The following is a 57,671-nucleotide window of genomic DNA, read 5'->3' as shown; positions in this document are numbered from 1 at the left end:
CTTCCGCCCCCATACCTGCCTCTAAAATTTTATTCAGATTTCTTACATAATCCAGCCGATACTCATTCAACATCTCTCGTTTAGCTTGCGCTTCATTAGCCAATTTCATCGCTTTAGCCAACGCTATAGCTGCCTCATCTACCTCTTTAGAAGCGATGCCCTGTAACATACCTAATACATTGCTTGATTGCGTTGCCATACTTTCTCAATCTTATGTTTACAATTAAATAACCAAACCATCTAACACATGCGCAAGATGGCCAATACTCTCTTCAACACCTGATCGTTCAGAAATACCTTGCTGTAAAAATGCATCAATCTTTTCGTGTCTAGCAATTGCCTGATCTAACACGGCATCACTCCCTGCTTCATAAGCACCTACATTAATTAAATCTACACTGCGCATATAACGTGAGTTAAGTTGCTTTAATTTACGTGCGAGCTTTTGATGTTCTGGGCTAGTTATATTGTGCATTGCGCGGCTGATAGACTGTTCTACATCAATCGCTGGATAGTGTCCGCTTTCAGCCAAGTTGCGGCTTAATACAATATGACCATCCAAAATCGCACGTGCTGCATCAGCGATTGGGTCTTGTTGATCATCCCCTTCTGTCAGCACCGTATAGAAAGCTGTAATTGAACCTTCGCCACGCTTACCATTGCCTGTACGCTCTACCAATGCAGGTAATTTAGCGAATACTGATGGCGGATAACCTTTTGTCGCTGGTGGCTCGCCAATAGCTAATGCAATTTCACGTTGCGCCATGGCGTAACGGGTTAATGAATCCATAATCAACAGTACGTTTTTACCTTGATCGCGAAAATTCTCAGCGATGGTAGTCGCATAATTTGCACCCTGAAGGCGCATTAAAGCTGGCGCATCTGCTGGCGCCGCTACAACTACCGAGCGCGCTAAACCAACTGGGCCTAATATTTGTTCAATAAACTCCTGAACTTCACGTCCCCGTTCGCCGATTAAACCAACCACAATCACGTCAGCCGTGGTGTAACGCGCCATCATGCCTAGCAGCACACTTTTACCGACTCCAGAACCAGCAAATAAACCCATACGTTGACCACGACCAACTGTGAGCATGCTGTTAATGGCTCGCACACCTACGTCAAGAATTTCTTCAATGGGCGCACGCATCAGCGGGTTCATTGGACGTGCATTGAGTGGTGAACTTTGTGCTGCGGTAATCTTGCCAAGATCATCTAAAGGATTTCCAGCACCATCAACCACACGGCCTAGTAGCTCATTACCGACAGGTAGATGGCGTGCGCGGTCTGTCACGCGTCTACGTGGCGGATTACCGTGGTGAGGTTTAGGTAAAGCGTCAGCAACTTCTAAAGCAAATACTTTTGCACCAGGCATCACGCCATCCACACTGCTTTGTGGCATTAACAACATACGCTCACCATCAAAGCCAACGACTTCAGCCTCTACACGTCGACCTTCAGCAAGTGGTACATAACATGCGCTACCAATTGGCAGCTTAATTCCAGCGGCCTCCATGACTAAGCCTGTTAACTTTGTAATACGCCCTGCAATTTCTAATGGCTCGACAATGCGCAAAATTTCTTTGCAATCACGAATATGATCATGCCAGCGTTGACGGTGGATATTTTGCATATCCACTTTTGGCTGAACTGGTTCAGGAACAGTTTCTCGAAGTTGCTCCAAGTCAGAAAGTTGCTCCAAGTCAGTCATGCCAAATTGCTGCTTAGAAGCTAGCTGATCTAAAGACTGAGTGCTAAGCTCTGGGGAATTCATGGTAGCAACCAGTCACTTTTTTGCGATAAAGCATCGCTAATACGTTTCCAACGCACTTCATTACTTGCATCAATTTGATTAGCGCCAGTTTCAACAATGCAACCACCACGCTCGATATTAATGTCTTCTTGAATCTGCCAATGCTGGCTTGCGATTTCTTCAGCCAGATATTCCCGTAACATTTGCGCATCATCATGATGGACTAATATTCTTGCTGGCTTTTGCACATAAGGCAGATAATGAATCGCATCCATCACCACAGGCAACACCACTGTAGTGTCAATATTCAGCTTCACTTTCAACATCGCTTTAGCAATTTCTAAAGCTAGCGAGAGAGCATCGTCTGCAATTTGTTCATCCGATTTTTCAAGCGCATCACTGAAAGAGCTCATGAGCGCTAAAAAGTTATTTTTTTCTTCTTGGGCATACTCTCGTGCTTTTGCCATGCCTACAGCGAAACCTTCTTGCATGCCTTTTGTATAGGCCTCTTTGCGCGCGACCTCAAAGATTTGTGCAATTTTTTCTGAAGCAACCGTCTCTTCTTTTTTCTTAGGCTTGCTAGCACTAATGCTCGAGCTGCCTTCAGAAAAAGAAGACATCTCCCAGCGCTCATAAGCTGTTTGCTGCTCTTTAGGAATATTCATAGAGCCCCTATGCATGATAAGTACTCATAGAAAAATGAGCTTTAGCGTAGTTAAAAATAGAGCTTTTAAACATATTGATCATCTCCACCTTTGCCTGCGAGTTGAATCTGACCTTCATCAGACAACCTGCGTACAATTTGTAAGATTTGTTTTTGTTGCGCCTCAACTTCTGAAAGTTTGACAGGGCCTTTAGATTCCAAATCTTCTTTCATCATTTCTGCAGCACGAGAAGACATATTTTTAAATATTTTCTCGCGCATTTCTTCTGTGGTTCCTTTTAGTGCAATGATGAGTGTTTCAGACTGCACTTCTCTCAGCATGACTTGAATGCCTTTATCATCAATATCGATAATGTTATCGAACACAAACATCTCATCCATAATTTTTTGTGCCATGTCATCATCGTAGTTTTTAAGGCCTTCCATAATGATGGCTTCATTGTCCCCACTCATGAAGTTCATAATTTCAGCGGCCACTTTAATACCACCCATCGTCTGCTTTTTAAGATTCTCATTACCAGTCAGCAATTTAGTCATCACATCATTTAACTCTCGTAAGGCAATCGGCTTTACGCCATCAAGCGTTGCAATACGCAACATCACGTCTTGACGCAAACGTTCTGCAAAGTAACCAATAATGTCAGAGGCTTGATCTGCATCGAGATGCACAAGAATGGTGGCAATAATTTGAGGGTGTTCATTCTTAATAAACTCTGCCACGGTAGGTGCATCCATCCACTTCAGGCTTTCAATACCACTAGCATCACGGGATTGCAAAATACGGTTTAACAGCCCTGAGGCTTTATCTTCACCTAAAGCTTTATTTAACACAGATCGAATATATTCATCTGAATCTAAACCAAAGTCACTGCTTTGCTCCACCTCAGTCATAAATGCTGAAACAGTGTTTTCCACTTGCTCACGACCAACAGACTTTAATGTTGACATGGCTGTACCTAGCTTCTGTACCTCTTTAGGACTAAGAAACTTCATCACTTCTGCAGCTTCATCTTCCCCTAGCGCAAGCATTAAAATTGCACTTCTCATTACGCCCGCATCACTCATTTTCGCTACTCATTTCCACTTGTCCAATTAGCTACAACACTTGCGACCATTCTTGGGTTATCTTTGGCAAGCTGCTTAGCAGCCGCTAAGTTGCTACTACTGCTTGCAACAGAAGCAATTTGCGCTTGACCACCTTCTGCACCACTTAAATTGACTACAGCATCTTCCTCACTAGGTGCAGCTAATAATTTTGGCGCGGGCGTTGTTAACTTTCGCAACATTGGGCTTAATGCACGTTTATAAATCAGCAGCAATACCATAATACCTACGATAAAGCGAAGCGCATCTTTACCGTACTCAATGGTTTCAGGATTTTTCCACATAGGCACTTCAGGAATAATTTCTTCAGGCTCACCAGCAAATGAACTATTCACAACGGTTAACGCATCACCACGCTCTTTATTAAAACCCATCGCCTGCATTGCTAAATCATTGATTTGTGTTTTCTCAGCAGCGGTGAGTGGTCTGTAAGTCACTTTGCCTTTTTTATCAACCACAGGCATATTGTTAACGACGACAGCCACATTTAAACGCTTAATACCACCCATCCCTTGTTGTGAGTAACGAACAGTTTTATCTACCTCAAAGTTAGTGGTGGTGTTCTTTTGATTATTCACAGGAGCAGCTTCCGCAGTTGCACCCGCTGCAGCACCCGCTGGCGTGGTAATTGGCGCTGTAGCGTTGGCAGGCGGCTGATTAGACAAAGCGCCAGGTACGCCAGTAGCAGCGCCGCCATTACTAGTTAACGACTCATTGCTTTGCAAGCTGCGTATTGCTGCATCATCAGGCTTTTGATTAGGTTTGTAGGTTTCTGCCGCTTGCTCAAGGCTAGAGAAATCAATCTCTGCACTCGCTTCAGCACGTACATTTTTAGCGCCTACGATCGGTGAAATAATGGATTCAACCCGTTTAGTGATGCTCTGTTGAATATCGTCAATATATTTTAGTTGCGTTGGGTCTAAGTTATTGGCGCCCATCTTTTTAGAGGTATCTGACAGCAGATTACCATTTTGATCGACCACTGTTACATTCGCAGCTGGTAAATTCGGTACGCTACTGGCAACCAAATGTACCACTGCACCCACTTGCTGTGCATCTAAGCTACGACCAGCGCGCAAATTCAGCAATACTGAGGCCGTAGGTTGCTGTTGATCTCTCACAAACACTGAGGCTTTAGGGATGGCTAAATGAATTCGAGCCACTTCAACTGCGCCTATTGATTGAATGCTACGTTCAAGCTCACCTTCTAAAGCGCGCTGAAAATTAACTTGTTCTACAAATTGTGAAACGCCAAATTTTTGATTTTCTAAAATTTCAAAACCAATGTTGCCACCTTTAGGCAAACCATCAGCCGCTAACTTTAAACGTGCTTGATGCACTTGTGAGGCTGGAACAAGAATCGCGGTACCGCTATCAGAGAACTTGTAAGGTACGTTCATTTTTTCTAGTGCAGCAACAATGGCTCCACCGTCTTTATCCGTATAGTTAGAAAACAACACGCGATAATCAGGCTGCTGACTCCACAGCCAAAATACCACCATCACTGCGACGACTGCAGCGGCTGCAACTACCAAAATTAACTTATTGCCTAACTGTGAGTTCAAACCAGTTCCACCTTCATTCACGCCTTGATTAATAAGCGCAGCGTTATTCTCTGCCACCATCGTATTTCCCTAATGTTCTGTTTTTCAAATACTTAACTTATTGCGCTTTTCCGTGTTGAGTCTTTAACCTCTAAACACTAAGCATTTACAGAAGAACTACGTCTATAAGCTATTGGATACCATTATGCCAATGACTATTATTTTCAAATTTAGGAATAGAGCAATTTTCCTAGACCTATTTGCACGCTCGCTATTACGACAGAGTGTTAAATTAATAACTGTCAGAAATGGTGATGAATTAACTATCTAAATTTAAGTAAGAAGATTGTTAATTAGAGATACGAATTTAAGTTGAAGGAGGCAAATCATGAAAACAGGTGGAATTGATGCAAGCAGAATAGAATCTATGCTTGCGCAGTTAAAAGCGGCTGCACAGCGTCCGCAAGCCGATGCTGCATCAGGATTAGCTTCTGCGGCAGGGCTCTCTGGAATGCAAGGCGCTAGCCCAAGCACATCAAAAGTTAACTTTTCTGATGCGCTGAAAGCCTCACTCAACCAAGTGAATAAAGTACAGGTTGAAGCAGAGCAATTAGGTAAGAGCTTCGCGATGGGCGATGATAGTGTCAGTCTTTCTGACGTAATGATTGCTGGGCAAAAGGCCAACATTTCATTTCAAGCAACCGTGCAGGTGCGCAATAAGCTAGTGTCTGCTTACCACGATATTATGAATATGCAGGTTTAACTATTTCTCGCTTACATGTGATTTAGAATACAGCTAGTTAAACTGCTAGTAATTAGAAAACTGGCACCTCTTCATCTGCTTGACCTTGCTCTAACTTGTATAACCAAGCCAAAATCTCGGCAATTGCCTGATACAAAGCTGGCGGTATATGATCATCAAGATCAACCTGCATTAACAGCGCAACCAAATCTTTAGACTCATGTACAAACACATCATGCTCTTTGGCTCTGGCAATAATCTGCTCAGCGATAGCGCCACGACCTTTAGCGACCACTTTGGGGGCATACGAGCCTGCAGCATAAGCTAAAGCAATGGCTTGCTGGTTAGGATTCACTACACCTTTAAGGTTGAACTCTGAACTATTATGCTCAATCGTGTTAGGTTGATGTGTGTTGAACTGATGGTTATTCATGTCGCACCAACGTCAAAGCATCTAATTGCTGGCCGTTCTTACTGATAGACTCAGCCAAACCTAATCGATTCGCTGTTAGCATTGCTAAAGTTTCAGGCTGATCCGCCAAAATATTGACCCGCATGCGTCCATCGGTCAGGCTAATTCGCGCAGAAACCTTACCTAAATGCGGCAAATGCAAGGTCATCTCGCTAGTAATAGGTCGATCTTGATCGGCTTGCGATTCAATGGATGACTGTTTTCCATCTGCACTGTTCTGCTGATGATAAACATCCCAATCCATTTTCTGCCCAGGCCAAACTTCACCCTGCCAGCTCATGCGTTGATTTTCTAGAATCGCCAACTGTTGTGTCATTAAATTGGCAATAGGTGAATTGGCTTGGTTTTGCGGCTCTTGCTTTATAGCAGCAAGCGACTGATTACTTTGTGCCAGATCACTCAAGTGTGATTCATAAAACAATCCGCTAGTACTCAAGGCGTTTTTCAAATCATGCGCCATCACTTGTGGATTACTTGGGCTATGAGTCACGACCGCAGTCGCCTGAAAGCGGCTCGTGACGCCATCGCTTTCGGCTTGTTTTAGATAATGACCAATGAGATTAGCTGCAGAGCTTATTTCTGTCGTACTGCCAGCCGCATTAGTAGGCGCAGAGGCGAGTAAAAATGTAGGCACAGGATTGTCGTGCATATAACGCAAGGTGAGTATCTGCCCTGCTTTAGCTGACGTCCCTAAATCCATTTTAAGGAGAGTACCTTTAAGGCTACCACTTTCAACTTTTACGTTGTAAGCCGTGTCGCCTACCTTCGAAAGCACTTGTGCAAAGTACTCTTGCCCCTTCACAAACTGCGTAGCTCTATCAGCAAGCTCCTGCCGAATACTGCCAATACTATCTACGGCTAGTATTGGTAAAATTCTAGCGACAGGAGCTATGCTTGCGATGTCAGCTTGTTTGAGCATCTTGATAATGAGGCGGACTACTGGTGGTAGGCGCGCGTCAGTTTATTCTCCATTTGTAAACTATTCATCAGTGAGTTCAACCTCGCCATCCAAGGTGAAACAATGTTGCGTATCTCACGGTCATCCGCCAGTATGCTTTTGATACTCGCCAACTTACGTTCGCGCACATCACTAGGGAGCGGCAATACACTTTCAGTCAGCTTTAATGTGGCTACCTGCTGGGCGCATTTAGCTTCCAGTTCAGCCAATGTATCCCAATCTTGTTGTTTAGCTGCCAACAACATTTGTTTAGTTAACTCAGCAACAGTTTCATAAATCAAAATTGTGTCTTGATGTTCCATTTATGGTCGTTCCGTTAATTATATTGACGTTATTTAGGCTTTTGCGTAATTAGCAATATTACGATTAACCGTCATCGCGACTTGGCTAGAAGTTGCCATTGGCATCTCTGTAGTTGGCGTTTTTAACTGATCAATGGCTTCCCACGCACCTTTTAAATCAGTCAACAATTTAATGACTTCATGTATTAACTCTGGCTTGTTTTGAATATTCGCCGTCATTAATCGCTTACTCATATATGCGTAAAGTGCATCTAAGCTTACAGCAATCTCACCACCAGCTTTTTTATCTAAACTAAGTCTTAAACCAGACTCTATGATAGAAATCGCTTTTGAAATCATAGCGCCCTTGTTAGATATATCTTTATTTTGCATATGTATAATTGCACTGTGACTGGCAGTGATGGCACCATCGTAAAGCATAATAATTAATTTGTTTGGGCTAGCAGCAAGCACGCCTGTTTCCAAGCCAATTTTGGCATATACATTTACTCCATGTTGATTTGATCCAAACATCATCGTGTCCTTTACTTATACTTAGTTATTAGTAATTACTTATTCGCATTGTATGCAGCAACTTGTTGAGTAATAAATGAGCTAGTCGTACTCATACTAGACATCAATGTGTCTAGCTTAGTAAATTGCGTACGATAACGAGCTTCAATGGCTGTTAGTCTTAATGTAAGTGAATCAGCCTGTTTATCAAGGCGAGAAATGGAGCTATTAATTCCATCTGTTCTAGAGGCTAGGATACCTGTAGTATCTAACAGATTAGTAATTACACTATCTAACTGTGCCGCGTAGCCAATACTAAAATTAACAGTGCCACGTGAGCCTGTGGTACCACCATTAATTTTCATAATTAGTCCCTCACTTGCATCACCTGTTGCGCCCACTAAACTTCCACCAATAGCTGTTGCTGCAACCCCATTAATCGTACCTTCTAGAGGAGATAGACTGCTCACATTAACAGCATAAGTCCCTGCTTTTGTTTTAATGGAACTTGAGGAATAACTAATCTGCGGATCAGTTGCTTTTGCTGATGTTGCAAACAAACTAGCAATATCACTGAAATTAGAAGCGACTGCTGAGTCAAGCTTGGTTGAATTTAAAGCCAATTGACCAGTTGCCTGAAATGACACGCCAATTTGGCTAAGTGAGGAAAATGCACCATTAGAAGTTATCGCATTGGTCATCACAGACTTAAGCTTAGTAATCACCGACCGAGTCGTAGCATCGCCCAACAGAGCACCAGATTTTTTTCCTGTAGGATCATAATTTGTTAGACTACGTAGCGATGTATCTAACTTATTATAAGCATCAACAAACGCCGTTACCGAGGCCTTTACTGCATCTTTATTACTTGCCACACTTAAATTAACATTATCTGCACTGGTAGCTAGTAAATTCAGTGTTACACCACTAATCGCATCCGTAATAGTATTGCTAGACTTAACAACATCAATACCATCTATATTTAACATTGCATTCTTTGCAGCCTGCATTTGCGACATATTTTGACCACTACCAACTGCAGCGGTTGGGTCATATGCCAACTGTGATAAACCTAAATTATCGGTATTGTTACCATCACTATCTGTAGTGGTGATTTTTAAGGTATTCACTTCACCCGTATCTTTTGAGGTGATGACTAGGTGATTGATATTGCCATCATTCACGATAGTTGCACTAACACTTGAGTTTGAAGCATTAATTGCATCACGCACGCCCGTAAGCGTGTTATTAGAACTATCAATAGTAATGCTTACATCGGTTTTAGCCGTATTAGGCGTAAATGAATTTGGCGTAATCGGCGCAACTGCAGTGGCTGGATTATAGGTACCAAATGAAATGGTCAAGTTACCTGTGCCGACGGTATCGGCTACATTTGCAGTACCTGCAAAAGTTAACTTCTGTGATTTAGCTAATTGATTTACTGTGATAACACTGTCACCTAACGAAGCAGTACCATTAGCTGTTGCAGTAAACACCGTAGCATTGCTTGAGCTAACCGTTTGCGCATTAAATTTAGAAGCACTAGAAAGCGCACTAACTGCTGTCTGGAATGTTGAAAGACTACTTTTCAAAGTGCCATAGGCCGAAATTTGCGACTGATAATCTGTCTTTTGTTGAGTGACCGCCGTCAGTGGTTTTTGTTCGATAGCCATTAAACTGGTTACGATACTATTTACATCAAGTCCGGAACCTATTCCTGGAGATGAAATGCTCATTTTGTATATCCTTTTTTAACAACAGCCTCTTTAAACTACGTTGACTTTACTAAAAAGTCTAATCACTAAAAGAGGCCTAATTAACTGCTATTTAAGTATATAACGACATCATTTCTCAAAAACTTTAATCAAATCTACTTTAATACCCTAAATCTAAATACAAATGCAGGAACAACGAGAAATCACGAAATAACTTAACAAATCGTGACACCTTGTCGCCCCTGCAAATTCAAACAGACTAATCATCAAGCCATTAAAATTACAGCGATTAAGCCGTTTGCCTGCTCATTAAACCCTGCAACTTATCTAGCGTTTTAGACATTGCCAACACCTCTTCATTTGGAATCTGCCTTAACACTTGTTTAGAAGCTGTATCCACCACTTTTACCACCATACGGTCTGACTGTGCATCTAGTGAAAATTGAACGGTTTGTAACGCAGGCGCTACTAAATCATTCAATTTCTTAACTGCAGTTTCTAAGTCTGCCTTATCAACAACAGGTTGAGCAACGCTTTTGGTATTTTCAGCAGCCACAACGGGTTTAAGCCCTGATGGGCTTGTTGTTTTATCAATGGCAATTTGGCCGCTGGCACTAGGCACAGCGGCCAGTCTTCTAACTGAACCATAACTATCTATCGATGAATTAAACATAACTTTCTCCTTTGCGAAACCCCACAAGCTGATCAGGCCTGTGGGTGTTAAGGGGTTTATACTATTGAGCTAAACTTAGCCTCTTAATAAAGCTAACACGCCGTTTGGTGATGAGTTGGCTTGAGCTAACATGGCTGTGCCAGCTTGTTGCAAGATATTAGCGCGACTTAAGTTTGCTGTTTCTGCGGCGAAGTCTGTATCCATGATGCGTGATTTAGCAGCAGATTGGTTTTCAGTAGAAACTTGTAAGTTGCTAACAACTGATTCAAAACGGTTTTGAATGGCACCTAATGTAGCTCGGTTGGTATTTGCTGTAGCTAGCGCGGCATCAATCGCCGTAACTGCAGTAGATGCTGATGCTGTGCTTGAAACAGCCCCAGCAACCGTAGCACCAGCAACAGACGCTGTAGTAATAGTGTCACCAGCATCAGCACCAACTTGGAATGATTGTGATGCACCAAATACTGCTGAACCATTAAATTTAGTTGCAGAAGTGATACGAGTTAGCTCAGCAGACAATTGTTGATACTCTGCATCTAAGTTAGCTTGGTCAGTACTAGTATTAGTACCGTTTAGAGATTGAACTGCTAATTCACGCATACGTTGTAATGCGTCAGTTTGTTTTGCTAAGCCGCCTTCAGCTGTTTGTGCAAAAGAGATTGCATCATTTGAGTTACGAATTGCAACTTGTTGACCACGAATTTGTGAGTCCATTTTAGTTGCAATAGCCAAACCAGCAGCATCATCTTTAGAGCTGTTAATGCGCATACCTGATGACAAGCGTTGCATTGCTGTAGCTAATGAGCCTTGTGAAGCACTTAAGTTACGTTGTGTGTTTAATGAGTTAAGGTTTGTGTTAATTATTGAAGCCATGATAATTCTCCTAAAGTTTAAGTTAAGTTCTATTACACTCTGTCTTGCCTTTAGCGTTACAACTTGTTTAACTTAGAACCTTGTTATCAAATTGTGCTGCTGTTGTAACTATTATCGGTAGGCTTTTCAGAAAGTTTAGGGTTGTTTCTAAATTTTCTTTTTCGTCTTGCCGATTAAGCAATCCTGATGTAAAGAGTATCGGTGTGAGTTTTTAAAACTTTAGGGGTTTCTATCAGAATAACCATCGTTGGCGAATAAACACTGCAACTCAACAAGCCTTAAGTGCTTGCTAGAGAACATATTTAAAGATTATGTGTGAAGTAAAATTGATGGGATTTAACTAGTTAATATTTGACATAGTTATTAAAATTTAATAACTATGGAGGTAAAATAAGATTAAAATTATTCTAGACTACAAAGAAAATACAAAAAATATTTACTTTCTTATTCTGAAATACTGATTTCAATTGCTTCTGCTGGCAATTTCAGACACCATCTTTTCCACATTTGTTGAAATGCCAGTTCCAAACCATTTGCAATGACATCTGGTCTTGCTAATAGTGACTGCCTAAAACGATCTCTTAATGATTGTCGCAATAGATCTAGTTGGTTTATATTGTTGACACAGGATTGGCCTCTCACAACATAACTAGCCTCATCCTTCGCTACAAAATCACCTAAACTTAAATGCTTCATTACACCTTGAGCGCCACGACTAGTTAAACTATCTCCCTCCAAACATAAGGTTGGCAGACCCATCCAAGCCGCATGACAGGTTGTAGTCACTCCATTAGAGGGAAAGGTATCCAAGCATATATCCACCTCGTAATGCAGTCTCAAATAAGTAGCCATATCACTTCTTGGCTGAAAAATTAGTCTGCTTCCTGTGATTCCTTCTTGAGAAAACCAATTAACAAGAATTTCATAGCTACCATCCAAAGACATCGCGCCCAACAATAGCTTACTCTTTGGTATAGCTTTGAGTAGAGAACACCACAGTTTCACTACATTTCGAGTTATTTTACTAGGTCGACTAAAGCAACCAAAGGTAATATATCCATTTGTAAGTGCAGGCAGGCGATTTACCTCTGGTGCAAGCGCATGAGGCATAAAAGGTGCATTTGCTGGTAATTGCACTAATTTTTCAGTGAACTGACTATCGTATTTACCTGATGGCAATAAATAACCATCTGCAAAATAATAGTCCATAGCTGCCAAACCAGTAGTGGCAAGGTATCCGAGCCAGCTAACTTGAATAGGCGCAGGCTTTAATGCGAAAGTTAAAAGTCTATTGCCCGAGGTGTGCCCATCTAAATCTACCAGAATATCAACCTCATCATCAATAATCCGTTTTGCAAACGCTTCATCACTAAGTGCATCCACTTTATTCCAAAATCTAAACTCTGCTCGTAAGCGCGCAGTTACCTGGTCTTCAATAACACTTGCTGAATAGGCGTACAAAGATAGCTTTAAAGATGAAGCCAAATATTTCAAAATTGGCTCGAAAAAATAAACCAGTGAATGATCTCGGAAATCAGCAGAAACAAAACCTATTTTGAGACAACGCTGACCATCAGGCACATTGCGGTGTTTAGGCCACTTAGCCTTTAATGGCAATTCATACTGCTCTGCAAATAAAAGGTGCTCTTTAAATAAAGCGTTAACTTCAATATTTTCAGAATGAGAAAGACAAAACAACAAATTACTATAACAACTTGCATATCGTGGATTTATCTGAAGTGCTTGCCTGTAATATCGAATCCCCTCTTCAACATTCCCCATATCCTTACACACTATGCCTAAGTTATTGTAAGCAGCAGCATAATCTGGTTTCAAAATGACAGCTTGCTCGAAAGCGCTTAATGCACCTTTCAAATCACCTTCTTTTTTTAATATTAAACCGTAATAGCAATGTTCTTTGGCATCATTAGGATTGAGTTCTAAAGCCCGCTTTGCTGGAATTCTCGCATCTTTTTGCTGCACCAATAGCGTATCACTAAGAATTTTCCATCCGACCAGCCAGTCTGGATAGTCTTGCATCAATGTCAATAACTTATGCTCAACTTCCTCATAACGAGCCTCAGAAAACAAGCTGATTAATTCATCTTCTACATATGATGCAGGCATATTTATGTGCACAGAACTAGTTTTATCATCATGTCGACAGCGCGCCATTAACGACACTACTTCGTGACCATTTAATCCCGCTTTAAGACCATAAGATAATACAATATCAGCGTCTTCATAAAGTTTTGCTTGAATTAGCGCATCTATATAACTAATCCAATATTGCCGTTGCTCTGGGTCAGCCTCTAGGGCTGTTTTGAAGTAGATCAAACTACGTTCAATGCGTTGATCTTTAAGTGTTATCAAGCCCAGATTAAAGTTAGCATTTGGCTGATTGGGATATTTAGTTAAGACTTCAAGATAAAGTTTCTCAGCCTCATTGATTAGACTTGCCTCAAATAACAATTTAGCCTGTAGAAGATGAGTATCAACTTTCATTTTATTTCGAGAAGCCATGCTTTACAGATTTATTTAGATTAATGAACTCTTTGCTTACCAAATAGTATTTCTAGACAGTAGGTAAATTTAACTCTTTAGCAATCATCAGCGCCTTTTCTTTAGTTAAACCATATTTCTGACCTAGCTCTAATGCTTCCGAAATAGAATCAGTAAGTCCAGACTGGGCCAATACATCGATATAACATACCCAGTATTGCTCGTTTTCTGGATTAATATCCAAAGCGGCCTCAAACCACGGTATTGAGGATGCTGCTCCCGACTGACTATACGCTATTACGCCTAAGTGAAAGTTAGCCTCAGCATGTCTAGGTTCTAATTCAAGAATTTCAAGGTAAAGTTGCTTCGCTTGATCTAATCGTCCTTCTTGTTGGTTCTCTAGTGCAATAAGCAATACATCTGTAATTGCTAAATGCAGATCACTTTGAACTCGATCATGATTAGCGATATTATTAGCACTCTCGGGAAAGTGATTTCTGGCCAGACCGAGAGCCTGTTGCTCTTCTAAACAAGCAACGCTAGCTAGTGCCCATAAATCGAAGTAATTAGGTCTGCATAGCCCCACAGTCTTTAAAAAACCAGCATCTTCTAAAGTCGCCAACAAGACATTAAGCGTAAAACCGCAACGATGTGACATATAAAGATTACCTTGACTCATTGGCGGCCTGTGCCCATACAGTATATCGATTGGGGCTATCGGCCCTGCTGGTGAAATATAAGCTGGCTCAGTTAGTTTACCTTCCGCGACTAATGCACATACAGACTGTAAATCTGGGCAAGTGATAACAACAAAACCATCACTACGTAACACTCGTTTAAACTCGGCCAGAGCAATTGGAACCTCGTGAGGATAGAGATGCTCAATATTATGTGATGAGAAAATTGCGTCAACACTTTCTGAAGCAACTGCAGACATATCAGTCATGGTACCAACTACATCTGGATTGACGCCAGGGTTGATATCTAATCGCAACTCATCCCATTCTTCTATACTAAAACCTAGGGGTCGAACTTGTTGCTTAGAATGTGAATCAAAATAACGAGGGCCACAACCAACATGTAAAAAAGTTTTCATTAGATTTACCATTCAATTAATTATATATACTTTATTTCACAAAATTAATGCAATTGAACTGTATATATGACAGACAGCAATTTTTCCTGTCTGTTTTCAACACTTAATAATTCAATGTAAATTAAAAAAATCAAGTATTGAATAAATTACTCTCGTAACTTCACGATCACTCAACTCAAAGAACATAGGAATTCTTAAAATACAGTCTGAGTAATGATCACTATTTCTTAACTCCCGACCATCATGTCTATCTGCATAAAAGTCACTTTTATGTAGTGACAAGTAATGAAAAACAGAATGTATTCCAAGAGTCTTCATATAGTCAATTAAACCAGTTCTAGTCTCAATGCTATCGCATATAAGATAAAACATATGTGCATTATTGGTCGCGAAATCAGGTATGGTCGGCAACATAAAACGTCCAGATTTTTCTGCAACATATATAAGTGAGTCATAGTAAGTTTTCCATATTGCTTTACGCCTAGCCTGAATTGCATCAATATTTTCCAGCTGCGCGAATAAATATGCTGCAATAATGTCTGATGGTAAAAAGGATGAGCCTATATCAACCCAACCATATTTATCGACTTCTCCACGAAAGAAAGAAGATCGATTAGTACCTTTTTCGCGAATTATTTCCGCACGTTTTATTAAACTTAAATCGTTAATGGTAAGCAGCCCACCTTCACCAGATATAATATTTTTAGTTTCATGAAACGAAAAGGCACCTAGACAACCTATTGATCCCAGAGGCTTATCTTTATAATATGAATCAATTGCCTGTGCCGCATCCTCTATGACAGGTATGCCGGCAGATTCAGCTATCGCCATGATATGGCCCATATTGCATGCTACTCCAGCATAATGCACCACTACAATTGCTTTTGTTCTTGGCGTAATTAAAGCCTCAATTTGCAAAGGATCTATATTGGGGCTGTTGTCGCAGCTATCAGCAAATACCAACTTAGCTCCTCTTAAAGTGAAAGCATTTGCCGTAGAGACAAAAGTAAATGATGGCAAAATAACTTCATCTCCCTCACTAATACTCAACAATATTGCAGCCATTTCAAGTGCGTCAGTACAGGATGTAGTTAAAAGTGTTTTTTTAAAATTATATTTACTTTCAAAGAACTCATGACATCTATTAGTAAACATACCATCACCCGATATTTTTCCTGATGCTACAGATTGTGCAATATAAACGAGCTCACGACCATGTAAATAGGGCTTATTAAATGGAATCTTATTTTCTATCATCTTGTTCAATCAAACCATTTGTGAAATGTATAAAAGCTACTTTCAAGCTCAAAACCAAGCCTAATCCAATTTTTTTGGACTGCTATATTTGTTATTTGAGTTGAAGTAATCATACGAGAGTACCCATTTGTTATAGCCCAGTTTTGACTTGCCTTCATCAAATGTAAATGTAAACCTTGGTGCCGATGAACTGGAGATACTCCATAAAGCACACCCTCAATTTCATTTTTATGTTTAACTTTAATCGTTGCAAATGCTGCAATTTCATCATCTTTTTCTATCAACAGAACTGCATCTGCAACGTCCTGCTCTTTGCATGAGTTAGCTGCCCATGATGAGTAGACTTGATTACAATCTGTTTTCTTCAAGTTATCGTCAGCATGGTAATGTCCTTTGTAATCCTTAAATGTTTCATATGCAATATCTTCCAACCTATTTGCATCTTCAAATTTCGCTAATCTAACAATGTAGCCATCAATCAACTGATCGGAGTACCAGTCAGCTTTACTCTTTGCGTAATATACTAATGTATCAACAATAAAGGCACCTTCAGCTTCCAATTGTGTTGTTATATCAAGCTGACTAGTTGGTACTCGAACAATAAGTAACTTAATCTGATCACGCTTTGATTTTTTCATTAACTCGAGCACACTATCGCCACCTTTTAATGAAGCTTTTGCAGTCATTATGCCAAATCTTTGTCGGTCAATATTTGAGATTCCGTAATTCATTTATCAAACTCTAATCATGTGTTTTAGCAGCTAAATCAAAATAATTACGTGCCACATCAAGTTCATTGAGTTCCACGCACGCTTCACCCATCATGCTGTAATAGGCCAACCTGATTGAATCTAGAAACTTATGATCAGGTAGTTTCATTAAATAACTTTCTCCCTGCTTTAGTACTCCTAATGCATGTGCAAATAACCTAACATTCATTAATGTACTTCCAAGCCTGAAGTAAGCTTCTACGCATGTTGGATCATCAATAATTACCTGTTTGTAATTCATGACGGCTTCCTTAATCTGGCCTTTTTGGAGGTGATCTTTTGCGAGTTCTATTCCATATAATGGAGTAATTTCTATATCATCAGTTGAATCCAGTTGAAAATGTGAAATTAACCTATTAAAAGTCATATTAATCATTTGATCATCAAAACGTTGGTTATACTCGTAAATCTCACCAACAGCCTCCATATCTTTAGTCACTTGAGTAAATGTATCTTGATCAAAATCCCAAGCTTTTAATACTTCGTCATACCCTTCATACCAAGCAACCGACTTACTCAGTCCAAATTGCGAACAAGTCATCACTGGACAACCACATAACATTGCTTCAATTACCGCCATTGTCCTTTCATATACAATTAAGCCTTTTGCTTTTTGATAGAGTTCAGCTAACTGCACTGGAGACTTTGGATCCTCCATTGATATCACTTGATATGGCTTGCACCAAGAAGGTATCTGATCTAAGTCTGGTTGTACTCTATGTGAATACACTAAAAAGCCAGAGCGATCCGCGTTTTGTTTGTTAGATAAGGGCTTAAATATGTTTCTATCAATAGTTTGAATGCGAAGAGAATCTGATTTAATCCATGGAATAGCAACTGCATCTGCATAATGAAGTAATAACTCATCTTTGTGAAAGCTACCAAACCATGAGGTTTTAGCAAAGAAATTAGGAGTATTTAATAAGTAACGTACAACATTTGGTACTAAAAGAGGATTCCCCATTTGGGTTTCTGGATAGAAAGCAATCTGAAGCCGCCCTTGTTGTTTATGGATTTCTATCAGTTTTTTTGTTACTGTTGGAGTAACAAATGTTGGGTTAACCTCGACTGCTGTAATATATGCCTCATATCCCATAGCATTTAAACGGTCACATAACAAATGTAAGGCCTTAATACCAGAAGAGGTTGTTGTGTAATTTGGAGACCAGATATAAAAAACTGACTTTCCTGTTTTTAGCTCTGGTTTTATCTTAAATAAGGATTTATCTCTTGGTTGGAACTCTAATTGCAATGCGTCCAGAGCCGACACCCTTAACTCTTCTTGCCGTTGAGCTTGCCGATCAAACTCTTTAACAAATTCAGCTGCGATGTATTGTGATGTTTTAGGTCGCAGACCAAACTTTTGTCCTAGCTCTAAGGCATCTGTTGCAGTTTCAATCGCACCAGTCTGCATCAACGCATCTATATAGCTCACCCAAAATTGCTCACTTTCTGGTTGAGACTGCACCGCAAGCTCTAAACGAGGTAGAGCTAACACAGCTCCCTTCGAAGAAGCTTCTATTATTCCTAAATTGTGATTGGCGGCCGCATGCTGAGGTTGTATGTTGAGAATTTCTTGATAAAGTTGCTCTGCCTGTTGTGTATTTCCAGCACTCTGATGATCTACAGCCATTTGAAAAACATCATTTATTGCATTTTGTAAAGTTTGACCATGGGAATCACTACTAACTACTTCAGAGGTATTTATCACTTCTGAGGGCATTTCCCATTTGTTAAGGTAGTCCTTATATTTTTCTCGCCAATACGCATTTCCAATCGACACTGCTTTCTGTTGTGTAAGGTTAATCTGCCATGTACCAAGCCTCAGGCCAGCGGCCCTTACACTACGGCAGAAATCCATATCATAAAAGTCATTAGTAAACTGATTATCAAATCTAAGCGCATTTAGCTTTAGTGTGGATTTTTTAGTAGCAAGAAAAACGCCATCAAGCAATTCACATTCCGCTGGAACATCGCCAAAAAATTCAACCTCCCCAAATGCGTTTTCGCCATGTGCAATACGTCCGCTTAAATTGGCGCTATCATCCCAAATAAATCGTTCATCTAACAATGCCCAAGAAGGTTGGTTAGGTACTCGACGGCGATTACCTGCAACGCCTATCACATCATATTGGGTTAAACCCTCTAAAATCTTATCCGCAAAATTAGCATCATCAATCCAAACATTATCGTGAATAAAGATAAGGACGGCATCCTCTTTGGCTTGATCGATAGATGCATTGAATACTTCGGACAAACCACATGAACTCTCAAAAGTAATACTTATTGTAAATCTTGAATCTTGTTTACGATGTCTAGGCAAAGATAGACCTAAAGGAGACTTAGTCCAAAACTCACTTTCCGTATATTTTGTGCTACTTACAATGACCAAATCAGTATTCAAAAGATTAGTAAAATTCACATCAGCATCACCACTTGAAGTTAAATCAGTTTCATCTTGCTTAGAATTTTGTTTTACGCAGATAGGAAATTTCTCATTCCACATTTCCAACAATAATATTTCCATATTTTTTGCAAAAAGTGGTGCATCAAATAATGGGGAAGCGAGCACTTGTTCTCTAAGCTGCATTCTCAGCTTGCTCAGTTTAGTAATATCGGAAACAAAAGACAACGCTTTACTCACATAGTCTGTTTTATTGTCTGCGACCCACTCATTTAACCCAGCTGAAGCCATTAGACTCGCACCCTGTCTTGCAATGAGTGTATCTCCAGCAAGCGTTAAGGTAGGAACACCCATCCACAACGCTTCACAAGTAGTAGTTCCTCCAGGGTATGGAAAGGTATCAAGTATCATGTCAACCTCCGCATGTGCTTTAAAATATGCATCACGTGAGACTGATTCCAGTAAAATCAAACGATCAGAGTTAATCCCATAGTTGGCAAAACGAACTTTTAAATCTTTAACCACCGCTGAATCTGCAAAAGATTTGCATTGCCAGCGTAATTTAGAGTTTGGCACCGCTTGCATCACGCCTGCCCATAAAGCGAGCACATCGCCACTGGCTTTGACGAGTGTTTGAAAACTCGCAAATGTAATATAGCCGTTAGTAAGTGCAGGCAATGGAGAAATATCAATTAATGAACTAGGAGGTGTAAAGCAAAGTCTAGTATTTGCTACATACTTAATTTTTTCAACAAAATGCTTTTTACTCTCTTCTGGAACACCTACTTCATCGGCAATAAAGTAATCTAAAGAAGTTATTCCTGTGGTTGCAAAATATCCCAACCAACTTACTTGTATCGGTGCAGGTCTATAAGAAAATACAGGCAGCCTGTTCTCTGCTGTATGTCCTGACAAGTCTATCAAAATATGAATTGCGTTACTATGAATGAGCTCTGCAGCTGCTACATCATTCAAGCCAACTAGCGACCTCCAACCGGAGAAGTGAGGTTTTAGTCTTGTGGTTACTTCATCTTCACGACTGTCTGTCGTATATGCAATTAATTCGAACCGAGAAGAGTCGATATATTTAGCCCAGTTTTCTAAAAAATAAGCCACTGGATGCTGACGTAAGTCACCTGATACTAGACCTATTCTCAATCGCCTTACATCAGATACTTGAAGCCATGACGTGAATACAAAGTTAACTTTTTCATCAACAGTTTTACCGTATTGGCGAGCTTGCTGCAGACGATATTCGGCAGTATGCCCACCAGAATAGTTCAAAGTGAATAATAAATTGCTTCTAGCCTTAGTTGAGTTTTGATCAAATCTTAGAGCCTCTAAGAAGGCAAACTCAGCCTCCTGAGCAAAGCCCTGTCCTAAATAGTTAGTACCAAGATTAATGTATGCATTAACATAGGTGGGGTTAATTTCTATCGCTTTCTTTAGATAGACTTCAGCCTTCTTAATTTGTCCTTGCGCGACAAGTGGCAAGCTAAGATTGCTGTAGATTAGTGCTTCGTTAGGATTTAATTCAACCGCTTTTTCAAAAGCAGCCTCTGCCTCTTTAAAACGAGCCAAACTATGTAGCGTTAGTCCTAAATTATTATGTGCTTTCCAAAAGTTAGGCGCAATTTTAATTGCATTTTGATAACATATTTCCGCCTCAAAGAATCGTCCTTGGTCTGCAAGGGCTAGTCCTAGATCATTTTGAGCATCCTCCAATAAAGAGTTTATGCTCAAGGCTTTTGCAAAACAATCTGCTGATTCAGCACTGTTGCCTATGCTCTTTAATAATGATGCTAACTTAATATATATATCTACATTTTCTGGTGTAATTGATAGTACAGCTCTGTAACAACTTTCAGCTTCTGCTAATCTCCCCAATTCTTTTAAAACCCCACCCAAATTACTTTGAGCTTCAACATCGTTGGCGCTCAGATTAATAGCTTTTCTAAAGCACTCTTCAGCTTCCGTTAGTTGTCCAATTGCCTGAAAGCAAGCTCCTAAACCAACATGTGCCACAGAAAAGTCTTCATCAATGCTTAAAGCTTGTTTAAAATAAGAAATTGAGTCATTTAAATTTTCTTGCTCATAAAATACCTGAGCAAGATTACATGCAGCTTGTATATTACTAGGCTCAATGCGTAAGGCATTTTTATAACTCACCGAAGCCTGCTCTAAATGATTCTGACTTTTAAATACATTACCTAGGTTGTAATGAGCTTTAGCGAAGTCGGGGGATAACTTAATCGCATTTTTATAATATTTAAGCGCGTCATCAAACTGTTGCTGATCGTAAAAAAAATTACCTAAGTTATACTGAGCCTCACTATCTTTAGGTAGTAACGAGGCTGCATTATGAAGCGCGCTTGATGCCTCTTTAAACATACCCTTCTTCTGAAGCACCGCGCCTAAAACCTTCCAACCGAAACCACTTTTTGGATATCGTTGAGTTAAATTAACTGCAGACTGCTCACTCTCAACTAATTGCCCATTGTTAAACATTACAGCCAAGGCATTTAACTCAGAGGTTGTCGGGGTCTCATTGGCTCTAGCCTTTATAGGTTCGTTCTCTAAGCGACTATTAGATTGAGCACCAGCTTTATTATTGGTGTTTTGATTTGATTTAATATCGCCTTCAGAGGTAATCATTACGCGCCTTTTAATCATGCATAATGCAACAGTGAATTTTTAACTCACTTTGCAATTAGTAAGGTTATGCAGAACTTAAATTTAAGAAAATATGATTTAAAATTTGCAATGCCCAATGTACATATTATCGAAAACATAATATGTAATAGATGCTTGAAATAGAAGGGTAAAAATAACTTAGATTCAGCTTAGCAATTTAAAACGCATTAATGAAGCTGCAAAACTGGTGAGGCGAAAGTTTTTTAATTATTGAGTAAGTTTTAACTCAGTGATTTTTTGTGTAATCAACTCACCTTGTTCTTGATCAAGTGGATCAATTTTAACTTTGAGTGTTTCTAGTGCTGTTAAATCTTTTTGTAAGTAGGCAATTTCAGACAAAGCCAACATTGCATCTAGATGACGATTGTTTAAAGCTTGTGCTTTATTCAAATCTTCTTTGGCTGATACTGTTTGATTGGCGCCCTCTTCCGCTAATCCTAAAAAATACCAGGCATCAGATGATTTAGGCTCTTGCACCGTCCAAGCCTGCGCAATTTTCTTTAAAGCCATCCACTCTTTATTTTGATAAGGAATGACCACCTGCATAAAATAAGGTCTTTGCTCTAATGGCAGAGCCCAAAATGGTACATCATGCGTACTCAATGACAATACATCTGGCGAGTCAAATAACGCTTTAATCCACTCTACAGGCAGGTTGTAGAAGAAACCATGAGAACCCGGGCTTTTGAAGCTGGTAATGCCAATAAGGTTAAACTGTTGGTCAAACAAAGCTCCTCCACTTGAGCCCATGGCAAAAGCCGCACTGGTTCGAATCACTACGCTATCTTCAAACGGATAGGAGCCTTTAATGCTGCCATATGAAGGCTGTGGCACGTTATTACCGATGGGGTAGCCTAGGCTGAATATTTCTTCCTCATACTTTACTGTGCTGCTATCACGCATGGGCGCGACCTTAAATGGCAAGTTATCAAACTTGAGTAAACATAAATCATGCTTCCAATCAGCTTTCAAACCAATCGGTTGATAGGAATCATGATATTTAGTAATGCTTGCGCCTTTTGCATTAGCTAACACATGGCAATTGGTTGCGACATACTCCTTACTCACGACAACACCCGAGCCAGTGCCGGTAATGCCACTTGGCAGTTCTACCGCCACCTGTACCAAAGAGTCGCTCAGCGCCAAAATCTCGCCTATATTAGGTTGGGCTTGAGCAATAGAAACATGTACGCTAATTACAGTGAGTAGAAGTAATTTTTTCATCATTGACCCTAAAGAATTCTAATTTTTGGCAGAAATCCAATATAGAGGACGCTGAACTTGCTTTTTAAACAGCAACATATCGGACTTTCTCATCGTTTCTATCGCCTCATCGAAAGAGATATGTTGTTGTGAAGCGCTAACTCTAGCGAGTGGCTCCGCATATTTACGCCAAGCAGGATCTTCACGAAAGCCTCTGTCCGCCATGCAATTCTTCAACACATTCGCTTTTCGACTTAGCAACTCCAACTTCTGAAACTCAACGACTGGCGTCATCCCGATAACAGCTTTCTCTGAAATACCTACACATTCATCACCCATATGTTCAAGCTGAGTCATTTCTTGGTTAGATGAACTTTGATTTCGGTTGTTTATTAATAAAAACCAAGCTAACAAACTAAGAATAACAACGAAAAAAATCATTGGAATTACTTTTTTCAAATCAAATCGCTTTCTTTAAATGAAAAATTTAACTATTTTTAAAGATATTATTGAATAGGATTAAGAGAATGAACCTAAGTTCCATAATAAAAATTCAAGACTAAAAGCTCAATACAAGTTAGCCTAGGTAAGGCGATACAGACTTGCAGCACTTAGAAGATACTTTAGGCAAAGAAATTACCTGAGTAAGCTGTGTGACCATAAAACAAAAGGGAGCATATAGCTCCCTTTTATCATTCACCAAGAGTCAGAATTAATTAACTGAATCTTTTAATGTTTTACCTGCAGTGAAAGCTGGCGCTTTGCGTGCAGCAATTTTCAACTCAGCGCCTGTACGTGGGTTGCGACCAGTACGAGCAGCACGTTGTGTTACTTTAAATGTACCAAAACCAACAAGCGTAACTGCATCACCATTTTTAAGTGCTGCTGTGATAGCTGCAGTCGTTGCATCAATAGCACGACCTGCATCCGCTTTAGTAAGACCAGCACTTGCTGCAATAGCATCAATCAATTCAGATTTATTCATATATTTAGTTCCCTTGATAAGTGTTTGTATAAAAGCACCGTTACTTTGCTGGCATTTAATTTAACTGTCAATTGTTTTATCACCATAAGTGCAGCAATTTACATATTTTAAAGCCCACAGTGCCATTTGTAGCTAGATTCTATTCAAATTTACGCTATATCGTCAACAGTAGGTACTTATTACCTTATCAATATTAGTCATTTGTTTTAACCTTAAATTTAAAGTTTGAGTGGCTTTTGCATCAAACTTTAAAATCTCAAAATTTAAATCTAAGTTAAAAAAACAACATAGTGACTATGTTGGCTAGCGTACAGACCTGATTAGCCCATACGCTTACTCTATATTGTAGTTCTTTTATATTACTTATAGGAAATCACCATGAAAAATAATTCACAAACAACTAAATCACATTTCAAATCTACTTTACTGGCAATAGCCTTGGCAAGCAGCACACTAGGCGTGCAAGCCTTTGCTGCAGAAGATCTAAGCGATGCCAATCAATCGGCCTACAGCACTTCATTCAAGGCTTTGGATACAGACAACAGCACTACATTAACTAAAACGGAAGCAAAAAAGGAAAAACTTTTCGCTAAACACTTTAAGGCTGCGGATATAGATAACGACGGTACACTTGATGAACAAGAATATACCAATTACAAATCAAAATCTGAACAAAAAGAAGTTCAACGTGTTGTAAAAGACAGCGTGATTACTTCAAAAGTAAAAGGCAGTTTATTAAAAGATGAAGGTTTGAAAAGCTTAAAAGTTAGTGTAAAAACCAATCAAGCTGTGGTTTTGCTAAGTGGGTTTGTTGAAACAGAAGATCAAATCAAACAAGCTGGAAAAATTGCCTCTGAAATCGAAGGCGTTAAATCAGTTGAAAACAGTTTGTTACTTAAAAAAGAGTAATTCCGAATTCACCAATATCTAGTACGCAATAGTTTTAAGAAAATTAATCTATTTGTAAAACTGCTGTGTACACTAGCTTTACATTTTATTTAGGAGATTCATCATGCTTAAAAAAACTTTTACATTAATGTTTACCACATTATTTCTAGCTGGCAACATGGCCTTAACAGGCTGCAATACGGTAGAAGGTGCTGGAAAAGACATTGAAAAAGGCGGCAAAGCGATTAAAGATGAGGCGAGCGAACATAAATAGTCAAAGAATTAAGTTGTGAGTAAAGCTTTATTTACTCAGACTTAATTGCTTGCTATTTGGCATCCCATCATAGCCTTCAATACAAAGTAGACTGGTCCTAGATCTCTAGCACCAGTCGAAAACAAAAAAGCCACTTCTCAGTGGCTTAGTTTTTACTAAAATTAATTGAATTGGTCGGGACAGCAAGATTCGAACTTGCGACCCCATGCCCCCCAGGCATGTACGCTACCAGGCTGCGCTATGCCCCGAACCGATGTTGTAACTAGCTTACAACAAGTATGTCATTATATCGTAAAAGGTTGGCGGCAATAAAAGACGTCTGAAATAAATCTGCGTGCATTTAAACTGATACTGCTGGACGAAGTAAATTTAGAATATCTAACAATTCAGCTTTAACTGAAGTAAAATCAAACTCTTTAGTATTAGCCGATAATGAAGGACTTAAGCTCAAGTCCGATTGTGCGGTTGATTGCACTGTATCCGCTTTAGATTCAGCTTCATTCGGTCCATCAAGACGATTCCGTGCACCGCTAATGGTGAAGCCTTGTTCGTATAATAACTCACGTATCCGACGAATAAGTAATACTTCATGATGTTGGTAATAACGACGATTACCACGACGTTTAACAGGTTTAAGCTGAGTAAACTCTTGCTCCCAATATCTGAGCACATGCGGCTTCACACCACAAAGCTCACTCACCTCACCAATGGTAAAGTAGCGCTTTGCTGGTATCGGCGGTAACTGCACTTTTATATTGTGTTCACTCATACTGTTAAACTTGTTTAATCATTCAATTAGTTAAGGTAATTTGCTTCTACTTTACTTTTTAACTTTTGGCTCGCATGAAAAGTCACTACACGACGTGCTGTAATTGGTATTTCTTCGCCAGTTTTAGGGTTACGGCCTGGACGCTCCGATTTCTTGCGTAATTCAAAATTACCAAATCCTGATAACTTCACACTATCACCAGTTTCTAACGCAATACGCACCTCTTCAAAAAATGCTTCAACCATATCTTTGGCTTCACGTTTATTTAACCCAACTTGCTCATAGAGTAAATCAGCAAGTTCAGCTTTTGTTAATGTCATACCCACTCCCATTTCATTTCTAGCTTTTGAGCTTTTTTTAATGTACAGATTATTATTTTAATAAGTTAAATTTACAAAGCGACTAAATAAACAAATCCAACACTTAAAATTTAATCACAATTAAAATCAAGTCATATAGTTTTTTGATCTAATTTCTAAGTGTTGCAGCAAATTGATTTTGTAATAATTGTAGCAGAATAGTAATGGTTGTGTCGGCATCACTATCAGTTAATGTTTTCTGAGTATCGTGCATAAGTACTGATAATGCAAGGCTTTTTTTATTTTCAGCGACACCTTGACCTTGATATAAATCAAATAATGCCACGTCAATTATCAATGGAATTTCGGCTTTTGTTATTGCATTTAACACCTCACCTACTGCAATATTTTCATCCAAAACGACTGCCAAATCGCGACGAATTGGTAGCAGTTTAGAAACTTCTTGGTAAGTTGGTATTTGATGATTAGATATTGCCTCTAAATCTAACTCAAATAAATAGGTTGCTTTCGTTAAGCTGTATTGTTGCTGCCATTTTGGATGCAGTTTACCTAGCCAGCCAATCACTTTACCATCAAGTAGAATTTGTGCTGTTTGTCCTGGATGCAAAGCGCTGTGTTCAGCCTTTTCATAGGTCGCTTTAGCACCTACTAATCTATCAACATGCGCTTTCACTTCAAAAAAGTCTATATCAGCGCTATCGGCAGCCCATTGCTCAGGCTTTGTGCTGCCGTAAGCGAGACCTGAAACGCGTGTAGTTTCAACAAAGCTATTGGCCTGTTTAAAATACACTGCACCAATTTCAAACAAGAATGCCCTGTCTTGCTTACGGTTCAAGTTATACGCTAAGGTATCAAGCAAGCCGCCCCATAAACTAGTACGCATCACGCTCAAGTTGCTTGCAATCGGATTTTGAAGCTTGATAGGCGCAGCATTGCCTAACAAATCTCGCTCCCAGCTCTCATCGACAAAACTGTAATTCACAACCTCTTGGTAGCCGACCGCCACTAAACTATCGCGTAGCTTGTTTTGATGTAATCTAGCTTCAGGCGCTGAAAGCATGAGTAAATTGGCCACTGGCGCGATTGCAGGAATATGGTCATAGCCATGCAAACGAGCAATTTCTTCGATTAAATCTTCTTCAATATTTATGTCAAATCGATAGCTTGGTGGCACAACAGTAAATATGCTGTTCACTTCTGTGAAGTCAAAGCCAAGCTGCGTCAGCAGTTGTGCAACTTTACCCGCTTCAAATGGAATACCTAAGACTGATATTAAGCGCGCCATTCTTAATTTGACAGGCTGTCGGACTGGTAAGCTACCAACAACTTCAGTCACTTCACCTGCTTGGCCACCACAAATTTCTAAAATCAGCTTGGTAGCATATTCAAGTGCGTTTTTTGTATTTCCAAAATCCACACCACGCTCAAAACGGTAAGAGGAATCGGTACTTAAACCCAATCTACGTGCCTTACCAGCGATAACAGAAGGCGTAAAAAAAGCACTTTCTAAGAAAATTTCGGTTGTTGCATCATCTACAGAGGTCAGTTTACCGCCCATAATGCCTGCAAGCGCTACTGCGCCATTTGCATCTGCAATGACTAAGTCGTCAGATTTCAATTGTATAGTCTGATCATTGAGCAAGCTTAGTGACTCATTGACATTAGCAAAGCGAACTGTAATATCGCCATTTAACTTAGCCGCATCAAAAGCATGCATAGGTTGACCTAATTCGAGCAACACATAATTAGTGACATCAACTAGTGCGCTAATACTACGTAGACCGCTGCGTTCGATGCGCTTAATTATCCAATCAGGTGTACTTGCCTTGGCATTGACACCGCTGATTAATCTACCACAATAGCGTGGGCAGACTGTTTTTTCACTCACAATAACAGTTTTAGCTGACTTAAGCATTGCAGTTACTGCTTCGATAGCTTCAAAACGTGTTTCTGCGCCTGTTATTGCGGCAACATCACGTGCGATACCTGTAATACTTAAGCAATCACTGCGATTGGGCGTTAACTTCAAGGTGAGTAGATTATCATCAAGATCTAAATGCTCACGAATACTTTGACCTACGATAGCGTTTTCATCTAACTCTAGCAAACCTGTTGCTTCAGCACTAATACCAAGCTCTTTAGACGAGCACATCATACCGAAAGACTCTACACCACGTACTTTAGCCTGTTTAATTGAGATACCAGGTAACTCAGCACCTACCATGGCACAAGGAGCAATTAAACCAACACGTGCATTGGCTGCACCGCATACGATTTGCAAAGGTTCAGCTAAGCCCACGTCGACTTTGCATATTTGCAGACGGTCTGCATCAGGATGCTTTTCTGCAGATAAAATCTTAGCGACAACCACTTTACTAAAGGGCGCAGCTACAGGCTGCATTTCTTCAACCTCAAGTCCAGCCATTGTGAGCGCATGACTAAGTGCCTGACTATCTAAATCAGTGTTTACAAGGCTTCGTAACCAATTTTCTGAAAACTGCATAATGCTTTTGTGGCCTTAAATTTTAAGTTTGTTATTAGGTATATTATTTAAATTGGCTTAAGAAGCGCAAATCATTATTGAAGAAATGACGCAAATCATTCACACCATAGCGCAACATGGTCAAGCGCTCTACGCCCAAACCAAAAGCAAAACCGCGGTATTTCTCACTATCGAGATTTACATGCTTAAACACTTCAGGATGCACCATACCGCAACCACCAATCTCCAACCAACCGCCATTCCAGCTCATGTCCATCTCGGCTGAAGGCTCTGTGAAAGGGAAAAATGACGGCCTAAAACGCACAGTTAAATCATCACGCTCAAAGAATTTTTGCAAGAAATCTTGCACAACGCCTTTTAGATTAGCAAAACTAATATCCTCATCCACCCACAAACCTTCCACTTGGTGGAACATAGGCGAATGCGTTGCATCGGAGTCAACACGATACACACGGCCAGGCGCAATAATTTTCAATGGTGGAGTTTTGTTGGTTTTTAGTGCATTTTCCATATAGCGAATTTGCACTGGCGAAGTATGTGTACGTAACACATTCGCTTCATCAATGTAAAAAGTATCGTGCATAGCACGGGCTGGATGGTCTTCAGGAATATTCAGCGCTGTAAAATTATAAAAATCTGTTTCAATTTCAGGCCCCGTAGCCACTTCAAAGCCAATTGAATGAAATAGCTCTTCGAAACGCCTTAAAGTAAGCGTCACTGGGTGCAAGCCACCTTGTGACTGAGTACGTGCTGGCAAGGTAACATCTATAGATTCTTGCGCAAGCTGCTTAGCCTGCTCTGCATTTAAAATAGCTTCACGGCGCGCAGTTAAAGCGGCCTCAACGCCTTGTTTAACCACATTGATAGCGGCACCAGCTGCTGGGCGCTCCTCATTACTAAGTTTACCTAAACCTTTTAATGCATCGGTCAGCAGGCCTGTTTTACCTAGATATTTAGCTTTTGCTACTTCCAAGTCATTCATCGTTGCGCTATTTGCGAAATCCACTTGCGCTTCTGAAATTAAATGCGTTAAATCGGCCATATGTTTTTTGATCTTTAAAATGAACTTCTGATTAGAGCTATATTTTACAATGCATTGATTTTACAGTAAAAAAAAGAGGCCGAGGCCTCTTTTTTACTCAAACTTGATAATTTAAGTTTGAAATTTCAAACTTTACAATTTAAGCGGCTAAAGCTTTTTTTGCCATTTCTACGAATTGGCCAAATGCTGCTTTATCAAATACTGCTAAGTCAGCAAGCACTTTACGATCCACTTCAACTGATGCAATTTTCAAACCATTCATGAAACGGCTATAAGTTAAGCCTAATTCACGAGCACCCGCATTGATACGTGCAATCCACAATGTGCGGAACTGACGTTTTTTCTGACGACGGTCACGGTAAGCATATTGACCAGCTTTCATTACCGCTTGCTTAGCAACGCGGTAAACGTTTTTACGACGACCGCGATAACCCTTAGCGGCTTTTAATACTTTTTTGTGTCTTGCACGAGCGATGACACCACGTTTTACTCTAGGCATATCGGTCTCCTTATCGTGTTGGCATCATTGCGCGAACGCGTTTGACGTCTGTTGGTGAGATGATCGCCGTGCCGCGTAGTTTACGCTTTTGCTTGGTGGTCTTTTTTGTAAGGATATGGCGTAAGTGAGAGTGAGTACGTTTCACTTTACCGTTACCCAAGAATTTGAAGCGCTTTTTAGCACCGCTCTTGGTTTTCATTTTTGGCATTTTGTTCTCCTTGAACTTAAGTTATGAGTGCTTAGGCATGCCGTTTAGCCGTATCACTCTAGGGTTTACTACATCTTTTTTACTACTTAATTTTTTTGTGCGGGCCAAGCACCATCACCATTTGGCGACCTTCCATTTTTGGAAACTGCTCAACAAGCGCCACTTCTTTTGTATCTGCTTCTACACGTCTAAGTAAGGCTAAACCAAACTCTTGGTGGGTAATCTCACGACCTCTAAAGCGTAAGGTGATTTTCGCTTTATCACCATCTTCAATAAAGCGAATAATATTACGCACTTTAATTGCATAATCGCCATCATCTGTACCAGGACGAAACTTAATTTCTTTTACTTGCACTTGTTTTTGCTTAAGCTTAACTTCGTGCTGCTTCTTGCTTTCGGCATATTTAAATTTGCCGTAATCCATCAATCTGCACACTGGTGGCACCGCATTCGGTGCGATTTCCACTAGGTCAATATCAGCTTCCTCTGCTTTTGCAAAAGCCTCAGCTAACGTTACTATACCCAAAGGCTCGCCTTCTATGCCCACCAAACGAACTTGCGACCCTGTAATATCGCCATTAATTCGTGTTTCTTTGTCCTGTGCTATATCAAATTCTCCAAATAGTTAAGCCGCGCATTTTCAGAAATCAACTTAAAACCAACTGCAAATGGCCTTAAGTAAGCTTAAACTTTAGTTTTAATCTCTGCTTTTAAGCGCTCAATTAACGCTTCAATCGGCATAGAACCTAAGTCTTCGCCTTTTCTGGTACGCACGGCTACATGTCCTGTTTGCATCTCACGCTCACCCGCAACTAACAAGTAAGGCATTTTCTGCATCGAATGTTCGCGTATTTTATAGGTTATCTTCTCATTTCTCAAGTCAAATTCGCATCTAATGCCATTTTTCTTTAGCACTTCGACTACTTGTCGCACATAGTCTGCTTGATTTTCAGAGATATTGAGTACCATTACCTGCACAGGTGCCAACCAGAGCGGCATTGCACCTGCATAGTTTTCAATCAAAATACCGATGAAGCGCTCCATAGAACCAACAATAGCACGATGCAACATCACAGGATGTTTACGGCTATTATCCTCCGCCACATACTCAGCGCCTAAACGCTCTGGCAAGTTAGGGTCTAATTGAATCGTACCGCACTGCCACAAACGGCCTAGAGAGTCTTTAAGGGTGAATTCAATCTTAGGGCCATAAAATGCGCCCTCTCCTGGCTGATATTCAAAATCAAGATTGTTTAATTTCAGCGCATTTGCAAGAGACGTTTCCGCCTTATCCCAATCCGCATCAGTACCGATGCGCTTTTCAGGGCGAGTAGACAGCTTCACTAATACGTCATTAAAACCAAAATCACCATAGGCTCTATATAACATCTTAATAAAGTCGGCAACTTCTGTTTCAACTTGCTCTTCAGTACAAAATATATGTGCATCATCTTGCGTAAAGCCACGCACGCGCATTAAACCATGTAGTGAACCTGATGGTTCGTTGCGATGACATGAGCCGAACTCAGCCAAGCGTAGTGGCAAATCACGATAACTATGTAAACTGCTATTGAAAATTTGCACATGTCCAGGGCAGTTCATCGGCTTAACTGCGTAGTCACGACTTTCAGATGAAGTGACAAACATGCCTTCGCGGTAATTCTGCCAATGCCCTGATTTCTCCCACAAAGTCCTATCCATAATGGTAGGTGTACGCACTTCTTGATAGTTATAATCACGAAACATTTTGCGCATGTATTGCTCAACTTCTTGCCAAATGCTCCAACCACGCGGATGCCAAAATACCATCCCTGGTGCATCATCTTGCATGTGGAAGTAATCAAGCTGCTTACCCAATTTACGATGATCGCGTTTTTCGGCTTCTTCTAGCTGGAATAAATAAGCTTCTAGCTCTTCTTTGTTGCGCCAAGCCGTGCCGTACACACGCTGTAACATCTCGTTATTGCTATCGCCGCGCCAATAGGCCCCTGCTAGCTTCATCAATTTAAAAGCTTTTAACTTACCTGTATTAGGCACATGAGGACCGCGACAAAGATCGGTAAAATTACCTTCGGTATACAGCGAAACATCTTCACCTGCTGGAATGCTAGCAATAATCTCAGCTTTGTAATGCTCACCAATAGATTTAAAATAACTCACAGCGTCATCGCGCGGCAATACTTTACGTGTCACTTGCTCATCTTTTTTAGCAAGCTCAGTCATTTTCTTTTCAATTGAGACTAAATCTTCAGGTGTAAATGCACGCTTGTATGAAAAGTCATAGAAAAAACCATTTTCAATCACTGGACCAATAGTCACTTGCGCATCTGGGAATAGTTCTTTAACTGCATAAGCCAACAAATGGGCGGTTGAGTGGCGAATAACATCGATGCCCTCTTCGTTTTTATCCGTAATGATTGCAAGCTCAGCATCTTGACTAATCAAATAAGAGGTATCGACTAGCACGCCGTTCACTTTACCTGCCAGCGCAGCCTTAGCTAAGCCAGCGCCTATATTCATAGCGACATCTGCAACGGTAACAGGGGCATCGAAACTACGTTCTGAGCCATCAGGCAAGCGAATTACAGGCATATTATTTCCTATTAAATAATAAAAGCCGTTAATTTAACGGCTTTGGCTTTAATTTTCAGCATACTTTAATTATCAATACTTAAAAATTTGGTAGGCAGTACCAGATTCGAACTGGTGACCTCTTGGATGTCGACCAAGCGCTCTAACCAACTGAGCTAACCGCCTATTATTTTAATCAGTTGCTTGAATATATTTTGTATAAATTCAAACAAAGCGCGATTTTAGCTGATTGTGGACTTAGGCGCAAATAACAAACGTAAGTTATATACATATTATTAACGATTGCAGTTGTTATTGTGCTGCTTTTAGATAATTAAAAATATTTGGGCTGGCATAGCCATCTGCTGGCAAGCGTTGTGCTAACTGAAATGCTCTCACCGCTTCTTGTGTACGGATGCCTGGGAAGCCATCTGGCTCCCCAGCATCATATCCATGATTATTTAACTCTACTTGCAATGCTTTCATTTGCTGAAATGATAAGGCGCCAAGTTCGGCAAATTGACCGCCCAATATATGCGGCTCGCCATTAAGGCGTTTGGCTAACTGCACTACTGAGAGTGCATAATTGATTGAGCGATTCCAATCCATGACCGCATCAAAATTATCAAACACCATAAAAGCTGGGCCGCGCCAACCTTGCGGTAAGAGAATAGCGGCTTGCCCTGATACATTGGGAAGCGCCGATTTAGTAGGGTCTAAGGTTTGAGCGCTAGTCAATGCAGTAGTGGCGCTTTTTGTTTTAAAGTTAATCTGATGTAAGTTTGATTGATTCTTTTTGTTTTTAATCTTTTTGTTTGTACTACGCACCTGTGTCAATCCCCCTGGAGCGGATAAATTGCTAGCTTGCATAGTATTTACGCCTAGCTTACGCCATTCACTTACAGGCTTTCTTAAAGTGTATTGCGCGTTTTGCCATTCAAAATCTGCTGGTAATTGCACCTCTACCATTGCGGGCTGACCCTTTTGCCAACCGACTTGGGATAAATAATTGGCAGCTGATGCAAATGCATCAGCATGAGAGTTGATGACATCTATTTTCTTATCGCCGTCACCGTCTACGGCATAAGTGACAAAAGTAGTTGGCATAAACTGCATATTGCCGAATGCGCCAGCCCATGAACCTACAAATAGCTCCGTATTAGCATTGCCTGTATCTACCATGCGCATTGCATCTATAAGCTGATTGCGAAAGAAGCTGGCACGTCGTCCATCGTATGCTAAGGTAGCTAAGGCAGATAAGGTATCAATATTGCCTTGATAGCGGCCATAATTAGTTTCCATTCCCCAAAACGCGACTAACAATGCTTTAGGTACACCATATTGCCCCTCGATTTTATCAAGCAAGTCGGCATGTTGAACAAGGAGCTTTCGACCTTCCGTAATTTTGAGCGTATCTACACGTCGCTGATAATAATCTAGAAACGGGCTAACAAACTCTGGTTGGGCACGATCCAGCTCAATAACATTAGGTAATATTTCCACATGATTCACGATAGCGCTGGCAGTTTTTTCATTAATACCTACGCTGATAGCCTCTTTTTTCAAGTCCTTAAGCCAGACATTAAAATCTTCATGTGCAGAGGCTGGGCTTGCAAACAAGCAACACAATAGAATATTAAAAGTAATCAGAAATCTCATACTAAATCTGAATCCATGCTTGCCGTTATAGCCAACAGTGCCTTGTAGCCCGCCATAAAGTCAGGATATTGCAATTGAAAACCAGTGCTTAACATAGAGTGATTGCTTAACCGTTTACCACCTTCTATAGCCGGCGTTATGACGTCGCTATTCATCTGCATTTGATTCGCAATCCAGCTCAATACTTCATACTGACTACTTGGTTTAGAATCAGTCACGATGTAACAAGTTGCAATAGGTTTGCTTGCCAAGGCCTGCTGCACCAAAAACACCATAAAAGCTGCCGCATCGTCTTTATGAATGCGGTTAGACCAACTATTTTGTGCAGGCCAATTTTGTGGCGATTTTGCTAAGTTAATCATGCGTAAACGACCCGCGCCGTAAATTCCAGAAAGCCTTAACACTGTGGTATTACATGAAAGTTTATTTAACAGCGCTTCTGCTTCCAACAAACGGTCACCTCCAAAGTCGCTAGCTATCGCAGGTATTGACTCATCTAAAAGAGCATCGTTTTTTTGCCCGTATACGCGCGTACTAGAGACAAAAAATACATGTTTCAGATTTTTGTTTTCTGATTGCGTAGCTAACACATTGCAAAGTCCGTCGACGTAATTCGCCTTGTATTGCTCATCAGTTTGACCATTAGCAGCGACACAATAGATGAGAATGTCAGGCTGAATGGACTTAAGAACCTCTAAACTGGCGGAGTCGGTAATGTCGGCTTGAATAATTTTCACACCATTCATGGCAGCATCACTGCGTCTTACGCCCGTTACTTGAATATCCATAGCCGATAACTGTTTAGCAACCGTACCGCCTAAATCACCGCACCCAACAATAAGCACTTTTGCCATAGTTTAACTATTCAGACTGGAGTAAATTTGGATTAAGCGCCAAATATTTTTCTGTTAGAAACAAAGCAATAATCGTTTTTCCATCGGTAATTTCACCCGCTTGTGTCATGCTTAAACAATTAGCTAGGCTTTCTTCAAAAACAATTAAAGATTCGTCATCATCGCGAAAGTGCTCCCCAGCAATCAAACCATGCGCTAAGTAAGTATGAATCACTTCGTTGGAGTAACCAATACAAGGGTGTTGATACCCCAAGCTCACCCAATGACTTGCGGTGTAGCCCGTTTCCTCTTCAAGCTCACGCTTGCCAGTTACTAATGTATCTTCACCTGCATCAATTTTTCCTGCTGGCAGCTCAATAAACACCTGATGCAATGGATAGCGAAACTGCTTTTCTAGTACGATATTGCCATTAGGGAGAATCGGCACAACCAAGACAGCGCCGGGATGCGTGACATATTCACGCTGACTGGTATGGCCATTAGGTAAACGAACTTGGTCGCGTTTCACCGTGAGCATGCCACCCGAAGCAATAGTCTGTGAATCAATACAATGCTCTGTTAAATCATGGTCTGGTGTTTGCATAAATATTCTGTAATTAATCGCTGCTACTAAGCCAAAACCAAGCTAAATGGATTGCGTACTAAAGGTATCGCACTTTTTAATATCACCTGTGCTTAAACCTTGATTAAACCAATGTGTACGTTGTGCAGACGTACCGTGAGTAAAGCTATCAGGCACGGCATAACCTTGCGCTTGCTTTTGCAAGGCATCATCACCAATCGCCGCCGCAGCGGTCATGGCCTCTTCCACATCACCGGCTTCTAAAATACGATCTGCGCCATCCGCACGATTTGCCCAAACGCCAGCATAGCAATCTGCCTGTAACTCTAACCTTACTGAATATTGATTTGACTGTGCCTCACTACGCGCGCTTTGACGTGCTTGTTGCACTTTGTCTGAAATGCCAGTGATGTTTTGAATGTGATGGCCGACTTCATGGGCAATTACATAAGCTTGGGCGAAGTCACCTGGCGCGTGAAAACGCGTTTTCATTTCATTATAGAAAGCTAAATCAATGTAGACTTTTTGGTCACCTGGACAATAAAACGGTCCCATTGCAGCCTGCCCAGAACCACAAGCAGTGGGAGTTTGACCATTAAATAGCACCAGTTTTGGTGCGGGATATTGTTGACCAGACGCTTCAAAAATCTTGCCCCATGTATCCTCAGTGCTAGCAAGTACTTTAGCTACAAACTTAGCCATTGGGTCATCTGCTGGAATGGCTTTAGCTTCAACTGGCGCTTGCTGTTGCAGACCTTGTCCTATATTCAGCACTACAGACGGGTCAACACCAAAATACATAGCAACTAAGGCAATTGCGATAGTGCCAATACCTATGCTTTTTCCACCAATGGGCATTCTACCACCGCTGCCACGTCTATCTTCTACATTACTACTTTCACGTTCGTCGTCTAAGCGCATAAGGGCCTTTGAATACTAAATTTAAATTGAATTTAATGTGTTGGTATTTTGAATGACAAGCAAAAATATACAAGTACTTTTTGTATATTTTTGCTCTAACGAACTAGAGCTTAAGGACTTAAGCTTGGTAGGAAATATGTTTTTTACGATTGTTTACAAAGCAGCTATTAACTACGTTGGAAAATCTAGTGATTTAAATTTAACTTAAACTTCTTGTAATAGCGTAAATACAAAGTTCCATGAGTTTTTCTGGCATTAAACCAATCACTAATAAAGCCAGTGAATTAACGCCCAAGACAATGCGCATATCCACTGGTGCTTCAATTGGGTGATGGTCTACAGGGTCATCGAAATACATCATTTTAATCACTCGTAAATAATAGAACGCACCAATCACCGCCATTAATACGGCAAACACAACTAACCATAAGTAGCCAGCTTGTAACGCGGCTTGCAGTACAGAGAATTTCGCATAAAAACCTAGAGTTGGCGGCACACCAGCCATACTAAACATCACAATAAGCATTAAAAATGCATGCCATGGGCTGCGTTGGTTTAACCCTTTTAGGTCATCTAATTTATCAGCTTCAAAACCTTTACGTGACAGCAACATAATCATGCCAAAACCAGCTAAGGTCATTAATACATAACTCACAATGTAGAACATGGCATAAACAAAACCATTCGTACTAGCGCTCATCAAGCCATACATCATAAAACCGATATGTGAAATGGTTGAGTAAGCCAACATACGTTTTAAGTTGGTTTGCGCAATGGCTGTGATGTTACCAATGATAATGGACAAGACCGCCATGAACATCAGCATCTGTTGCCAGTCGATGGCTAGTGATGGCAATGCTTGAACTAATAGACGAATCACGAATGCAAAGGCAGCTAATTTAGGGACTGAGCTAATCAGCATGGTCATTGCTGTTGGCGAACCTTCATAAACATCTGGCACCCACATCTGGAATGGCACTGCGCCTAGCTTGAAAGCCAAGCCTGAAACGATAAACACCAACCCTAAAATCAACACAGAATGTAATTTATCAGCCCCAATTAACGCACCACTGATTTCAGCAATATTCAAACTACCTGTCATTCCATAAATCATGCTCATGCCGTATAGCAACATCCCCGATGCTAATGCACCTAGAACAAAATACTTCATTGCAGCTTCAGTTGCTTTGGCGTTATCGCGGTCAAGCGCTACCAGTGCATATAAACTTAATGATAATAGCTCTAAGCCTATATACAGCGTGAGCATGCTTTGGCCAGACACCATAATCATCATGCCCACTACTGAAAATAGCGTTAATGCATAAAATTCACCACGATACATATCGCGTTGCTGTATGTATTGGCGGCTATAGACAAAGATTAATGAAGTACCTAAATAAATCATCAGTTTCAACACATCTGACATTGCATCATCAACAAAGCTGTTGGTAAATGCATAGCTAACACTAGGTACATGCGTAGTAAACGTGATGTAAGCCGCAATCAATAATGTAACTTGAGCTAGTAAGTAAATAGCGATGCGATTGGCTGGTTTAAGAAATAAATCTGCCAATAAAATAAACATCGCCATACTTACGATGATGATTTCAGGTAAGGCTGTGATGAGGTCGTAACGAATATTTTCCATGACTTATAAACCTGACGGCAAACCGACAGGTAGCTTGCTTTGCATTAAATGTGAAAGAAGTTGTGTCACTGTAGCATTTGTCATATCAGTGAGCGGCTGCGGGTAAATACCTAATGCTAAGACCATTACAGCTAATATAGCCAAGATCAAGAACTCTCGTTGACACAGGTCTTTAAGTGCCGCTACTTTTGCATTAGCGATTTCGCCATAAAACACGCGTTTCACCATCCATAAAGTATAAGCTGCACCAAAAATCAATGTGAATGAAGCTAAGAACGCATACCAGAAGTTTTCTTGGATAGCGCCAAGAATCACCATAAATTCACCTACGAAGCCTGATGTACCTGGCAAACCGCTATTGGCCATAGCAAACAACACTGCAAAGGCCGCAAAAGTAGGCATGGTATTAGCTACGCCTCCATAAGACTTAATTTCACGACTGTGTACGCGATCATACAAAACACCCACGCATAAGAACATCGCCGCAGAGATAAAGCCGTGTGAGACCATTTGAACTATTGCACCTTCAAGACCTAGGTTGTTGAAGATGAAGAAACCCAATGTAACGAAACCCATGTGCGAAATAGATGAATAAGCAATGAGCTTTTTCATGTCTTTTTGCACCAAAGCTACTAATGCAATATAAACAATGGCTATCAACGACAAAGTAATCATAAAACCAGATAAATAATGTGCTGCATCAGGCGCGATTGGCATTGCAAAGCGTAAAAAGCTATATCCACCAAGTTTAAGTGCAATGGCAGCCAACACGACAGAACCGCCAGTTGGCGCTTCCACATGAGCATCTGGCAACCATGTATGCACTGGCCACATTGGGATTTTTACTGCAAAAGCTGCAAAGAATGCCAAGAAAATCAGTATTTGCACATTAAGTGGCATTTGATAATTGTAGAAATCGACAATTTCAAAACTGTTAGTGTTCATATATAAATAAATGAACGCGACTAACATTAATAATGAACCTAATAATGTGTACAAGAAGAACTTAATCGTGGCGTATACACGGTTTGGACCACCCCAAATACCAATGACTAGAAACATTGGTATTAGCATTGCTTCCCAGAACACATAGTACAAAATCGCATCTAAGGCACTGAATACACCAATCATCAAGCCGCTCATAATGAGGAAGCTTGCCATGTATTGTGCAACGCGTTTCTCAATGACTTGCCATGCGGAAATAATAACGATCACCGTAGTAAAGCTTGTCAGCATAATCAATGGAATAGCAATACCATCCGCACCTAAATGGTAATTAATATGAAAGGCTGGTATCCAGTTGAAGCCTTCTTGGAACTGAAAGCCACCATCAGCAAAATTAAAATGTGTGTATAGCGGAATCGTTACCAAAAAAGCAGCAAGACCACCAATAAGCGCAACCCAGCGAGTTGTGTCTGGCTTGTTATCATTAGAGGTAAACAATACTGCGATACCCGCTAATACAGGTACCCAAATAGAGTAGCTTAGGATATGACTAAAAAAATAGTCTGAGCTAAAGTAATTCAACATTTTTATACTTTATTAAAGAATGTGAGCATTAAAAACACGCCGATAATCATGGCAAATGCATAGTGATAAATAAGGCCTGTTTGCAACTTACGTACGACGCCTGAAAGTTTACCTATCAAATTGGCCGTACCGTTAACCATGGCACCGTCGATAATTTTCACATCACCAATTTGCCAAAGTTTATTACCAATAAAAACTGAGCCTGCTGCAAATACGCGTTCATTAAAACCATCAAAACCATATTTATTCTCAAGTATTTTATTGATAGTAGAGAATTTAATTTGGATAGCTGCTGGAATATCTGGGCGCTTCATATAGAAAAACCAAGCAACCGCAACGCCTGAAGCCGCAAGTAACAATGGCAATGACATTAAACTATGTAAAGCCATGCCTGCAGCGTTATGCATCACTTCATGCCATTCATGTGTAAGCTCATGCATGGCTGGATGCGCTGCAGAATCAACGAATATGATGCCTTTGAAGAAACTGCCGTATAACATAGGTTCGATAGCAAAATAGCCAATCGCTAATGATGGTATTGCCAATAAAATTAACGGCAACTTAATCACCCAACCAGGTTCATGAGGATCATCTGTTGGCGCTAAACCGTGATGGTGATCATGGTCCTTGTGCGCGTCATGTTCATCATCGTGGTGAGCGTCATGTTTAACAACACGCCATTTTTCAGCACCGTGGAACACCAAGAAATATAGTCGGAAGCTATAGAAAGCAGTGACGAATACACCAGCTAACACGGCGAAATAAGCGAAACCGCTACCAGTAATCGTCGAAGCTTTTGCCGCTTCAATAATGCTGTCTTTTGAATAGAAGCCTGAGAAAAATGGTGTACCAATTAACGCCAATGAACCAATGAGCGATGTAATCCAAGTGACAGGCATGTATTTTTTCAAGTTGCCCATATTACGAATATCTTGGTCGTGGTGCATACCCATAATCACAGAACCTGCGCCTAAAAACAGTAAGGCTTTAAAGAAGGCATGCGTCATCAAATGAAATATCGCGACAGAGTAAGCTGAAGCACCTAACGCGACAGTCATATATCCTAGTTGAGATAAGGTTGAATAAGCAACTATACGTTTAATGTCATTTTGGATAATACCCAAGAAACCCATAAACAGCGCTGTAATACTACCTATAATCATCACGAAAGAAAGTGCCGTTGAGGACAACTCAAACAATGGTGACATACGTGCCACCATAAAAATACCAGCAGTCACCATTGTTGCCGCATGAATCAATGCTGAGATTGGCGTTGGGCCTTCCATAGAATCAGGTAGCCATACGTGTAAAGGCACTTGCGCTGACTTACCCATTGCGCCAATGAATAACAAGATACAAGTCACTGTCATCAATGACCATTGCACGTTGCCAATGAGGTTAATTTGCACATCCGCCATTTGGGGTGCTACTGAAAAGACTGCAGCGTAATCTAAGCTACCGAAATGGAACAATACCAAACCTATACCGAGCAGGAAACCAAAGTCACCAACACGGTTCACCAAGAAAGCTTTTAGGTTTGCATAAATAGCCGTTGGACGCGTGTACCAGAAACCAATCAATAAGTATGAAACTAAACCAACTGCTTCCCAGCCGAAGAACAACTGCATAAAGTTGTTGCTCATGACTAGCATCAACATTGAGAAGGTAAATAATGAAATATAGCTAAAGAAGCGAGCATAACCTTTATCTTCATGCATATAGCCGATGGTGTAGATATGTACCATGAGTGAAACAAAGGTCACAACCACCATCATCATGGCTGAAAGTCTATCGATTAAGAAGCCAATCTCAAAAGTGAAGTTACCACTTTTTAACCATGAATAGACTGTTGCATTATAAGGTGCGCTTGTCATTGCATCATTAAGCACATAAACCGATAAAGCGAATGAAGCGCCCACACCTAATATTGTGAGGACATGTGCAGCAGCACGTGGCAATTGCTTACAGAATAAGCCGACTATGATTGCAGCTAATAACGGTAGTAAAGGAATAGCGAGATAAATTTGTTGCATTGTCATTCTTTTCGCTACCCTTTTAAACTATCTAAATCATCTACGTTAATCGTGCGTAGATTTCTGAACAACACAACCAATATCGCCAAGCCAATTGCGGATTCTGCAGCCGCGACCGTGAGGATGAAGAACACAAAAACTTGACCTGCAATATCGTGTAAATAATGTGAGAATGCAATAAAGTTTAGATTGACAGCGAGCAACATTAGCTCAATAGCCATCAATAAAATAATCACATTTTTACGATTTAAAAATATGCCAATCACGCTAATCGCAAACAACAGCGCACCTAAAATTAGGTAGTGAGATAAGCCAACCATTATTTAGCCTCCTGCGTATTAGTTGAATCTTCCGCTTTTTCAACCACTGCATCCATTTTCAAGATACGAAGCCTATCTGCTTTTTTAACCAAGACTTGTTGAGATGGATCTACCGATTTGCTTTCTTTTCTGTCTCGCAATGTCAATGCGATTGCTGCAACAATCGCGACTAACAACACAACTGAAGCTAACTCGAACGGCAGTAAATAATCGGTATAAAGTACACGGCCTAACTCTGCAGTGTTGCTGTAATCGGCTGCATGCGCTGGCGGAGCAATCACTTTATCAACACCAAAGTTGCGCACACCAACAATCATGACCATTTCTACTGCCATTAAACCACCAACAGGTAATGCGACTGGTAGTGCGTTCCAGAAACCTTCGCGTAACTTATCAAGATTAATATCCAGCATCATTACCACGAACAAAAACAGCACCATGACTGCACCTACATAGACTAATACCAGCGCGATCGCTAAAAACTCTGCTTCTAATAGCAACCAAATCCCAGCAGCTGTGAAGAACGCTAGTACTAGATACAAGGCGGCATATACGGGGTTACGGGTAGTAATGACGCTGATAGCCGCGTAAAGCAATACAACTGCTAGCGTATAAAAAACGATGTCTTGAAAATGTAAGCCAAAAAAGGTCATATCGATTCGGTTCTACCTAAACTCTTATATTTATCTAAATTCTTTTTGCTATCTAAATGCTTTATCTTGTGCACGGTCAGCAGCAATTTGCTTCTCATGTTTATCGCCTACTGCCAGCAACATTTCTTTGGTATACAGCAAGTCACCACGTTGTTCACCGTGATAATCAAATACACGCGTTTCAACAATAGAATCCACTGGGCATGATTCTTCGCACATGCCGCAAAAAATGCACTTAGTTAGGTCAATATCGTAACGTGTAGTACGGCGCGTATTATCTTCGCGCTGTTCAGATTCAATCGTAATGGCCATTGCTGGACATACAGCTTCGCACAGTTTACAAGCAATACAACGCTCTTCACCATTTGGATAACGGCGTAAGGCATGTAAACCACGGAAGCGGTTAGATTGCGGCGTCACCTCTTCAGGATATTGCACCGTAATTTTAGGCGCAAAAAAGTAGCGGCCTGTTAACGCCATCCCTTTTAGTAGCTCAACCAGCATTAAGCTAGAAAGCGTTGATTTAATTTTTGCGATCATAAATTTTTTAAGTCAATATCAAGTAAGTTAAATCAAAATAAGTCAAATTAGTGGAATAAGTATGCGTATGGCGTCTGCATCATACCGCCTACAAACACAATCCATACAATGGTAATTGGAATAAATACCTTCCAACCCAAGCGCATAATTTGGTCGTATCTATATCTTGGAAAAGTCGCTCTAAACCATAAGAATAAGAATAATAGAAAGCCTACTTTAGCCAAAAGCCATAAGAAACTATCTGGAATAAATGGCACAGGTGACAACCACCCGCCTAGGAACATGATGGCAGCGAGCATAGATACCAAAATCATGTTGGCATATTCAGCTAAGAAAAACACCGCAAAGGCCATGCCTGAGTATTCCACATGGAAACCCGCAACAATTTCTGATTCACCCTCAGCCACATCAAATGGCGCGCGGTTAGTTTCAGCAACAGCACTAATAAAATAAACGATGAACAAGGGAAATAGCGGCAAGAAATACCAATGCCAAAAACCACCCGCTTGACCCATTACGATTTTGCCTAGATTCAATGTATTTGCACACATCAATACGCCCACCAAGGCAAAACCCATGGCAATTTCGTATGACACGATTTGTGCTGCAGATCGCAAAGCGCCTAAAAAGGCATACTTAGAGTTAGATGCCCAACCAGCAATAATCACCCCATAAACCGCGACTGATGTCATAGCTAATATATAAAGCAAACCAGCATCCACGTTTGCCAAAACCATTGTTGCATCAAACGGCACAACCGCCCATGCAGCAAAAGCTGGTGCAATGGCTAACACTGGACCTAGTAAGAACAAGGTTTTATTAGAGGCTGTAGGAACAACAATTTCTTTAAATAAAAGTTTTAAACCATCGGCAATTGGTTGTAACAAACCAAAATAACCTACGCGATTTGGTCCAATACGCACTTGCATATAGCCAATGACTTTACGTTCAGCTAAGGTTAGATAGGCAACCGCACCCATTAAAGGCGCAACAATGGCAACGATTTTAACTAAAGTCCAAACCGTTAATTGCACTGCTGGCCAGTAGCTACCAAATAGACTTGAACATAGCGCTAAAAATGACGCAATCATGCTCGCGCCTCCGGAACAATTGCATCACCTTTGAGTAATTCAGGAGATAATTTTTCAACAGTAATATCACCCATCAAATCACCCAAACCAATCGTATCTTCATGCGCCGCAGCTACTCGCACACAACCTTTAGCAACATGTTCATCAAGCTTCACGGTAAGCACTGCGCTGCCTTTATCTTGCTTAACTGAAACAAGGTCGCCATCACTCAGGCCTAATTCAGCCAACTGACTCGAACACATGCGAGCCATTGGTTTAATGTTATATTTAGTTTTTTGCAGCGGTGTTGAACGACGCACAATTGGATCAGATTCATATTGCGGCACTTCACCGATACGCTGTAAACCTTCTTGTTTAATGTTAATTTGAATCTCAACTAACTCTTTCAAGTTGTTGTTCAAACTACGCCAAACCACAGCAGACGGTTTTTCACCTTCAAAAGCAGCGTCTTTAACTTGCTCACTGGTTTCATAGTCAAAGCCTCGTAAACCAAGCGTATTTGCCAAAACACGTAAAACCTTCCATGCTGGACGACATTCACCCAATGGCCTAGTTACAGCAGTGAAGCTTTGTACGCGACCTTCCATGCTCATAAATGTGCCTGAAGTCTCAGTAAAGGGCGCTATTGGCAACAATACATCGGCATGTTCTAAAGCTTGAGATTTAAATGCTGTCAACGCAACAACACATTCAGCTTTTTCCATCGCAGCCTTAGCTAAAGCCGCATGCTGACAATCAAGCTCAGGCTCAATATTAACAAGCAAATATGCCTTGCGAGGCACTTCTAACATTGCACGTGCATGCATGCCAGTGCTATTAGGCATCACCCCTAACATATGCATACCAGTGCTATTTGCCGCTGCTGGCAAAATACCGCCTTTAGCGCCTGAAATCCCACCAATAGCCTCAGCCATACTATACATTTCAGTAAACCTTGGATCGCTCAACGCCATATTGCCTAAGAAAATACCGACTTTTGGTGAAATTAAATCATAAGTTTCACCATGCCCAGCCATACTTTCAGCAATCGCTTGGGTATTAGGACGTACTTTAATATCTGATAATAATTGCGTAAGAGTTGGTGGCAAACATAAAGATAGCTTCTGCAAGCCAGACATTGCTTTAAGCACTTGACCAAGCACGTTTACCATGTCGTTTGGACGCACAATCACTTTATGTGCAATATCCATTAAAGGATCATTATCCAGCGGGCTAATAATGGACAGTTCAGCACCATTAGCAACGGCTTTACGGAAACGTTGTGCAAGTAATGGGTGCTCATTACGTAGATTTGAACCAATAATCAAAATACGATCCAGCTCTTCAATTTCTTGAATATTGCAGCCCATCCATGGTGTACCTAAACGTTTGCCATCTAACCTAAAGTCAGTTTGGCGCAAACGGTAATCCACGTTACCACAACCTAAGCCATCAGCTAGTTTCTTAGCTAGATAGCCCTCTTCCATCGTGCTATTTGGTGAGACAAGCACGCCCAATGATTCAGCACCATGCTCATTGGTAATGTCTTTAATCTGACCTGCAGCAAATTCTAGTGCTGTTTTCCAGTCTGTTTCCACCCAATTGCCATTATGTTTAATCATCGGCACCTTGAGGCGGTCTGGGCTATTCAAACCTTCGTAAGAGAAGCGATCACGGTCTGACAACCAGCACTCATTAATGCTCTCTTTTTCACGCGGCAATACACGCATGACTTTATTGTCTTTTACATGCACTTCGATATGCGAACCCAAGCCATCATGTGGTGCAATACTTGGACGGCGTGTCAGCTCCCAGCTACGTGCTGAATAGCGGTAAGGTTTACTAGTGAGCGCACCCACAGGACATAAATCGATAATATTACCTGACAGCTCTGAGTTCACACTCTTATCGACGTAAGCGGTAATTTCAGCATGCTCGCCACGGCCGACCATACCCAACTCCATCATACCGCCGACTTCTTTTAAGAAGCGCACACAGCGCGTACATTGAATACAGCGCGTCATATCGGTGCTGACTAGCGGGCCAATATTTTTGTTGAAAACAACGCGTTTTTCTTCGGTGTAGCGTGAACCACTGGTGCCATAAGCCACAGCAATATCTTGCAAATCACACTCGCCACCTTGATCGCAAATCGGGCAATCAAGTGGGTGATTAATTAACAAGAATTCCATGACGCTTTTTTGGGCTTCAATGGCAGATTTAGAGCGTGTGAAAATTCTCATACCATCAGCAACAGGCGTTGCGCAAGCTGGTAACGGTTTGTTAAATTTTTCCACTTGCACTAAGCACATACGGCAGTTAGCCGCTACGGACAACTTAGGGTGATAACAAAAACGTGGTATAGCAATACCAGCCTTATCTGCGGCATCAATAATGGTGCTACCGTGTTCGACTTCTAACTCTTTGCCATCTATTTCAATATTTAACATTATTGACTTTCTACCATACTCTTACCATGCTGAATATAGTATTCAAACTCTGGTCTAAAATGTTTAATGAAGCTTAACACTGGCGTTGCAGCAGCTTCACCTAACGCACAGATAGTACGACCTGCAATGTTGTTACTTACATCTGTTAGCAAATCTAAATCTTCCATTTTGCCTTTACCGTTAACAATGCGGTCTATCACGCGATAAACCCAACCAGTACCTTCACGGCATGGCGTACATTGACCGCAACTCTCTTCATAAAAGAAATAAGATAAACGATGCAAGGCTTTCACCATACAAGTAGTTTCATCCATCACAATCATTGAGCCAGCGCCTAAGCTAGAGCGCGCTTTACTCAAGCCTTCATAATCCATCGTTGCTGCCATAATGGCTTCTGCAGGCATCACAGGCGTTGATGGGCCACCTGGAATCACGGCTTTGAGTTTACGGCCTTTCCAAATACCACCCGCTAGTTCTAACAACTCACTAAATGGCGTACCCATTTTAACTTCATAGTTACCTGGCTTTTCAACATGCCCAGACACTGAGAATAATTTAGTACCCCCTGAGTTAGGCACGCCCAAGTCAGCAAAAGCTTGTCCGCCATGCTCTAATATCCAAGGGATTGAGCTGTAGCTTTCTGTATTATTGACATTAGTAGGCTTACCAAACACACCATAACTTGCTGGGAAAGGTGGCTTAAAACGCGGCTGACCTTTTTTACCTTCAATTGATTCAATCAATGCAGTTTCTTCACCACAGATATAGGCACCGTAGCCATGTACTGCGTATAAATCAAAATTAAAGTTGGTACCAAGAATATTTTCACCTAAATAACCAGCAGCTTCTGCTTCATGCAAAGCGGCTTCGAATATCTCGTAATCTTGCCAGATTTCACCATGGATATAGTTGTAACCTACACGCGCACCTAAGGTATAAGCGGCAATCGCCATACCTTCAATTAATTGGTGTGGGTTGTAACGAATAATATCGCGGTCTTTAAATGTGCCTGGCTCGCCCTCATCGGAGTTACACACCAAGTACTTCACACCATCAAAGTAGCGTGGCATAAAGCTCCACTTAAGCCCTGTTGGGAAGCCCGCACCACCACGACCACGTAAACCTGATGTCTTTACTTCGGTGATAATATCGGTCGCTTTAGTTTTCTCGGTCACGATACGTCTTAACGCAGAGTAACCACCAAGCTTGATATAGGTTTCTAAGGATGCTGGATTATCTTCTGTGAGCGTACGCAACGTCACTAAGGTTTGACCCTTTAAATCAGTCATCACGACTGGTTTATGAAGCGAGGTTTTATCAACTGCTGATTTACGAGTCACCATTATTTAAGCTCCTCAAGAATCGCATCTACTTTTTCAACCGTTAAAAATTCATGCATTTCAGTATTATTGACGTGCATTAAAGGTGCGCCACCACAACAGCCCATACACTCGCCCTCTTTTAGGCAAAATTTACCATCGGGTGTCACTTCATTAAAACCAACACTTAACTTAGTTTTAAGATGATTAACAATCACATCACTGTCGCGCAACATGCATGAAATATTGGTGCAGATGGTGATTTTGTATTTTCCGACGGGTGACAAGTCGTACATATTATAAAAACTTGCCACTTCCATTGCAGCAATTTCAGGCATGCGCAAGTATTGCGCAATTTCAGTAATACTTTCTTTTGATAACCAGCCACGCTCTGTTTGCACAATACGCAAGGCGCTCATCACTGCCGCTTGACGCTGGTCAGCTGGATATTTGGTCAGTTCGTAATCTATTTTTTCTATAGCTTGTGGGCTTAACATTTTTTATCTATCAGACCTAATTATCTATCTATTTCGCCAAATACAATATCTTGAGTACCAATAATCGCCACCAAGTCAGCAATCATGTGGCCTCGCGTCATCTCATCTAAAGCGGCTAAATGGGCAAAACCGGGCGCACGTATTTTAAGGCGATAGGGTTTATTAGCGCCATCAGACACCATGTAAATACCAAACTCACCTTTGGGATGCTCTACGGCAGCATAAGCCTCGCCAGCTGGCACGTGAAAACCCTCTGTAAACAATTTGAAATGGTGAATCATATCTTCCATGTTGGTCTTCATACCCTCACGATCTGGCGGTGCAACTTTATTATCGCTAGAAATCACTGGACCTGGATTTTTACGCAACCAATCAACGCATTGTTTAATGATACGGTTTGATTGCCTAAACTCTTCCATACGTACCAAATAACGATCGTAGCAATCACCATTCACGCCAACAGGAATATCAAAATCCATCTTTGCGTACACTTCATAAGGCTGTGTTTTACGCAAATCCCAAGCAATGCCTGAGCCACGCAACATTGGGCCCGTCATACCTAATTGCAAAGCCCGCTCTGGGGTAACGATACCAACATCGACGGTACGCTGCTTCCAAATACGGTTGTCCGTCAGTAAAGTTTCATATTCATCGACATATTTAGGAAAGCGGCTGACAAAGTCGTCAATAAAATCTAATAATGAACCCTGACGGTTTTCATTTTGACTTTTAACAGTTTTAGCATTACGCAAAGGTGAGACTTCATATTGCGGCATTTGCGTTGGTAGATCACGGTACACACCACCTGGACGATAGTATGCAGCGTGCATACGTGCGCCAGAAACAGCTTCGTAGCAGTCAAACAAATCTTCACGTTCTCGGAATGCGTACAAAAACACGGTCATTGCGCCCACGTCTAAGGCATGCGCACCAAGCCATAACAGGTGATTGAGAACACGAGTAATTTCATCAAACATCACACGTATATATTGCGCACGGATAGGCACGTCAATACCCATCATTTTTTCAATCGCCATCACGTAAGCATGCTCGTTCGACATCATCGACACATAGTCAAGCCTGTCCATGTAAGGCACTGATTGTAAATAAGTACGGTTTTCAGCTAATTTTTCAGTACCACGATGCAGCAGACCAATGTGCGGATCTGCACGCTGAATTACTTCACCATCCAACTCCAACACCAAACGTAAAACGCCGTGCGCCGCTGGATGCTGCGGACCAAAGTTCATAGTGTAATTACGAATCTCAGCCACGATGCGCTCCTTCATCACGAATTACACGCGGCACATTATTGCGCTCATCAATTGTTACAGGTTGATAGATCACGCGCTGCTGCTCTGGGTCGTAACGCATTTCAACATTACCAATCATAGGGAAATCTTTACGGAATGGATGGCCAACAAAACCATAGTCAGTGAGCAGGCGGCGTAAATCTGGATGATTTTCAAACATGATACCGAACATATCAAACGCTTCACGTTCAAACCAATTAGCGACCGACCACACGTCGACCAAAGTCGGCAGAATAGGGAAATCTTCGTCTTGGGCAAACACACGCAAGCGCACGCGATGATTGAGTGATACAGAAAGCAGATGACAAACTACTGCATAGCGCATGCCATCATAAGCACCATCACCATAAGCCTGATAATCCACACCACTTAAATCGATTAACTGCTCAAACTTTAAGGTCGCCTCATCACGTAACAATTGGCAAACCGCCAAATAATCCTGGGCTTTGCATTCAATCGTGATTTCATCTAGCGCAACAACATGCTTAGTGATTTTTTCGCCCATTGAAGCTTGCAAATCGCTTAATAATTGATCTAATTTTGCTGACATATTTTTCTTTTAGCTCGCACTATCTCGCAATGGTATTAGTACGTTTGATTTTATTTTGTAGCTGGATAATACCGTATAGCAATGCTTCAGCAGTTGGCGGGCAACCTGGTACGTAAACATCAACAGGTACAATGCGGTCGCACCCGCGCACCACAGCATAAGAGTAATGGTAATATCCGCCGCCGTTGGCACACGAGCCCATTGAGATCACCCAACGCGGCTCAGCCATTTGGTCATACACTTTACGCAGCGCTGGTGCCATTTTATTGACAAGCGTACCAGCCACAATCATCACATCTGACTGACGCGGGCTTCCGCGAAAAACGATACCAAAACGGTCTAAATCGTAACGTGAAGCACCTGCGTGCATCATTTCTACCGCACAGCACGCCAAACCAAAGGTCATTGGCCACATTGAACCAGTACGTGTGTAATTAATCACCGTATCCAGCGTAGTTGTGACAAAACCTTTTTCTAAAATACCTTCAATACTCATGACTTACACAGTCCCGCTCTGAGGTTTAATCCCATTCCAAGGCACCTTTCATCCACTCGTAAATAAAGCCGATTACCAACACACCCAAAAATATCATCATGGCAATAAAGCCAAATAAGCCTATTTCCTGCAATACAACCGCCCAAGGGAATAAAAAGGCAATTTCCAAATCAAACAAAATAAATAGGATAGCAACAAGGTAGTAGCGAACATCAAATCGCATACGAGCATCTTCAAACGCTTCAAATCCGCATTCGTAAGGAGAGTTTTTTGCAGCATCCGGCTTATGTGGTGAAACCAATAAACCCAATACCAGTGGCCCAACGCCAACCGCCAAGCCCACAAGAATAAACATCAATATCGGAAAGTAATTTTCTAACACTTACCAGCCCCAAACTCAATTTCTAAAAACCAAACTACAAAAAAAACGAAACAGACAGGACATGTCACCCGCCCGAATGAAAGTTGCACCTCATACTTACATGCTATTCATGACATCATAATTACAAACACCAGTGCAATTAGCACTCAACTCATCAATTTAGGCATTGCGGCTCTATATTTGCTTAAAACTAAGAACGAAAAAACGCAAAAAAATACCGCCAATTAATCACCAACACTTGCAATCATAAAATCGAAAACGTTTTTTAGATTTTTTATATGTTGTTATTTTACTAGCACTTCAACCAGCAATCGAAAGCGTTTTTATTATAGCAAAAAAACGACTAAAACATCTGCTGTTATTGCTTGTTTAAACACTTTATCCTTGCTCACATACATGGCGCAAGCAATCATAATGATAGTTTAGGGATAAGTTGCTTATCGCTTAGCACTTTCAATCAATCAAACCTAATAGTAATTACAGTATTTAAGTAAATACTTTAAGCTGAAATGAACGCTTGAAGTTAACCTCTTTAGTAAAAAACGAACCGAGACGTTAACTTAATAGGCACTAGGCATGTCCAGCTTATTACGTTCAATATTTTCTACCACTCCAACCAACGATTTAAGCCAGCACTTAACCATGCCCTTTAAACTTAAGCTAGTCCAAGCAGCCGAAATAACTGCTTGAGAAAATAAGCAACTAACGCTAATGCCATTACACTGGCAGCCCATATAAACACAAACCAGCCCAGCCTTTTAAGCCAACACTTGTTTTCTAGATTGGAAGTTCCCATTAATGATACCCATCTTCTGCGCGCACTTTGCCTCTAAATACATAATAAGACCAGGCAGTATATATAAGAATAATAGGAATAATAATCACCGTACCGACCAAGGCAAAACGTTGACTTTCAATAGGCGCCGCTGCTTGCCAAATACTGATATCTGGCGGAATAATATTAGGCCACACACTAATCCCCAAACCTATGTAACCTAAAAATATAATACAAAGTGAGTAAATAAATGGTGATAACTCATGCTTATGCTCAATGGCTCTGCTTAGCTTCCACATGGTTAATGCCACCAAAATGGGCATAGGAGATAACCATAGAATGTTAGGCATTGTAAACCACCTGTGAGCAATCTCTTGATTAGAAAGTGGCGTCCAAATACTAATTACGCTGATATTAAATAAAATTAACCACGATAGTTTTTTTGCTAGTTCACGCATGCGTGATTGCAAGGATTCATCAGTTTTCCATATCAGCCAGCAGCAACCAAGCAGGCTATATGCAATCACTACCCCCAATCCTGCAAATAACGGGAATGGTGCTACCCATGCGAAAGCACCTGCGGTGTATTCGCCATTTGTTAGTTTAATGCCATTAATATAGGTGCCTAATGTGACACCTTGAAAGAAGGCTGCAACAAATGAACCTCCAAAGAAAGCTTTATCCCAAATGTGCCGCTCAACATCTGGGGCTTTAAATCTAAACTCAAAAGCAACTCCTCGAAAGATTAAACCTAAAAGCATTAAAATTAACGGCAAATACAAGGCGCTTAAAAGTACCGCATATGCACGTGGAAAAGCGGCAAATAAACCTGCACCACCAAGCACCAACCAAGTCTCGTTGCCATCCCAGACTGGCGCTACGGTATTCATCATGACATCACGATCTTCACGCTTGGGCACAAATAGATAGAGCATGCCAATACCTAAATCAAAGCCATCCATCACCACATACATCATCACACCAAAAAAGATGATAGCTGCCCATACTATTGTAATATCGATAGACATTAACTTCTCCCGCCAAACTCTGAGGCAATCGCTACTGGCAACCTGATATTATCGTGCCCGATAGGTTCGTCGCCCTCATGGGTAACTGGCGGTTTACGAATCAGTCGCAATACATAAGCAACACCAATGCCAAAAACAAAAATATAGACAAAAACAAAAAGTGCAAGGGATAGCGCAAGAGTGCTGACATCATGAAGTGAAACAGCATCTTTTGTGCGCATAACCCCGTAAACCACCCATGGTTGACGTCCAGCCTCTGTTGTAATCCAGCCAGCCAAAATAGCAATTAAACCTGTTGGGCCCATTAAAGTAATGGCCCATAGAAAGATTTTCGATGTGTATAGTTGTTTTTTATAGCGAAGGTATGCACTTGCTAGCCCTGCCAATAGCATCGCTGAACCCAAGGCAACCATAATACGGAACGACCAAAATAAAACATTCACGTTAGGTCGGTCTTCAACCGCAAAATCTTTTAGTCCCTTAATTTGGCCATTCAGGCTGTGCGTTAATATTAAACTTGAAACATGTGGTATTTCGATTGAAAAAAGATTTTTTTCTTGTGTTTGGCTAGGTATAGCAAATAGCACTAGCGGCATGCCTTTATCAGTTTTAGCTTCAGATAACTTTTCCCAATGCCCTTCCATGGCAGCAATTTTAGCAGGCTGATATTCTAGCGTGTTTAGACCGTGCATGTCCCCTGCCAAAATTTGCAGCGGCGCTACAAACATCAACATCCACATACTCATTGATAACATTACTCGGCCTGCGTCCGTATCTTGTTTACGCAATATTTGCCATGCCGCTGAAGCACCAACAAAAAGTGACGTAGCTAAGAAGGCTGCCATTGCCATGTGAACTAATCGGTAGGGAAAAGAGGGATTAAAAACAATAGCCCACCAATCGGTTGGTATCACAATATTATTGACAATAGAAAAGCCTTGAGGAGTTTGCATCCAGCTATTAGATGCGATAATCCAAGTCATGGAAATAAGAGTGCCTACAGTTACCATCAGTGTGGCAAAAAAATGTAAGCCACGCCCGACTCGGTTCCAACCGAACATCATCACGCCTAAAAAGCCTGCTTCCATAAAAAATGCCGTGAGCACTTCATATGCAAGTAGCGGCCCTGTTACACCGCCTGCAAATTCAGAAAAACTACCCCAGTTAGTACCAAACTGGTAAGACATTACCAAACCTGACACCACCCCCATACCAAAAATGACACCAAATATTTTTAGCCAATAATGATATAAATCCTTGTAAACCTGCTTACCTGTTTTGAGCCAGAAGCCCTCAAGAACAGCCAAATAGCTGGCTAAACCAATAGTGAGTGCAGGAAAAACTATATGAAAGGAAATGGTGAATGCGAATTGAACTCTAGCAAAGTCCAGTGCATTGAACCCTAAAATTGTTTCTTGAGCTGTTAACATATCAATCCGCTTCTATTAGCACATTAAATGACCCAAATAGTCATTGATCTTTATCATTTTCGTGCTGATATGATGACATATTTTAATAGAAGTTCACGCACATCTTTTAATTAATTAATGCTAAAAAATAATTTGAAATTAATTGCACTTTTGATAAATTCAGCGGTCATTAAGAAGGTAGTTTTTCAATTAATAAAGGTAAATTTAAAATGTTAAATATTAAAAGCAGTATTGTACTTTTGGGCATTACTAGTAGTCTATTTGCTAATGTAGCATTTGCTGGCACTTGCGATGTAAATGTTGAAGCAACCCCTGCAATGGCGTTTAATGTTAAAGAAATCGCAGTGCCAAAAACTTGCAAAGAAATCACATTAAACCTTAAAAACACGGGCACCATGGCAAAAGCTGTCATGGGGCACAACATTGTCATATCGAAAACTACAGATATGCAATCGGTACTTGCAGATGGGAGCACAGCTGGTTTAGCGAATAACTACGTGAAGCAAAATGACGAGCGCGTGATTGGTCATACTAGCGTCATTGGAGGGGGAGAAACAACTTCTGTAAAAATTAAATTATCCAATGTTAAAGCGAGTGATGGTTATTCATTTTATTGTAGCTTTCCTGGACATGCATCAGTGATGAAGGGAGTTTTTAAACTAATATAATTAAAGCTAGCTTTATTATATTAATTTAAAGGCGATTTTTACATCGCCTTTATTTTTTCTTGGAAAAATTTATGACTTTAGCTCAAATTCACTAAAATTAAACAGCTTATTTATGTCATTCGTGGATGATATATAACTACTTAATATGGCGCAGGAGTATGCCTAAGTATAAAAGATTGATTCGGCAGACAGGTCAAAACTAGCAAATAAATAATGGAGCTTTGTTGTTATCCACCATCAAACCCATTCGCATTGTAATATTGCAAGCTAGCGCCATGGTTAAATCAGGATACTTGGCTAATTGAATTTTCTTTGGCTTATCATGACCCTAATTATGCAAATGCAAGTATTCGCTGAAGTTCGAATACATAAGCAAAATAAGCTCTTGCCATCTCACAAGACACATTCTTTTTCTTTAGGCAAGCTGCCTAAATTATCAGCGCCTCTGACAAGTCAAACTTAAGGTTTAACGTGTGAAATTTTAAAAAAAATTTAGATATGTTTTGTAAGGAGATTGAACAAAATGACTTACCAACTTTCGGATAGTACTTTTGATACTAGAAGATTGAATTAGTGAGGATTTGAGGTTATTTAATACTACTTGAAACTAACTACTGGTGCGACGGAGAGACCCAAACATCGCCACCAACCCATTGCCAGCACTTGCATCCATGAAATCGAATAGTTTTTTTATACATATTTTTATACGTTTTTTATTTCACTGGCACTTTAACTGCCATTCGAAAGCGCAGTCATTAATAGCAAAAAACGATTAAGAATATCTGCTGTTATTGTCTGTTTCAAAACTTTCTCTCATCCAGCAACTTTCACAACATACAACTAAAGAGCGTGAGGAGTAACCTCGTCGATCTGTAGATTTGACTAATGCTGATTATTAATGGACTGCTTATAGTGGCATCAATCATAAAGCAATTAGTTATTGTCTTGGTCATTTGATGTAAGCATCTAATATTACATAATCAGTCGCTTAGTCGAAATTAGTTGCTTGTGACATTGATCGTCTACCAATGCTGAGTTTACTACTTTTATTCTCACAAATGATTAAATTATGAGTGACTAATTTGCAAATTATTGAGCGGACTTTTACAAGTGATTGCTAGGTAGCTCATATACTAAAATACGCAATGAACTACAAATTAAAAGTTAGAAGCTAATATTAAGCCATTAGAGGCTTGCTCTCTGCATAAGCTTTTCTAAATTTACATCCAAAGCAGAAGCCAGCTTCAACAAGGTGAGAATCGCAACGTTATTGTCACCCCTCTCAACTCTCCCTACATAACTTCGGTCCACTTCTGCCAAAAGTGCCAGTTTTTCCTGAGAAATATTTCTCGACTGTCTAATTTCTCTAATTGCTAGTCCAAGCGCCAGAAGCGCAGGATCTTGTCGGTTTTTAGAAAGGTTTGGCATGCCCTGATTATTCAGCTATGATGCACAGTAAGCCACGGTACATGTACCTTTAAACTGCACTTCACGTTTGAATACAAAAAATATTAACTATCTCTAATGAAAATTAGGTAGTACATGATATTTGGCATAACTAGCTAGGCTAATAGCGAATTTAGTAAACAATTTAAAAAGGGAGAAATATGAAAAAAGTGTTGAAATGGGTTGGAATCATTATTGGGCATCTCTAAAAATCCACCATAATTTTGCAAACTGAGACTATGTGTGGCTA

General features: G+C 40.7%; 54 protein-coding genes and 2 tRNA genes (1 of these 56 running past the window's edge). 4 read left to right on the top strand and 52 right to left on the bottom strand.

Going from position 1 to position 57,671, the window contains the following annotated elements; translation table 11 throughout:
* The 5 genes from fliJ to fliF all read right to left on the bottom strand — a co-directional run.
* A protein-coding gene (gene fliJ, locus PSU78_RS09230; RefSeq protein WP_300387289.1) for a flagellar export protein FliJ crosses the window boundary here: on the bottom strand, nucleotides 1-199 show its beginning. Its footprint begins 251 nt before the window's first position; only the first 199 of its 450 coding nucleotides appear in the window; it begins with the start codon at nucleotides 197-199; the stop codon falls past the left edge of the window.
* 24 nt (nucleotides 200-223) lie between these two features.
* A complete protein-coding gene (gene fliI / locus PSU78_RS09225) occupies nucleotides 224-1,633 on the bottom strand; it encodes a flagellar protein export ATPase FliI (protein WP_300387385.1) in 1,410 nt (469 codons plus the stop codon).
* Nucleotides 1,634-1,770: 137 nt separating this feature from the next.
* Nucleotides 1,771-2,418: a FliH/SctL family protein gene (locus PSU78_RS09220; protein WP_300387287.1), complete on the bottom strand. Its 648-nt coding sequence runs from the start codon at nucleotides 2,416-2,418 to the stop codon at nucleotides 1,771-1,773.
* 65 nt (nucleotides 2,419-2,483) lie between these two features.
* Nucleotides 2,484-3,482 (bottom strand): flagellar motor switch protein FliG, encoded by a 999-nt coding sequence (gene fliG, locus PSU78_RS09215; RefSeq protein WP_300387285.1) that lies wholly within the window; start codon nucleotides 3,480-3,482, stop codon nucleotides 2,484-2,486.
* 5 nt (nucleotides 3,483-3,487) lie between these two features.
* Entirely contained in the window at nucleotides 3,488-5,146 is a 1,659-nt protein-coding gene (gene fliF, locus PSU78_RS09210; protein WP_300387283.1) for a flagellar basal-body MS-ring/collar protein FliF, read from the bottom strand.
* 307 nt (nucleotides 5,147-5,453) lie between these two features.
* On the opposite strand from fliF, the gene fliE reads away from it, so the two are divergent.
* Entirely contained in the window at nucleotides 5,454-5,828 is a 375-nt protein-coding gene (gene fliE / locus PSU78_RS09205; protein WP_300387281.1) for a flagellar hook-basal body complex protein FliE, read from the top strand.
* A 52-nt stretch (nucleotides 5,829-5,880) separates the two neighbouring features.
* On the opposite strand, the gene PSU78_RS09200 is transcribed toward fliE, so the two are convergent.
* From PSU78_RS09200 to PSU78_RS09130, 15 genes are all read right to left on the bottom strand, one after another.
* Nucleotides 5,881-6,240: an EscU/YscU/HrcU family type III secretion system export apparatus switch protein gene (locus tag PSU78_RS09200; protein ID WP_300387279.1), complete on the bottom strand. Its 360-nt coding sequence runs from the start codon at nucleotides 6,238-6,240 to the stop codon at nucleotides 5,881-5,883.
* Nucleotides 6,233-7,198, bottom strand: a complete 966-nt coding sequence (locus PSU78_RS09195; protein WP_300387277.1) for a flagellar hook-length control protein FliK — start codon at nucleotides 7,196-7,198, stop codon at nucleotides 6,233-6,235. Before PSU78_RS09195 ends, PSU78_RS09200 begins: the two co-directional genes overlap by 8 nt.
* A gap of 17 nt (nucleotides 7,199-7,215) precedes the next feature.
* A complete protein-coding gene (locus tag PSU78_RS09190) occupies nucleotides 7,216-7,539 on the bottom strand; it encodes a flagellar protein FliT (RefSeq protein ID WP_300387275.1) in 324 nt (107 codons plus the stop codon).
* Between the two features lie 33 nt (nucleotides 7,540-7,572).
* Nucleotides 7,573-8,052 (bottom strand): flagellar export chaperone FliS, encoded by a 480-nt coding sequence (gene fliS, locus PSU78_RS09185; protein ID WP_300387384.1) that lies wholly within the window; start codon nucleotides 8,050-8,052, stop codon nucleotides 7,573-7,575.
* A gap of 35 nt (nucleotides 8,053-8,087) precedes the next feature.
* Complete coding sequence (gene fliD / locus PSU78_RS09180; protein WP_300387273.1) at nucleotides 8,088-9,767, bottom strand: flagellar filament capping protein FliD; 1,680 nt, start codon at nucleotides 9,765-9,767, stop codon at nucleotides 8,088-8,090.
* A 268-nt stretch (nucleotides 9,768-10,035) separates the two neighbouring features.
* Nucleotides 10,036-10,419 carry a flagellar protein FlaG gene (locus tag PSU78_RS09175; protein WP_300387271.1) on the bottom strand — a complete coding sequence of 128 codons (384 nt, stop codon included), beginning with the start codon at nucleotides 10,417-10,419 and terminating at the stop codon, nucleotides 10,036-10,038.
* A 75-nt stretch (nucleotides 10,420-10,494) separates the two neighbouring features.
* Nucleotides 10,495-11,292: a flagellin gene (locus tag PSU78_RS09170; protein ID WP_300387269.1), complete on the bottom strand. Its 798-nt coding sequence runs from the start codon at nucleotides 11,290-11,292 to the stop codon at nucleotides 10,495-10,497.
* Between the two features lie 444 nt (nucleotides 11,293-11,736).
* Nucleotides 11,737-13,797, bottom strand: coding sequence for a tetratricopeptide repeat protein (locus tag PSU78_RS09165; protein ID WP_300387267.1), 2,061 nt, complete (start codon nucleotides 13,795-13,797; stop codon nucleotides 11,737-11,739).
* 70 nt (nucleotides 13,798-13,867) lie between these two features.
* Nucleotides 13,868-14,890 (bottom strand): tetratricopeptide repeat protein, encoded by a 1,023-nt coding sequence (locus PSU78_RS09160; protein ID WP_300387265.1) that lies wholly within the window; start codon nucleotides 14,888-14,890, stop codon nucleotides 13,868-13,870.
* Nucleotides 14,891-15,001: 111 nt separating this feature from the next.
* Nucleotides 15,002-16,147 (bottom strand): dTDP-4-amino-4,6-dideoxygalactose transaminase, encoded by a 1,146-nt coding sequence (rffA, locus tag PSU78_RS09155; RefSeq protein ID WP_300387264.1) that lies wholly within the window; start codon nucleotides 16,145-16,147, stop codon nucleotides 15,002-15,004.
* Between the two features lie 5 nt (nucleotides 16,148-16,152).
* Nucleotides 16,153-16,833: a GNAT family N-acetyltransferase gene (locus tag PSU78_RS09150; protein ID WP_300387262.1), complete on the bottom strand. Its 681-nt coding sequence runs from the start codon at nucleotides 16,831-16,833 to the stop codon at nucleotides 16,153-16,155.
* Nucleotides 16,834-16,888: 55 nt separating this feature from the next.
* A complete protein-coding gene (locus PSU78_RS09145; RefSeq protein ID WP_300387260.1) occupies nucleotides 16,889-21,976 on the bottom strand; it encodes a tetratricopeptide repeat protein in 5,088 nt (1,695 codons plus the stop codon).
* 246 nt (nucleotides 21,977-22,222) lie between these two features.
* On the bottom strand, nucleotides 22,223-23,239 hold the full coding sequence (locus PSU78_RS09140; protein ID WP_300387257.1) for a serine protease: 1,017 nt from the start codon (nucleotides 23,237-23,239) through the stop codon (nucleotides 22,223-22,225).
* Nucleotides 23,240-23,257: 18 nt separating this feature from the next.
* Nucleotides 23,258-23,575 carry a hypothetical protein gene (locus PSU78_RS09135; protein WP_300387255.1) on the bottom strand — a complete coding sequence of 106 codons (318 nt, stop codon included), beginning with the start codon at nucleotides 23,573-23,575 and terminating at the stop codon, nucleotides 23,258-23,260.
* Between the two features lie 355 nt (nucleotides 23,576-23,930).
* Complete coding sequence (locus PSU78_RS09130) at nucleotides 23,931-24,203, bottom strand: HU family DNA-binding protein (protein ID WP_013147689.1); 273 nt, start codon at nucleotides 24,201-24,203, stop codon at nucleotides 23,931-23,933.
* 378 nt (nucleotides 24,204-24,581) lie between these two features.
* Between PSU78_RS09130 and PSU78_RS09125 the strand changes: the two genes are divergently transcribed.
* Nucleotides 24,582-25,112, top strand: coding sequence for a BON domain-containing protein (locus PSU78_RS09125; RefSeq protein ID WP_300387251.1), 531 nt, complete (start codon nucleotides 24,582-24,584; stop codon nucleotides 25,110-25,112).
* Between the two features lie 103 nt (nucleotides 25,113-25,215).
* Nucleotides 25,216-25,365, top strand: coding sequence for an entericidin A/B family lipoprotein (locus PSU78_RS09120; RefSeq protein ID WP_300387249.1), 150 nt, complete (start codon nucleotides 25,216-25,218; stop codon nucleotides 25,363-25,365).
* Nucleotides 25,366-25,536: 171 nt separating this feature from the next.
* Here PSU78_RS09120 and PSU78_RS09115 read toward each other — a convergent pair.
* The 31 genes from PSU78_RS09115 to PSU78_RS08965 form a co-directional block, all read right to left on the bottom strand.
* A tRNA-Pro gene (locus PSU78_RS09115) sits at nucleotides 25,537-25,613 on the bottom strand.
* Between the two features lie 92 nt (nucleotides 25,614-25,705).
* Nucleotides 25,706-26,134, bottom strand: a complete 429-nt coding sequence (locus PSU78_RS09110; protein WP_300387247.1) for a MerR family transcriptional regulator — start codon at nucleotides 26,132-26,134, stop codon at nucleotides 25,706-25,708.
* Nucleotides 26,135-26,160: 26 nt separating this feature from the next.
* Nucleotides 26,161-26,454 carry an integration host factor subunit alpha gene (locus tag PSU78_RS09105; RefSeq protein WP_300387245.1) on the bottom strand — a complete coding sequence of 98 codons (294 nt, stop codon included), beginning with the start codon at nucleotides 26,452-26,454 and terminating at the stop codon, nucleotides 26,161-26,163.
* 148 nt (nucleotides 26,455-26,602) lie between these two features.
* On the bottom strand, nucleotides 26,603-28,957 hold the full coding sequence (gene pheT / locus PSU78_RS09100; RefSeq protein WP_300387243.1) for a phenylalanine--tRNA ligase subunit beta: 2,355 nt from the start codon (nucleotides 28,955-28,957) through the stop codon (nucleotides 26,603-26,605).
* 43 nt (nucleotides 28,958-29,000) lie between these two features.
* Nucleotides 29,001-29,999 (bottom strand): phenylalanine--tRNA ligase subunit alpha, encoded by a 999-nt coding sequence (gene pheS / locus PSU78_RS09095; protein WP_300387241.1) that lies wholly within the window; start codon nucleotides 29,997-29,999, stop codon nucleotides 29,001-29,003.
* Nucleotides 30,000-30,138: 139 nt separating this feature from the next.
* A complete protein-coding gene (gene rplT / locus PSU78_RS09090) occupies nucleotides 30,139-30,498 on the bottom strand; it encodes a 50S ribosomal protein L20 (RefSeq protein ID WP_300387239.1) in 360 nt (119 codons plus the stop codon).
* A 10-nt stretch (nucleotides 30,499-30,508) separates the two neighbouring features.
* Nucleotides 30,509-30,706, bottom strand: a complete 198-nt coding sequence (gene rpmI, locus PSU78_RS09085) for a 50S ribosomal protein L35 (protein WP_013148440.1) — start codon at nucleotides 30,704-30,706, stop codon at nucleotides 30,509-30,511.
* A gap of 82 nt (nucleotides 30,707-30,788) precedes the next feature.
* Nucleotides 30,789-31,313: a translation initiation factor IF-3 gene (gene infC, locus PSU78_RS09080; RefSeq protein WP_081439416.1), complete on the bottom strand. Its 525-nt coding sequence runs from the start codon at nucleotides 31,311-31,313 to the stop codon at nucleotides 30,789-30,791.
* 77 nt (nucleotides 31,314-31,390) lie between these two features.
* The gene (gene thrS, locus PSU78_RS09075) at nucleotides 31,391-33,298 is read right to left on the bottom strand and encodes a threonine--tRNA ligase (protein ID WP_300387236.1); all 1,908 of its coding nucleotides are present in this window, start codon (nucleotides 33,296-33,298) and stop codon (nucleotides 31,391-31,393) included.
* An 88-nt stretch (nucleotides 33,299-33,386) separates the two neighbouring features.
* Nucleotides 33,387-33,463, bottom strand: a tRNA-Val gene (locus PSU78_RS09070).
* Nucleotides 33,464-33,589: 126 nt separating this feature from the next.
* Entirely contained in the window at nucleotides 33,590-34,936 is a 1,347-nt protein-coding gene (locus PSU78_RS09065) for a lytic murein transglycosylase (protein WP_300387234.1), read from the bottom strand.
* Entirely contained in the window at nucleotides 34,933-35,790 is an 858-nt protein-coding gene (locus tag PSU78_RS09060; RefSeq protein ID WP_300387232.1) for an NAD-dependent epimerase/dehydratase family protein, read from the bottom strand. The genes PSU78_RS09065 and PSU78_RS09060 overlap by 4 nt, the downstream gene beginning before the upstream one ends.
* A 7-nt stretch (nucleotides 35,791-35,797) precedes the next feature.
* Entirely contained in the window at nucleotides 35,798-36,373 is a 576-nt protein-coding gene (locus tag PSU78_RS09055) for an NUDIX hydrolase (RefSeq protein ID WP_300387230.1), read from the bottom strand.
* Nucleotides 36,374-36,415: 42 nt separating this feature from the next.
* Nucleotides 36,416-37,273 carry a neutral zinc metallopeptidase gene (locus PSU78_RS09050; RefSeq protein WP_300387228.1) on the bottom strand — a complete coding sequence of 286 codons (858 nt, stop codon included), beginning with the start codon at nucleotides 37,271-37,273 and terminating at the stop codon, nucleotides 36,416-36,418.
* Between the two features lie 199 nt (nucleotides 37,274-37,472).
* Nucleotides 37,473-38,921: an NADH-quinone oxidoreductase subunit NuoN gene (gene nuoN / locus PSU78_RS09045; RefSeq protein WP_300387226.1), complete on the bottom strand. Its 1,449-nt coding sequence runs from the start codon at nucleotides 38,919-38,921 to the stop codon at nucleotides 37,473-37,475.
* A gap of 3 nt (nucleotides 38,922-38,924) precedes the next feature.
* Nucleotides 38,925-40,451, bottom strand: a complete 1,527-nt coding sequence (locus tag PSU78_RS09040) for an NADH-quinone oxidoreductase subunit M (protein ID WP_300387224.1) — start codon at nucleotides 40,449-40,451, stop codon at nucleotides 38,925-38,927.
* A 2-nt stretch (nucleotides 40,452-40,453) separates the two neighbouring features.
* Nucleotides 40,454-42,490 carry an NADH-quinone oxidoreductase subunit L gene (nuoL, locus tag PSU78_RS09035; protein WP_300387222.1) on the bottom strand — a complete coding sequence of 679 codons (2,037 nt, stop codon included), beginning with the start codon at nucleotides 42,488-42,490 and terminating at the stop codon, nucleotides 40,454-40,456.
* A gap of 8 nt (nucleotides 42,491-42,498) precedes the next feature.
* A complete protein-coding gene (nuoK, locus tag PSU78_RS09030) occupies nucleotides 42,499-42,804 on the bottom strand; it encodes an NADH-quinone oxidoreductase subunit NuoK (protein ID WP_013148450.1) in 306 nt (101 codons plus the stop codon).
* Complete coding sequence (locus PSU78_RS09025) at nucleotides 42,804-43,457, bottom strand: NADH-quinone oxidoreductase subunit J (RefSeq protein WP_300387220.1); 654 nt, start codon at nucleotides 43,455-43,457, stop codon at nucleotides 42,804-42,806. The genes nuoK and PSU78_RS09025 overlap by 1 nt, the downstream gene beginning before the upstream one ends.
* A 48-nt stretch (nucleotides 43,458-43,505) precedes the next feature.
* Entirely contained in the window at nucleotides 43,506-43,997 is a 492-nt protein-coding gene (gene nuoI / locus PSU78_RS09020; RefSeq protein WP_300387218.1) for an NADH-quinone oxidoreductase subunit NuoI, read from the bottom strand.
* Between the two features lie 47 nt (nucleotides 43,998-44,044).
* Nucleotides 44,045-45,088 carry an NADH-quinone oxidoreductase subunit NuoH gene (gene nuoH, locus PSU78_RS09015; protein ID WP_300387216.1) on the bottom strand — a complete coding sequence of 348 codons (1,044 nt, stop codon included), beginning with the start codon at nucleotides 45,086-45,088 and terminating at the stop codon, nucleotides 44,045-44,047.
* Nucleotides 45,085-47,517 carry an NADH-quinone oxidoreductase subunit NuoG gene (gene nuoG, locus PSU78_RS09010; RefSeq protein WP_300387214.1) on the bottom strand — a complete coding sequence of 811 codons (2,433 nt, stop codon included), beginning with the start codon at nucleotides 47,515-47,517 and terminating at the stop codon, nucleotides 45,085-45,087. Before nuoG ends, nuoH begins: the two co-directional genes overlap by 4 nt.
* Nucleotides 47,517-48,806, bottom strand: a complete 1,290-nt coding sequence (nuoF, locus tag PSU78_RS09005) for an NADH-quinone oxidoreductase subunit NuoF (RefSeq protein ID WP_300387382.1) — start codon at nucleotides 48,804-48,806, stop codon at nucleotides 47,517-47,519. Before nuoF ends, nuoG begins: the two co-directional genes overlap by 1 nt.
* A 53-nt stretch (nucleotides 48,807-48,859) precedes the next feature.
* The gene (gene nuoE, locus PSU78_RS09000) at nucleotides 48,860-49,333 is read right to left on the bottom strand and encodes an NADH-quinone oxidoreductase subunit NuoE (protein ID WP_300387212.1); all 474 of its coding nucleotides are present in this window, start codon (nucleotides 49,331-49,333) and stop codon (nucleotides 48,860-48,862) included.
* A 20-nt stretch (nucleotides 49,334-49,353) separates the two neighbouring features.
* A complete protein-coding gene (locus PSU78_RS08995) occupies nucleotides 49,354-50,607 on the bottom strand; it encodes an NADH-quinone oxidoreductase subunit D (protein ID WP_300387211.1) in 1,254 nt (417 codons plus the stop codon).
* A complete protein-coding gene (locus PSU78_RS08990) occupies nucleotides 50,600-51,196 on the bottom strand; it encodes an NADH-quinone oxidoreductase subunit C (protein ID WP_300387209.1) in 597 nt (198 codons plus the stop codon). Before PSU78_RS08990 ends, PSU78_RS08995 begins: the two co-directional genes overlap by 8 nt.
* Before the next feature lie 19 nt (nucleotides 51,197-51,215).
* Nucleotides 51,216-51,692, bottom strand: a complete 477-nt coding sequence (locus PSU78_RS08985; RefSeq protein ID WP_013148459.1) for an NADH-quinone oxidoreductase subunit B family protein — start codon at nucleotides 51,690-51,692, stop codon at nucleotides 51,216-51,218.
* A 25-nt stretch (nucleotides 51,693-51,717) separates the two neighbouring features.
* The gene (locus PSU78_RS08980; RefSeq protein ID WP_300387206.1) at nucleotides 51,718-52,074 is read right to left on the bottom strand and encodes an NADH-quinone oxidoreductase subunit A; all 357 of its coding nucleotides are present in this window, start codon (nucleotides 52,072-52,074) and stop codon (nucleotides 51,718-51,720) included.
* Nucleotides 52,075-52,729: 655 nt separating this feature from the next.
* Entirely contained in the window at nucleotides 52,730-52,870 is a 141-nt protein-coding gene (locus PSU78_RS08975; protein ID WP_300387204.1) for a DUF2474 domain-containing protein, read from the bottom strand.
* A complete protein-coding gene (gene cydB / locus PSU78_RS08970) occupies nucleotides 52,870-53,877 on the bottom strand; it encodes a cytochrome d ubiquinol oxidase subunit II (RefSeq protein ID WP_300387202.1) in 1,008 nt (335 codons plus the stop codon). Before cydB ends, PSU78_RS08975 begins: the two co-directional genes overlap by 1 nt.
* A complete protein-coding gene (locus PSU78_RS08965) occupies nucleotides 53,877-55,307 on the bottom strand; it encodes a cytochrome ubiquinol oxidase subunit I (RefSeq protein WP_300387200.1) in 1,431 nt (476 codons plus the stop codon). Before PSU78_RS08965 ends, cydB begins: the two co-directional genes overlap by 1 nt.
* A 209-nt stretch (nucleotides 55,308-55,516) precedes the next feature.
* On the opposite strand from PSU78_RS08965, the gene azu reads away from it, so the two are divergent.
* Entirely contained in the window at nucleotides 55,517-55,975 is a 459-nt protein-coding gene (gene azu / locus PSU78_RS08960; protein WP_300387198.1) for an azurin, read from the top strand.
* A 1,185-nt stretch (nucleotides 55,976-57,160) separates the two neighbouring features.
* Here azu and PSU78_RS08955 read toward each other — a convergent pair.
* A complete protein-coding gene (locus PSU78_RS08955; protein ID WP_300387196.1) occupies nucleotides 57,161-57,403 on the bottom strand; it encodes a helix-turn-helix transcriptional regulator in 243 nt (80 codons plus the stop codon).
* Nucleotides 57,404-57,671 lie beyond the last annotated feature (268 nt).

Source organism: Methylotenera sp. (genome assembly GCF_029945705.1).
Taxonomy (GTDB): domain Bacteria; phylum Pseudomonadota; class Gammaproteobacteria; order Burkholderiales; family Methylophilaceae; genus Methylotenera.
This window is presented reverse-complemented; position numbering and strand designations above follow the sequence as displayed.

What these genes read in the sequence shown, in the direction of transcription:
- fliG (WP_300387285.1), bottom strand. Translation starts at nt 3,482, where the DNA reads ATGAGTGATGCGGGCGTAATGAGAAGTGCAATTTTAATGCTTGCGCTA.
- nuoH (WP_300387216.1), bottom strand. Translation starts at nt 45,088, where the DNA reads ATGATTGCGTCATTTTTAGCGCTATGTTCAAGTCTATTTGGTAGCTAC.
- PSU78_RS09175 (WP_300387271.1), bottom strand. Translation starts at nt 10,419, where the DNA reads ATGTTTAATTCATCGATAGATAGTTATGGTTCAGTTAGAAGACTGGCC.
- PSU78_RS09190 (WP_300387275.1), bottom strand. Translation starts at nt 7,539, where the DNA reads ATGGAACATCAAGACACAATTTTGATTTATGAAACTGTTGCTGAGTTA.
- PSU78_RS09165 (WP_300387267.1), bottom strand. Translation starts at nt 13,797, where the DNA reads ATGAAAGTTGATACTCATCTTCTACAGGCTAAATTGTTATTTGAGGCA.
- PSU78_RS08965 (WP_300387200.1), bottom strand. Translation starts at nt 55,307, where the DNA reads ATGTTAACAGCTCAAGAAACAATTTTAGGGTTCAATGCACTGGACTTT.
- PSU78_RS09160 (WP_300387265.1), bottom strand. Translation starts at nt 14,890, where the DNA reads ATGAAAACTTTTTTACATGTTGGTTGTGGCCCTCGTTATTTTGATTCA.
- PSU78_RS09120 (WP_300387249.1), top strand. Translation starts at nt 25,216, where the DNA reads ATGCTTAAAAAAACTTTTACATTAATGTTTACCACATTATTTCTAGCT.
- PSU78_RS09135 (WP_300387255.1), bottom strand. Translation starts at nt 23,575, where the DNA reads ATGACTCAGCTTGAACATATGGGTGATGAATGTGTAGGTATTTCAGAG.
- PSU78_RS09130 (WP_013147689.1), bottom strand. Translation starts at nt 24,203, where the DNA reads ATGAATAAATCTGAATTGATTGATGCTATTGCAGCAAGTGCTGGTCTT.
- nuoE (WP_300387212.1), bottom strand. Translation starts at nt 49,333, where the DNA reads ATGTTAAGCCCACAAGCTATAGAAAAAATAGATTACGAACTGACCAAA.
- rplT (WP_300387239.1), bottom strand. Translation starts at nt 30,498, where the DNA reads ATGCCTAGAGTAAAACGTGGTGTCATCGCTCGTGCAAGACACAAAAAA.
- thrS (WP_300387236.1), bottom strand. Translation starts at nt 33,298, where the DNA reads ATGCCTGTAATTCGCTTGCCTGATGGCTCAGAACGTAGTTTCGATGCC.
- PSU78_RS09040 (WP_300387224.1), bottom strand. Translation starts at nt 40,451, where the DNA reads ATGTTGAATTACTTTAGCTCAGACTATTTTTTTAGTCATATCCTAAGC.
- PSU78_RS08975 (WP_300387204.1), bottom strand. Translation starts at nt 52,870, where the DNA reads ATGGGAACTTCCAATCTAGAAAACAAGTGTTGGCTTAAAAGGCTGGGC.
- PSU78_RS08990 (WP_300387209.1), bottom strand. Translation starts at nt 51,196, where the DNA reads ATGTCAGCAAAATTAGATCAATTATTAAGCGATTTGCAAGCTTCAATG.
- rffA (WP_300387264.1), bottom strand. Translation starts at nt 16,147, where the DNA reads ATGATAGAAAATAAGATTCCATTTAATAAGCCCTATTTACATGGTCGT.
- fliI (WP_300387385.1), bottom strand. Translation starts at nt 1,633, where the DNA reads ATGCAAAATATCCACCGTCAACGCTGGCATGATCATATTCGTGATTGC.
- cydB (WP_300387202.1), bottom strand. Translation starts at nt 53,877, where the DNA reads ATGTCTATCGATATTACAATAGTATGGGCAGCTATCATCTTTTTTGGT.
- rpmI (WP_013148440.1), bottom strand. Translation starts at nt 30,706, where the DNA reads ATGCCAAAAATGAAAACCAAGAGCGGTGCTAAAAAGCGCTTCAAATTC.
- PSU78_RS09065 (WP_300387234.1), bottom strand. Translation starts at nt 34,936, where the DNA reads ATGAGATTTCTGATTACTTTTAATATTCTATTGTGTTGCTTGTTTGCA.
- PSU78_RS09140 (WP_300387257.1), bottom strand. Translation starts at nt 23,239, where the DNA reads ATGAAAAAATTACTTCTACTCACTGTAATTAGCGTACATGTTTCTATT.
- nuoF (WP_300387382.1), bottom strand. Translation starts at nt 48,806, where the DNA reads ATGACTGATTTAAAGGGTCAAACCTTAGTGACGTTGCGTACGCTCACA.
- PSU78_RS09170 (WP_300387269.1), bottom strand. Translation starts at nt 11,292, where the DNA reads ATGGCTTCAATAATTAACACAAACCTTAACTCATTAAACACACAACGT.
- PSU78_RS09110 (WP_300387247.1), bottom strand. Translation starts at nt 26,134, where the DNA reads ATGAGTGAACACAATATAAAAGTGCAGTTACCGCCGATACCAGCAAAG.
- PSU78_RS08955 (WP_300387196.1), bottom strand. Translation starts at nt 57,403, where the DNA reads ATGCCAAACCTTTCTAAAAACCGACAAGATCCTGCGCTTCTGGCGCTT.
- PSU78_RS09220 (WP_300387287.1), bottom strand. Translation starts at nt 2,418, where the DNA reads ATGAATATTCCTAAAGAGCAGCAAACAGCTTATGAGCGCTGGGAGATG.
- PSU78_RS09150 (WP_300387262.1), bottom strand. Translation starts at nt 16,833, where the DNA reads ATGACTGCAAAAGCTTCATTAAAAGGTGGCGATAGTGTGCTCGAGTTA.
- azu (WP_300387198.1), top strand. Translation starts at nt 55,517, where the DNA reads ATGTTAAATATTAAAAGCAGTATTGTACTTTTGGGCATTACTAGTAGT.
- PSU78_RS08985 (WP_013148459.1), bottom strand. Translation starts at nt 51,692, where the DNA reads ATGAGTATTGAAGGTATTTTAGAAAAAGGTTTTGTCACAACTACGCTG.
- nuoI (WP_300387218.1), bottom strand. Translation starts at nt 43,997, where the DNA reads ATGATCGCAAAAATTAAATCAACGCTTTCTAGCTTAATGCTGGTTGAG.
- fliE (WP_300387281.1), top strand. Translation starts at nt 5,454, where the DNA reads ATGAAAACAGGTGGAATTGATGCAAGCAGAATAGAATCTATGCTTGCG.
- PSU78_RS09105 (WP_300387245.1), bottom strand. Translation starts at nt 26,454, where the DNA reads ATGACATTAACAAAAGCTGAACTTGCTGATTTACTCTATGAGCAAGTT.
- PSU78_RS09060 (WP_300387232.1), bottom strand. Translation starts at nt 35,790, where the DNA reads ATGGCAAAAGTGCTTATTGTTGGGTGCGGTGATTTAGGCGGTACGGTT.
- PSU78_RS09195 (WP_300387277.1), bottom strand. Translation starts at nt 7,198, where the DNA reads ATGCTCAAACAAGCTGACATCGCAAGCATAGCTCCTGTCGCTAGAATT.
- PSU78_RS09125 (WP_300387251.1), top strand. Translation starts at nt 24,582, where the DNA reads ATGAAAAATAATTCACAAACAACTAAATCACATTTCAAATCTACTTTA.
- PSU78_RS09055 (WP_300387230.1), bottom strand. Translation starts at nt 36,373, where the DNA reads ATGCAAACACCAGACCATGATTTAACAGAGCATTGTATTGATTCACAG.
- nuoN (WP_300387226.1), bottom strand. Translation starts at nt 38,921, where the DNA reads ATGGAAAATATTCGTTACGACCTCATCACAGCCTTACCTGAAATCATC.
- PSU78_RS09200 (WP_300387279.1), bottom strand. Translation starts at nt 6,240, where the DNA reads ATGAATAACCATCAGTTCAACACACATCAACCTAACACGATTGAGCAT.
- nuoL (WP_300387222.1), bottom strand. Translation starts at nt 42,490, where the DNA reads ATGACAATGCAACAAATTTATCTCGCTATTCCTTTACTACCGTTATTA.
- pheT (WP_300387243.1), bottom strand. Translation starts at nt 28,957, where the DNA reads ATGCAGTTTTCAGAAAATTGGTTACGAAGCCTTGTAAACACTGATTTA.
- PSU78_RS09145 (WP_300387260.1), bottom strand. Translation starts at nt 21,976, where the DNA reads ATGATTACCTCTGAAGGCGATATTAAATCAAATCAAAACACCAATAAT.
- PSU78_RS09025 (WP_300387220.1), bottom strand. Translation starts at nt 43,457, where the DNA reads ATGACCTTTTTTGGCTTACATTTTCAAGACATCGTTTTTTATACGCTA.
- fliD (WP_300387273.1), bottom strand. Translation starts at nt 9,767, where the DNA reads ATGAGCATTTCATCTCCAGGAATAGGTTCCGGACTTGATGTAAATAGT.
- nuoK (WP_013148450.1), bottom strand. Translation starts at nt 42,804, where the DNA reads ATGGTTGGCTTATCTCACTACCTAATTTTAGGTGCGCTGTTGTTTGCG.
- pheS (WP_300387241.1), bottom strand. Translation starts at nt 29,999, where the DNA reads ATGGCCGATTTAACGCATTTAATTTCAGAAGCGCAAGTGGATTTCGCA.
- PSU78_RS09050 (WP_300387228.1), bottom strand. Translation starts at nt 37,273, where the DNA reads ATGCGCTTAGACGACGAACGTGAAAGTAGTAATGTAGAAGATAGACGT.
- fliF (WP_300387283.1), bottom strand. Translation starts at nt 5,146, where the DNA reads ATGGTGGCAGAGAATAACGCTGCGCTTATTAATCAAGGCGTGAATGAA.
- nuoG (WP_300387214.1), bottom strand. Translation starts at nt 47,517, where the DNA reads ATGTTAAATATTGAAATAGATGGCAAAGAGTTAGAAGTCGAACACGGT.
- fliS (WP_300387384.1), bottom strand. Translation starts at nt 8,052, where the DNA reads ATGTTTGGATCAAATCAACATGGAGTAAATGTATATGCCAAAATTGGC.